The sequence below is a fragment of the Psychrobium sp. MM17-31 genome, from assembly GCF_022347785.1.
GTDB lineage: Bacteria > Pseudomonadota > Gammaproteobacteria > Enterobacterales > Psychrobiaceae > Psychrobium.
Genome location: NZ_JAKRGA010000001.1, coordinates 403,700 through 461,370 on the forward strand (window position 1 = coordinate 403,700; position 57,671 = coordinate 461,370).

Annotated in this window: 58 protein-coding genes and 1 tRNA gene (2 of these 59 running past the window's edge); 16 read left to right on the forward strand and 43 right to left on the reverse strand. The window is 41.0% G+C overall.

Going from position 1 to position 57,671, the window contains the following annotated elements:
- From MHM98_RS01760 to MHM98_RS01795, 8 genes are all read right to left on the reverse strand, one after another.
- Positions 1–705, reverse strand: the 5' portion of a protein-coding gene (locus tag MHM98_RS01760) for a flagellar assembly protein FliH (protein ID WP_239437444.1). The gene continues 243 nt to the left of window position 1, outside the view; only the first 705 of its 948 coding nucleotides appear in the window; it begins with the start codon at positions 703–705; its stop codon lies beyond the left edge, outside the window.
- Between the two features lie 26 nt (positions 706–731).
- The gene (fliG, locus tag MHM98_RS01765) at positions 732–1,778 is read right to left on the reverse strand and encodes a flagellar motor switch protein FliG (protein WP_239437447.1); all 1,047 of its coding nucleotides are present in this window, start codon (positions 1,776–1,778) and stop codon (positions 732–734) included.
- 3 nt (positions 1,779–1,781) lie between these two features.
- Complete coding sequence (gene fliF, locus MHM98_RS01770; protein ID WP_239437448.1) at positions 1,782–3,518, reverse strand: flagellar basal-body MS-ring/collar protein FliF; 1,737 nt, start codon at positions 3,516–3,518, stop codon at positions 1,782–1,784.
- A 91-nt stretch (positions 3,519–3,609) separates the two neighbouring features.
- Positions 3,610–3,969 carry a flagellar hook-basal body complex protein FliE gene (fliE, locus tag MHM98_RS01775; RefSeq protein ID WP_239437450.1) on the reverse strand — a complete coding sequence of 120 codons (360 nt, stop codon included), beginning with the start codon at positions 3,967–3,969 and terminating at the stop codon, positions 3,610–3,612.
- A 152-nt stretch (positions 3,970–4,121) separates the two neighbouring features.
- On the reverse strand, positions 4,122–5,486 hold the full coding sequence (locus MHM98_RS01780) for a sigma-54 dependent transcriptional regulator (protein WP_239437452.1): 1,365 nt from the start codon (positions 5,484–5,486) through the stop codon (positions 4,122–4,124).
- 28 nt (positions 5,487–5,514) lie between these two features.
- A complete protein-coding gene (locus tag MHM98_RS01785) occupies positions 5,515–6,570 on the reverse strand; it encodes an ATP-binding protein (RefSeq protein ID WP_239437455.1) in 1,056 nt (351 codons plus the stop codon).
- Positions 6,571–6,645: 75 nt separating this feature from the next.
- On the reverse strand, positions 6,646–7,569 hold the full coding sequence (locus tag MHM98_RS01790) for a methyltransferase domain-containing protein (protein WP_239437457.1): 924 nt from the start codon (positions 7,567–7,569) through the stop codon (positions 6,646–6,648).
- A 3-nt stretch (positions 7,570–7,572) separates the two neighbouring features.
- Positions 7,573–9,018 carry a sigma-54 dependent transcriptional regulator gene (locus tag MHM98_RS01795; protein WP_239437459.1) on the reverse strand — a complete coding sequence of 482 codons (1,446 nt, stop codon included), beginning with the start codon at positions 9,016–9,018 and terminating at the stop codon, positions 7,573–7,575.
- Between the two features lie 200 nt (positions 9,019–9,218).
- Here MHM98_RS01795 and pseB point away from each other — a divergent pair, with 200 nt between their 5' ends.
- From pseB to pseF, 3 genes are read left to right on the forward strand one after another with little or no spacing between them, the layout of a single operon-like run.
- Positions 9,219–10,214 carry a UDP-N-acetylglucosamine 4,6-dehydratase (inverting) gene (pseB, locus tag MHM98_RS01800; protein WP_239437462.1) on the forward strand — a complete coding sequence of 332 codons (996 nt, stop codon included), beginning with the start codon at positions 9,219–9,221 and terminating at the stop codon, positions 10,212–10,214.
- Positions 10,211–11,356: a UDP-4-amino-4,6-dideoxy-N-acetyl-beta-L-altrosamine transaminase gene (gene pseC, locus MHM98_RS01805; protein ID WP_239437464.1), complete on the forward strand. Its 1,146-nt coding sequence runs from the start codon at positions 10,211–10,213 to the stop codon at positions 11,354–11,356. The genes pseB and pseC overlap by 4 nt, the downstream gene beginning before the upstream one ends.
- Positions 11,353–12,039: a pseudaminic acid cytidylyltransferase gene (gene pseF / locus MHM98_RS01810; RefSeq protein WP_239437471.1), complete on the forward strand. Its 687-nt coding sequence runs from the start codon at positions 11,353–11,355 to the stop codon at positions 12,037–12,039. Before pseC ends, pseF begins: the two co-directional genes overlap by 4 nt.
- On the opposite strand, the gene MHM98_RS18905 is transcribed toward pseF, so the two are convergent.
- Positions 12,036–13,058 (reverse strand): phytanoyl-CoA dioxygenase family protein, encoded by a 1,023-nt coding sequence (locus MHM98_RS18905; RefSeq protein ID WP_239437473.1) that lies wholly within the window; start codon positions 13,056–13,058, stop codon positions 12,036–12,038. The genes pseF and MHM98_RS18905 overlap by 4 nt on opposite strands.
- Positions 13,059–13,212: 154 nt before the next feature.
- On the opposite strand from MHM98_RS18905, the gene MHM98_RS01820 reads away from it, so the two are divergent.
- From MHM98_RS01820 to MHM98_RS01835, 4 genes are read left to right on the forward strand one after another with little or no spacing between them, the layout of a single operon-like run.
- A complete protein-coding gene (locus MHM98_RS01820; protein WP_239437475.1) occupies positions 13,213–14,202 on the forward strand; it encodes a methyltransferase domain-containing protein in 990 nt (329 codons plus the stop codon).
- 12 nt (positions 14,203–14,214) lie between these two features.
- Positions 14,215–15,087, forward strand: a complete 873-nt coding sequence (locus MHM98_RS01825) for a radical SAM/SPASM domain-containing protein (protein ID WP_239437477.1) — start codon at positions 14,215–14,217, stop codon at positions 15,085–15,087.
- 12 nt (positions 15,088–15,099) lie between these two features.
- Complete coding sequence (locus MHM98_RS01830) at positions 15,100–16,362, forward strand: aminotransferase class III-fold pyridoxal phosphate-dependent enzyme (protein ID WP_239437480.1); 1,263 nt, start codon at positions 15,100–15,102, stop codon at positions 16,360–16,362.
- Positions 16,363–16,368: 6 nt separating this feature from the next.
- Positions 16,369–17,355 carry a hypothetical protein gene (locus tag MHM98_RS01835; RefSeq protein WP_239437481.1) on the forward strand — a complete coding sequence of 329 codons (987 nt, stop codon included), beginning with the start codon at positions 16,369–16,371 and terminating at the stop codon, positions 17,353–17,355.
- Between the two features lie 60 nt (positions 17,356–17,415).
- Here the strand turns inward: MHM98_RS01835 and MHM98_RS01840 are convergent, their stop codons facing one another.
- From MHM98_RS01840 to MHM98_RS01890, 11 genes are read right to left on the reverse strand one after another with little or no spacing between them, the layout of a single operon-like run.
- A complete protein-coding gene (locus MHM98_RS01840) occupies positions 17,416–18,375 on the reverse strand; it encodes a glycosyltransferase family A protein (RefSeq protein WP_239437482.1) in 960 nt (319 codons plus the stop codon).
- Positions 18,362–19,384 carry a glycosyltransferase family 2 protein gene (locus MHM98_RS01845; protein WP_239437484.1) on the reverse strand — a complete coding sequence of 341 codons (1,023 nt, stop codon included), beginning with the start codon at positions 19,382–19,384 and terminating at the stop codon, positions 18,362–18,364. The genes MHM98_RS01840 and MHM98_RS01845 overlap by 14 nt, the downstream gene beginning before the upstream one ends.
- Entirely contained in the window at positions 19,371–20,561 is a 1,191-nt protein-coding gene (locus tag MHM98_RS01850; RefSeq protein WP_239437485.1) for an acyl-CoA reductase, read from the reverse strand. Before MHM98_RS01850 ends, MHM98_RS01845 begins: the two co-directional genes overlap by 14 nt.
- Positions 20,506–21,582: an acyl-protein synthetase gene (locus tag MHM98_RS01855; RefSeq protein ID WP_239437487.1), complete on the reverse strand. Its 1,077-nt coding sequence runs from the start codon at positions 21,580–21,582 to the stop codon at positions 20,506–20,508. Before MHM98_RS01855 ends, MHM98_RS01850 begins: the two co-directional genes overlap by 56 nt.
- On the reverse strand, positions 21,572–22,933 hold the full coding sequence (locus tag MHM98_RS01860) for an AMP-binding protein (RefSeq protein WP_239437489.1): 1,362 nt from the start codon (positions 22,931–22,933) through the stop codon (positions 21,572–21,574). The genes MHM98_RS01855 and MHM98_RS01860 overlap by 11 nt, the downstream gene beginning before the upstream one ends.
- Positions 22,933–23,658, reverse strand: a complete 726-nt coding sequence (locus MHM98_RS01865) for an SDR family NAD(P)-dependent oxidoreductase (RefSeq protein ID WP_239437490.1) — start codon at positions 23,656–23,658, stop codon at positions 22,933–22,935. Before MHM98_RS01865 ends, MHM98_RS01860 begins: the two co-directional genes overlap by 1 nt.
- A complete protein-coding gene (locus tag MHM98_RS01870) occupies positions 23,651–23,902 on the reverse strand; it encodes an acyl carrier protein (protein ID WP_239437491.1) in 252 nt (83 codons plus the stop codon). Before MHM98_RS01870 ends, MHM98_RS01865 begins: the two co-directional genes overlap by 8 nt.
- Positions 23,899–24,423 carry a GNAT family N-acetyltransferase gene (locus MHM98_RS01875; protein WP_239437492.1) on the reverse strand — a complete coding sequence of 175 codons (525 nt, stop codon included), beginning with the start codon at positions 24,421–24,423 and terminating at the stop codon, positions 23,899–23,901. The genes MHM98_RS01870 and MHM98_RS01875 overlap by 4 nt, the downstream gene beginning before the upstream one ends.
- On the reverse strand, positions 24,424–25,380 hold the full coding sequence (locus MHM98_RS01880) for a hypothetical protein (RefSeq protein ID WP_239437493.1): 957 nt from the start codon (positions 25,378–25,380) through the stop codon (positions 24,424–24,426).
- A gap of 1 nt (position 25,381) precedes the next feature.
- The gene (gene pseI, locus MHM98_RS01885; RefSeq protein ID WP_239437495.1) at positions 25,382–26,431 is read right to left on the reverse strand and encodes a pseudaminic acid synthase; all 1,050 of its coding nucleotides are present in this window, start codon (positions 26,429–26,431) and stop codon (positions 25,382–25,384) included.
- A gap of 8 nt (positions 26,432–26,439) precedes the next feature.
- Positions 26,440–28,935, reverse strand: a complete 2,496-nt coding sequence (locus MHM98_RS01890; RefSeq protein WP_239437496.1) for a 6-hydroxymethylpterin diphosphokinase MptE-like protein — start codon at positions 28,933–28,935, stop codon at positions 26,440–26,442.
- A 270-nt stretch (positions 28,936–29,205) separates the two neighbouring features.
- Here MHM98_RS01890 and fliS point away from each other — a divergent pair, with 270 nt between their 5' ends.
- Both fliS and MHM98_RS01900 read left to right on the forward strand, forming a co-directional pair.
- Entirely contained in the window at positions 29,206–29,607 is a 402-nt protein-coding gene (gene fliS / locus MHM98_RS01895) for a flagellar export chaperone FliS (RefSeq protein ID WP_239437497.1), read from the forward strand.
- Positions 29,607–29,936: a hypothetical protein gene (locus tag MHM98_RS01900; protein ID WP_239437498.1), complete on the forward strand. Its 330-nt coding sequence runs from the start codon at positions 29,607–29,609 to the stop codon at positions 29,934–29,936. The genes fliS and MHM98_RS01900 overlap by 1 nt, the downstream gene beginning before the upstream one ends.
- Before the next feature lie 48 nt (positions 29,937–29,984).
- On the opposite strand, the gene fliD is transcribed toward MHM98_RS01900, so the two are convergent.
- The 4 genes from fliD to MHM98_RS01920 all read right to left on the reverse strand — a co-directional run bounded on the left by fliD (position 29,985) and on the right by MHM98_RS01920 (position 34,595).
- Positions 29,985–31,388, reverse strand: a complete 1,404-nt coding sequence (gene fliD, locus MHM98_RS01905) for a flagellar filament capping protein FliD (protein ID WP_239437502.1) — start codon at positions 31,386–31,388, stop codon at positions 29,985–29,987.
- 33 nt (positions 31,389–31,421) lie between these two features.
- Positions 31,422–31,838, reverse strand: coding sequence for a flagellar protein FlaG (locus MHM98_RS01910; RefSeq protein ID WP_239437503.1), 417 nt, complete (start codon positions 31,836–31,838; stop codon positions 31,422–31,424).
- A 193-nt stretch (positions 31,839–32,031) separates the two neighbouring features.
- Positions 32,032–32,850 (reverse strand): flagellin domain-containing protein, encoded by an 819-nt coding sequence (locus MHM98_RS01915; RefSeq protein WP_239437506.1) that lies wholly within the window; start codon positions 32,848–32,850, stop codon positions 32,032–32,034.
- Positions 32,851–33,143: 293 nt separating this feature from the next.
- Complete coding sequence (locus MHM98_RS01920; RefSeq protein ID WP_239437507.1) at positions 33,144–34,595, reverse strand: flagellin; 1,452 nt, start codon at positions 34,593–34,595, stop codon at positions 33,144–33,146.
- A gap of 278 nt (positions 34,596–34,873) precedes the next feature.
- Here MHM98_RS01920 and MHM98_RS01925 point away from each other — a divergent pair, with 278 nt between their 5' ends.
- Positions 34,874–35,044: a hypothetical protein gene (locus MHM98_RS01925; protein ID WP_239437509.1), complete on the forward strand. Its 171-nt coding sequence runs from the start codon at positions 34,874–34,876 to the stop codon at positions 35,042–35,044.
- A 22-nt stretch (positions 35,045–35,066) separates the two neighbouring features.
- On the opposite strand, the gene flgL is transcribed toward MHM98_RS01925, so the two are convergent.
- The 13 genes from flgL to MHM98_RS01990 form a co-directional block, all read right to left on the reverse strand.
- Positions 35,067–36,317 carry a flagellar hook-associated protein FlgL gene (gene flgL / locus MHM98_RS01930; RefSeq protein WP_239437510.1) on the reverse strand — a complete coding sequence of 417 codons (1,251 nt, stop codon included), beginning with the start codon at positions 36,315–36,317 and terminating at the stop codon, positions 35,067–35,069.
- Positions 36,318–36,326: 9 nt separating this feature from the next.
- Positions 36,327–38,336, reverse strand: coding sequence for a flagellar hook-associated protein FlgK (gene flgK / locus MHM98_RS01935; protein WP_239437511.1), 2,010 nt, complete (start codon positions 38,334–38,336; stop codon positions 36,327–36,329).
- A 47-nt stretch (positions 38,337–38,383) separates the two neighbouring features.
- Complete coding sequence (flgJ, locus tag MHM98_RS01940) at positions 38,384–39,319, reverse strand: flagellar assembly peptidoglycan hydrolase FlgJ (protein WP_239437513.1); 936 nt, start codon at positions 39,317–39,319, stop codon at positions 38,384–38,386.
- Between the two features lie 10 nt (positions 39,320–39,329).
- The gene (locus MHM98_RS01945; protein WP_239438049.1) at positions 39,330–40,403 is read right to left on the reverse strand and encodes a flagellar basal body P-ring protein FlgI; all 1,074 of its coding nucleotides are present in this window, start codon (positions 40,401–40,403) and stop codon (positions 39,330–39,332) included.
- A 90-nt stretch (positions 40,404–40,493) separates the two neighbouring features.
- Complete coding sequence (flgH, locus tag MHM98_RS01950) at positions 40,494–41,171, reverse strand: flagellar basal body L-ring protein FlgH (RefSeq protein ID WP_239437514.1); 678 nt, start codon at positions 41,169–41,171, stop codon at positions 40,494–40,496.
- Between the two features lie 26 nt (positions 41,172–41,197).
- Positions 41,198–41,986, reverse strand: a complete 789-nt coding sequence (gene flgG / locus MHM98_RS01955) for a flagellar basal-body rod protein FlgG (protein ID WP_239437515.1) — start codon at positions 41,984–41,986, stop codon at positions 41,198–41,200.
- Between the two features lie 15 nt (positions 41,987–42,001).
- Positions 42,002–42,745 carry a flagellar basal body rod protein FlgF gene (locus MHM98_RS01960; protein ID WP_239437516.1) on the reverse strand — a complete coding sequence of 248 codons (744 nt, stop codon included), beginning with the start codon at positions 42,743–42,745 and terminating at the stop codon, positions 42,002–42,004.
- A 162-nt stretch (positions 42,746–42,907) separates the two neighbouring features.
- A complete protein-coding gene (gene flgE / locus MHM98_RS01965) occupies positions 42,908–44,218 on the reverse strand; it encodes a flagellar hook protein FlgE (RefSeq protein ID WP_239437517.1) in 1,311 nt (436 codons plus the stop codon).
- Between the two features lie 20 nt (positions 44,219–44,238).
- Positions 44,239–44,931: a flagellar hook assembly protein FlgD gene (locus MHM98_RS01970; protein WP_239437518.1), complete on the reverse strand. Its 693-nt coding sequence runs from the start codon at positions 44,929–44,931 to the stop codon at positions 44,239–44,241.
- A 10-nt stretch (positions 44,932–44,941) separates the two neighbouring features.
- Positions 44,942–45,361, reverse strand: coding sequence for a flagellar basal body rod protein FlgC (gene flgC / locus MHM98_RS01975; protein WP_239437519.1), 420 nt, complete (start codon positions 45,359–45,361; stop codon positions 44,942–44,944).
- The gene (flgB, locus tag MHM98_RS01980; RefSeq protein WP_239437520.1) at positions 45,358–45,759 is read right to left on the reverse strand and encodes a flagellar basal body rod protein FlgB; all 402 of its coding nucleotides are present in this window, start codon (positions 45,757–45,759) and stop codon (positions 45,358–45,360) included. The genes flgC and flgB overlap by 4 nt, the downstream gene beginning before the upstream one ends.
- Positions 45,760–45,869: 110 nt before the next feature.
- Positions 45,870–46,700 carry a protein-glutamate O-methyltransferase CheR gene (locus MHM98_RS01985; RefSeq protein ID WP_239437522.1) on the reverse strand — a complete coding sequence of 277 codons (831 nt, stop codon included), beginning with the start codon at positions 46,698–46,700 and terminating at the stop codon, positions 45,870–45,872.
- A complete protein-coding gene (locus MHM98_RS01990) occupies positions 46,693–47,655 on the reverse strand; it encodes a chemotaxis protein (RefSeq protein ID WP_239437523.1) in 963 nt (320 codons plus the stop codon). The genes MHM98_RS01985 and MHM98_RS01990 overlap by 8 nt, the downstream gene beginning before the upstream one ends.
- Positions 47,656–47,920: 265 nt before the next feature.
- Between MHM98_RS01990 and flgA the strand changes: the two genes are divergently transcribed.
- The 6 genes from flgA (at position 47,921) to MHM98_RS02020 (ending at position 51,167) form a co-directional block, all read left to right on the forward strand.
- Positions 47,921–48,547: a flagellar basal body P-ring formation chaperone FlgA gene (gene flgA / locus MHM98_RS01995; RefSeq protein WP_275441367.1), complete on the forward strand. Its 627-nt coding sequence runs from the start codon at positions 47,921–47,923 to the stop codon at positions 48,545–48,547.
- Positions 48,548–48,607: 60 nt separating this feature from the next.
- Positions 48,608–48,952 (forward strand): flagellar biosynthesis anti-sigma factor FlgM, encoded by a 345-nt coding sequence (gene flgM, locus MHM98_RS02000; protein WP_239437525.1) that lies wholly within the window; start codon positions 48,608–48,610, stop codon positions 48,950–48,952.
- Positions 48,953–49,378, forward strand: coding sequence for a flagellar protein FlgN (locus MHM98_RS02005; RefSeq protein WP_239437526.1), 426 nt, complete (start codon positions 48,953–48,955; stop codon positions 49,376–49,378).
- Between the two features lie 20 nt (positions 49,379–49,398).
- The gene (locus MHM98_RS02010; protein ID WP_239437529.1) at positions 49,399–49,842 is read left to right on the forward strand and encodes an LPP20 family lipoprotein; all 444 of its coding nucleotides are present in this window, start codon (positions 49,399–49,401) and stop codon (positions 49,840–49,842) included.
- A 5-nt stretch (positions 49,843–49,847) separates the two neighbouring features.
- Entirely contained in the window at positions 49,848–51,017 is a 1,170-nt protein-coding gene (locus MHM98_RS02015) for a flagellar assembly protein T N-terminal domain-containing protein (RefSeq protein WP_239437530.1), read from the forward strand.
- 73 nt (positions 51,018–51,090) lie between these two features.
- Positions 51,091–51,167 (forward strand) — tRNA-Arg (locus MHM98_RS02020).
- 16 nt (positions 51,168–51,183) lie between these two features.
- Here MHM98_RS02020 and MHM98_RS02025 read toward each other — a convergent pair.
- The 6 genes from MHM98_RS02025 to MHM98_RS02050 form a co-directional block, all read right to left on the reverse strand.
- Positions 51,184–51,975, reverse strand: coding sequence for a transporter substrate-binding domain-containing protein (locus MHM98_RS02025; protein ID WP_239437532.1), 792 nt, complete (start codon positions 51,973–51,975; stop codon positions 51,184–51,186).
- Between the two features lie 82 nt (positions 51,976–52,057).
- Complete coding sequence (locus MHM98_RS02030; protein ID WP_239437534.1) at positions 52,058–52,669, reverse strand: DUF2913 family protein; 612 nt, start codon at positions 52,667–52,669, stop codon at positions 52,058–52,060.
- Positions 52,670–52,740: 71 nt separating this feature from the next.
- Positions 52,741–55,053 carry a DPP IV N-terminal domain-containing protein gene (locus tag MHM98_RS02035; RefSeq protein ID WP_239437535.1) on the reverse strand — a complete coding sequence of 771 codons (2,313 nt, stop codon included), beginning with the start codon at positions 55,051–55,053 and terminating at the stop codon, positions 52,741–52,743.
- Positions 55,054–55,090: 37 nt separating this feature from the next.
- Positions 55,091–55,462, reverse strand: coding sequence for a ribosome recycling factor family protein (locus tag MHM98_RS02040; RefSeq protein WP_239437536.1), 372 nt, complete (start codon positions 55,460–55,462; stop codon positions 55,091–55,093).
- Positions 55,463–55,564: 102 nt separating this feature from the next.
- On the reverse strand, positions 55,565–56,623 hold the full coding sequence (locus tag MHM98_RS02045; protein ID WP_239437537.1) for a methylated-DNA--[protein]-cysteine S-methyltransferase: 1,059 nt from the start codon (positions 56,621–56,623) through the stop codon (positions 55,565–55,567).
- 154 nt (positions 56,624–56,777) lie between these two features.
- Positions 56,778–57,671, reverse strand: the 3' portion of a protein-coding gene (locus tag MHM98_RS02050) for a sporulation protein (RefSeq protein ID WP_239437538.1). The gene runs 36 nt beyond the window's last position; only the last 894 of its 930 coding nucleotides appear in the window; its start codon lies beyond the right edge, outside the window; it ends in the stop codon at positions 56,778–56,780.

The window sequence follows — 57,671 nt, forward strand, 5'->3', positions numbered from 1 at the left end:
ATGACTGGTTTCTAAAAAACAATCGCCGATAGCCAGGCCAGGATCTGAATTAATTGTCAGTCGAGTATTAGCTTGTTGCTGACCAAATAGATTATCGATAACCTCTAAATCAGAAGGATTGACGGTTAAGTTAACTGGGCTATCCCCACCAATAACCTTTACCCCTTCACTCACCGCTTGAACAATTGGTGCTTGACTCTGAGTGACTTCAACGTGGACAATTTTCTTAGCTAGGGTTAATGCAAGCTCTAGTAACGAAGATTCCACAGCTTTATCTTGATTTGATAGTGGTTGCTGTAATTTATTAATCATCGCATCAATCAAGGCAACACGTTGCTCAATTTGTGGCTGAGCTTGTTCAAGACCTTGGGCAATGCCCTCTTCAACACCTTGTGCGAGTCCTTGTTCATAGCCCTCTTGATGGCCTTGAAGCAGTCCTTCCTCTTTACCTTTAGCAAGGCCTTCTTGGTAACCTTGTTCTTGCGCTTGTTGGGTGATTTCCTCCAACGCTTGAGCTGAGAGGGTACCGTCATTAGCCTCTTCTTCCACTTCAACTTCTGCTGGTTGAGGTTTGTTGAGATCGGCAACATTCATTCGCAGCGCATTAGTGCGCTCTTTGGGAATTTCTTTGGTTACATTAGGCGCATACCAGCGCTTAAGCAGTTCTAATTCTTCGTCCGTTGGTTTGTACACTTCACTTGGCATGCTATTTCCTCGCTATCTATGACGAATTATAAGAATTCGTCACCGCCGCCGCCGCCAAGCATGATTTCACCAGAATCAGCAAGACGTGTTGCAACTGCCAAAATTTCTTTTTGCGCCACTTCAACTTCACTCACGCGAATTGGTCCCATGGCTTCAAGGTCGTCCACCAGCATGTCTGCGGCACGTTTCGACATGTTGTTAAGGAATTTCTCTTTGAGGGCTTCGTCAGCACCTTTAAGCGCTTTCATGAGATCTTCAGTTTGTACGTCACGTAAAATCGCTTGGATACCACGGTCATCAACATCAATAAGATTCTCAAATACAAACATGAGATCTTGAAGTTTCTGCGCCATTTCCTCGTCGGTATCGCGAATAGAATCCATCAACTGACCTTCGACGTTATTATCGAGGTAGTTCATGATATTAGCAGCAGACTTGAGACCGCCCATCTTCGCGGCTTGTGCGCCCGCTTGACCAGCGAATTGTTTTTCCATAATGTCATTAAGTTCTTGTAATGCCGCCGGTTGTACTTCTTCAAGATTGGCGATACGCATCATCAAATCAAGACGAATCTTTTCTGGGAACTGCGATAGAATTTCAGCCGACTGCTCAGGATCAAGATATGACAATACAATGGTTTGGATCTGCGGATGCTCACTAACGATAATATTCGCCACTTGACGCGCGTCCATCCATTTAAGGGATTCAAGACCTTTGGCACTACCACCCAAAATAATCTGATCGATAATATTCGATGCTTTATCTTCACCCAGCGCTTCAATAAGCGCTTTACGGATAAAGTCTTCAGAATTAAGGCCAATTGACGATAGCTCTTGAATATCGTCGAGAAAACAACGTAATACAGCTTGTACTTTAGCAGGCGTAAAATCCTCAAACCCCGCCATCGCTTGACCAACGTATTGCACTTCTTTTGGCTCAAGTGACTTTAAAATACTCGCCGCATCTTCTTCCTTCAAACTAAGAAGCAACAAAGCAGTCTTTTGCAAGCCAGTTAAATTACTAACATCAAAGCCAGCTTCTTCTTTTTCTTGAGTTGCTAATTCTTCAGCCATTTCTTATCCGTCACTATCTTGATACAACCAGTTCTTCACTACTTGGATAGAAAGATCTGGTTCATTTGCAACTAGCGCACGTACGGCGCGTAATAAATCGTCTTCTTTACGCAGATCAGGGATCTTAATCGAACCATCATCTGCATAGGTGTAATCACTGTCAGATGCCGCTAACATGTCAACGGTATCCGCCGCGAATTGGTCATCAAAGTCAGCTAAGTCATCTTCGTTCATGGCATCAGCTTCTTCTTCCACATCAGGGTAGATGAGGCGATTGAGCATTGGGCGCACTAGGAAAATAATGATGATTGCAATGAGTAAGAAGCCAATCACTAGCTTAGCAATTTTAATAAACCACGGTTGTTCCCACAGCGGCGGCTCTGGGATATCTTCGAGCTCTTCTTGATAGAATTGAGTCGTCACCACTTCTAAAATATCACCACGAGCCTGATTAAAACCAATACTACCTTGCAATAGTCGTGTGATATTAGCGAGCTCCTCAGCGCTGCGTGGCGCTTGCGTCGCTGCACCGCCATCTGCACCTGGTACAGTCTTATAGTCAAGGGCGACCGAAACACTAACGCGCTTAACGATGCCAACCTGCTGACGAATATGGCTAATAGTGGTATCTAACTCGAAATTGCGGGTTGCTTCTTTTTGGAATTGTCCCGGCTGACCAGAACCACCTTGACCGCCTTCTAATTCACTGACTTGTTGCGGAATTTCAGATTCGAGCGGCGGTTGGTTACTCAAAGCACCAGCAATACCGCTAGTGACATTACCGACATTGCGGTTTTCTGAAGTTCGTTCACTGCGAATCGCTGGTAAGTCAGGGTTATAGCGTTGCTGCGTTTCTTCTACTGCCGTAAAGTCCATAGTGACGTCGACTTGGGCAGTGTAATTGCCCAAACCAACAACCGGGATCAAAATAGTGTCAATTTTTGAAAGGTAAGCGTTCTCTTGCTTCTTTTCTTGTTCAAATTCTTTGCGGCTGCGGATAGCTGATGGATCTTCATTACCAGATTTTAGTGAGCGGCCAGCTTGATCGGCGATAGATACACGGCCAGGCTCAAGCGATGGTACTGCAGATGACACGATATCGACAATGCTGTCGACTTCTTCTTGAGTTAATTGACGGCCGCGATTTAAGGTAACAACGACTGTTGCGCTGGCTTTTTTGTCGCGGCGAGAAAATACGTTTTCTTTCGGGATGGCCAATAACACGCGAGCACGTGATACGTTTTTTAACTCGGCAATGGCACTTGCTAGTTGTTTTTCACGACTGTGCTTAAGACGTTCTCTCTCTAGGCGCTGTGATACACCAAAGCCCATGTCCTGCATTAGAATATCATCGCCGTTAGCTGGTGCTGCGTCCATTCCAGCGCGCACTAGTGCAAGTTTAATCTTTTGATAATCGTCTTGGGTAACTAAAATTTCACGGTTTTCGGTTTTGTAGTCGTACTTATTCTGGTCGAGGAAATCTAATGTTTGAGTAAATTCTTCGGTGGTCATTTTACCCAAGGGACGATACTCTGGCTCTTGCGCCCAAAATACCACCATCACAGCAAGTGCTAAACACACTGTTAGCGCTACAACCATAATCACTTGACGCATTGTTTCGCCATCGCCTAATCCTGCAAGAGGACCAGATTTCGCTTCGGGCACGTCGGTTGAAGAAGTGGTGATAGGATGTTGGTCGTCCGAAACCATCATATCTGTCGATTCACTCGCTTGACTCACAGGGTTACCTTTTGAAATTTACTAATTAGTTAGACCAAGTCTATTTTGCTAATAATGTCATAATTTAAAAGACATTACCTAACAAAATTTACTATACAGGCATACTCATGATTTCTTTATAAGCTTCTACGAACTTATTGCGCACTTCTACTGTTGCTTGAAAGGCAACGCTAGATTTTTGTGAGGCGATCATTGCATCTGAAATACTGACACTACGGTCACCCATTTCAACGGCTGTTTGCAGGGCTTTTGAGTGTTTTTGTAAGGCATTTACGTTATCAACAGCACTCTTTAACATATTAGCGAAATCACTGCCGTTGGTTTGCGTCACTTGGCGATTTTCGATATTGCCCATTGTTGGGTTGTTAATACCCGGTGTTTGCATCTGCGCCTTTGAAATCATGTTCTGCATATTTGCTAGCATGGCATTTGAGTTAGTGTTGATTTGCATGTTCTGTGCTCCCGAAAAGCTGACTGACAATATTTTGTCGATAACCGTATTTAACAGTGACAATGCAGACATCGTGCCAGAAAAGCAGCAACGCAAAAAAGCAGGCTGGAATGTGCTTTCTAGCCTGCTTTATAAGGTATTTTATGGAGTAATTATGCAGGTAGTTCGATGCCCTGCTCACGAATTTTTGCGAGTTTATAGCGCAGTGTGCGTGGGCTAATACCAAGCTTTTCGGCGACGGCTTTACGTGAACCATTACAAGCGGCTAGCGTATCGATAATAATTTGGTTTTCTTGCTGCTTTAGCTCATTGCCCAGGGGTTCGTTGCTAGCAACATTGGCTGATGTCGCTACCATGGTCGGAACACTTGGCGCTTCGCTTTCAAACGACTCTTCGATTGGCTCAATAATTAAATCACTATCAGTCACTTCTTGGCCATTACTTAAGATAAGTGCGCGTTGAACAACGTTATCGAGCTCACGAACGTTACCAGGCCATGAATGGCGCTGCAGCATGAGTTTGGCGTCTGTCGACAATTCTGGCGCAATGCCACCGCCCTGCCAATGGCGAGAAACAAGATGCTGTGCCAATGGAATAATATCGCCGCGACGATCTTTAAGTTGTGGCCAAGCGAGTGGAAATACATTAAGGCGGTAGTATAAATCTTCGCGGAATTCTTTCGCTTTCACCGCTTGACGCAAGTCGCGGTTTGACGTGGCTAACACGCGCACATCGAGTTTGATTGTTTTACGAGATCCTAAGCGCTCGACTTCTTTCTCTTGTAACACACGCAATAATTTCGCTTGTAGGTTAATATCCATCTCGGTGATTTCATCAAGCAAGATAGTGCCACCTTGTGCTTGCTCGAATTTACCTGGACAGGCTTGAAGCGCACCAGTAAAGGCGCCTTTTTCATAGCCAAATAAGGTTGATTCCAGCATATTTTCTGGAATAGCAGCGCAGTTAATGGCAACAAACGGCTTATCACTGCGTTTTGATTGGTTATGAATGTATTGACTTAATACTTCTTTACCCGAGCCAGACGGCCCGCTGATCATCACTGACGCATCACTTTGCGCGACTTTCTTAGCCAGCGCCAATAATTCGACAGACTTTGGATCGCCAATCACAGGATCATTTGACTCAATCGTTGGTACAGGTAAGTAACGGCTCACTAAGTTAAGTAATACTTCTGGCGCAAACGGCTTGGCCATGTAATCAGAAGCGCCATCACGCATCGCACTAACGGCGTCGTCAATAGTTGCGTACGCCGTCATTAGTAGCATTGGCAATTCAGGCCATTTGAGTTTAATGCTGCGCAGTAATGACAAACCAGACATACCGCCCATTTGTACATCAGACACCACCATTGAAACCTGAGTTGTTTTTAAGGTAAGCAGCGCTTCTTCACCACTTTCGCATTCGACACATTCATAGCCACCAAGCATTAGCGTATCAACTAGGGCTTCACGTAAGCCCGCGTCATCTTCGACAACTAAAATTTTATGAGGATTCATGTTCTCTCTCCTAATAAATGGCTATGAGTTAGCTAACAGCAGCGTGTTTAACAACAACTGCGGCTTCGCGGTGTAGCGGTAAAATAATTGAAAAACACGAACCCTGCCCTTGTTTTGAAACTAAGGTCAGTTGTCCGCGATGAGATTTGGCCACCGACTGCACCACAGCAAGGCCTAATCCGGTGCCTTGCGACTTTGTAGTATAAAAGGGTTCAAATATCTTCTGCTGATCCGCCACCGAAATACCAGGGCCATTATCAACCAATGAAATTTCTACTTCGTTTTCACCGTGACGCTTAGCAATCAAATGCATCATTAACCCTTGTGGTTTTGCCTGAATAGCGTTGTGAATCAAATTCGTAATAGCGCCGCTAAGTGCAGTGCGGTTGCCCATCACTAATAGATCAGGATCTGGCAAGGTTACCATTAAATTTGCTTTATGTTGTGCCAACATCGCATCACTCGATGCTTGAACTTCAGTCAGAATTTCTTGCAGTGAAATTTCCGCTGAGATTTGACCGCTATCACTGCGGGCGAACATCAACATATCGTTGACTTGCTGCTCTAAATCTTTGAGACGCGCCATCAATTTATCGTGAAAGCGCTCTTTTGACGCTTCATTCATCGCCTTACTTTTAAGATTGGCAGCATATAGCATTGCGGCAGAAAGTGGCGTGCGCACCTGATGGGCAAGTGATGCTACCATTTTACCAAGTGCCGACAAGCGCTGCATGTGCGCCATGTTGTTTTGCATTTGACGAGTTTCCGTCAAATCAGTCACCAGAATTAATTGACCATCTTCTGGCTCTAGTGAAGAGATTGCAATCTTAAGACGACGGCCATCTTTTAAAGACACTTCATGACCATCATCGGCGCGAGGTTCAAAAACCGTATTGATAACTGTAGCCCAACGCTGGCCCACTACGTCCGTGCCGAAGAAATCTAACGCCATGCGATTGGCTTCTTCAACGCGACCATTGGCATCGAGAATGATCACGCCAGATGGAAGTACATCGACCAAGTGCGCTAAACGATTTTGAGAAACGCGTCCTGAAGTCGATGGTTGATGAAATTGTGGTGCCATAACAGCCTCGTCAATAAATTGTCTGATTAACTATTTATTGACGAGAATGCACCTAATGTGCCAACTTTTTAACTGTTATTTATCAGTATCTTGTGCGTTAAATTTAGTGAAGTGGCTAGCGAATACACTATTCTCAACCCGCAAACATGGGATGTCTGCAATGATGGGATAAGCACGTAAACCTTCTTCACTGTATAAGGCGCCAGCACCGGCTATTAACGGTGTTTTGTGTTCAGGGCATGCCAAAATATGCTCAGGAAGAGGAGTGTCGGTGAGCTTTTTGATAACGGTAATTGCAGTGGGATTCAGCGGATTTGAACTGTGAGCAAAGCGTTCGTGTTTTAACACACGATAGCCCAGCGCTAAGCAATGCTCTTTAATATCGCGACAATAGCCTAAACGCTCCATCCGTGCTTTACCTTCGTCACAGGCCATTTCATAACTTGGTTCTAACAACACGACATATTTGCGAGCGATACGAAACAGCTCTTGTATTACGGCTTTTTCATTGCCGTGATTAGGCTCTATCGCGTGGGAAGTAAAAACGAGGTCGATTGAATTATCCGCAAAAGGTAAATCAGTCAGGTTTCCACTGCAAAGTCGCGTTGAATTATGGCCTTGCTTGGCTAACCACTCTTTGGCGTAACTTAAGCGCGACCAGCTAATATCAACAGCGTAACTGTCAATTGCCCCGTTGTATTTATCAAGCAATGGCGCAAGCGTGATGCCTTCACCAACTCCCGCATCGAGAATAGAATTAATAGACTGTAATTGGCTGAGTTCGTTAAATAGCGCGTCGATATATTGATGTTTAAATTCGACATAGTGAGGTGCGTTAATCATCGCATCAACATAACAGCCAGACTGCATGTCGTAAGCAACTTCAATCACCTCTTGTTGCTGTTTGTCTTTAAAGTGCGACGTGAGGTAACTCATGATGTTTTCACCTCGGCGATACATTTCCTGTAGTCGCCGAGCTGAGATAGGTAGTTTTAGCATTAGTTATCCGTCTTTCGACATGCCGTATTTACGCATTTTTTCAACGAGCGTTGTGCGGCGCATGCCTAAGATATCTGCGGCACGAGAGACTACATAGTCTTGTTGCTCTAACGCTTGGCGTATTAAATCAACTTCTAGCTCTGATAGCATCTCTTTTAGGTTGACACCTTCAGATGGTAATTCAGTCATTACCGTCTTCTCAGGCACCTCAACTACATCTTCGCCACTAAATATTGCTGCAAAAGCATCTTGCTCTTGTAGCTCTTCTGGGTAATCAGGTTCAAATTCAGGAACATCGAGATGACGATATTTAGCCGGTAGATCGTTGACATCAATAAGATTGTTTGGATAAAGAATAACCAAACGTTCAACCAAGTTGCTTAGCTCACGAACATTACCAGACCAGTCTGCCATCATTAACGATTCCATACAGCGCTGAGTAAAACGTACAGAGGTGTTGTAAGCCGATTCCATACGCTGAACTAATTCTTGTAGCAATAATGGAATATCGTCTTTGCGCTCACGTAGCGCAGGCACTTCAATTGGAAATACATTCAGGCGATAGAATAAATCTTCACGGAACTTTCCGTCTTTGATTTGTTCTTCTAGATGTTGGTGGGTTGCCGCAACGATACGGACATTACAGGTCATGGTTTTGTTGCCACCAACCCGCTCAAAAGTACGTTCTTGTAAGACACGTAATAATTTAACCTGCATTGGGTGCGGCATATCACCGATTTCATCAAGAAATAATGTGCCGCCTTCAGCCAATTCGAAACGCCCTTTACGCGCAGTATAAGCACCAGTAAAAGCGCCCTTTTCATGACCAAATAACTCACTTTCAAGCAGTTCAGGCGGAATAGCACCACAGTTAACCGGAATAAACGGCCCTTCTCGGCGTTTAGAGTAATAATGCACGTTGCGGGCAATCACTTCCTTACCAGTACCTGATTCACCTAACACCAATACGTTAGCGTCTGTTTGTGCCACCTGCTCGATAAGCACACGAACATTTTGAATGTTATCACTACGGCCAACTAGGCTTCTAAACAGCATTGATGATGAGCCAGAAACGGCGTGCGTAGCAGGTCGTTTATTGACAAAGTCCTGACAATTGTGCAGCTCTTGCGTTAATTTTGCGTACTTAGCGTCATAGGGCAATACGCCAATTACGTTTGGATGGTTGTTTACCAAGTGAGCAATATCGTCACCAGCGATTAAAAATGGCTGCTTAGGAAGCTCTGTAATTAAACTTTCACTAAAGTTTTCAACACCATGGTCGATAATAACACTACGGTAAATAGTTTCTTGACCAACGATTAGAGCTTCGAGCTCTGCAATGGAGTTGCTTTTTATAACGGTTTCGCCAATAAAATCCAAGATGGTGGAAAACGACTCTAAATATACTGCGTTAGAACTACATACGAGTATCGCGTTGGAAAGTTGCATCTGTTGACATTACCTTTTAAAAAACAAAGTGATTTACTATTTTTAGTATAATGAGTTATTCTAACTGCCATGATCAAAACATAGCAATAGTCAATTTATTGACGGCTAGTGTAGCTGATAGTTTTAGTTTTTACACCCGCCTTTTTTGCCGTGGCACAACAAATCAAAAAATAACAATAATTTTCTGATCCGGAGCATTAATGTTCACGAATAAAACTATCCTTATCACTGGTGGCACAGGCTCTTTTGGTAAAAAATTTGTCGAAGTTCTCCTTAGTCGTTACAAACCTAAAAAAGTCATTATTTTCTCCCGCGACGAACTCAAACAGTTTGAAATGCACCAAGTGTTTGATGCACCTTGCATGCGCTACTTTATTGGCGATGTAAGAGATAAGGACCGCTTAAGACGGGCTATGAGTGGCGTAGATTTTGTGGTCCATGCCGCTGCGCTAAAGCAAGTTCCAGCAGCAGAATACAATCCGATGGAATGTATAAAAACCAATATTAATGGCGCAGAGAACGTAATTAATGCAGCGCTTGATTGTGGTGTATCCAAAGTAATAGCACTGTCTACCGACAAAGCTGCCAACCCAATCAATCTTTATGGTGCGACAAAACTAGCATCCGATAAACTCTTTATTGCAGCCAATAATATGGCTGGCGGTACGGACACTATTTTCTCGGTAGTTCGCTACGGCAATGTAGTCGGCTCTCGTGGCTCTGTGGTTCCTTTCTTTGAAAAGCTTCGCAATGAAAATGCCGAATTTCTACCGATTACCCACCCTAAAATGACGCGTTTTTGGCTTAAACTAGACCAAGCAATCGATTTTGTATTTAGTAGCTTTTATCGCATGTTGGGTGGAGAGTTATTTGTTCCCAAGATCCCTTCTGTGCGCATTCCAGAACTCGCGACAGCAATTGCGCCCAATATGGAACAAAAAGTCGTTGGGATCCGTCCAGGTGAGAAGCTTCATGAAGTCATGTGCCCAGAAGATGATGCTTATCACACATTCGAATATGAAGATCACTATGTCATTGCGCCATCTATAACTTTTACCAGTCGTGGCAATGACTTTAGTCAAAACGCCAAAGGTGAACGGGGCACCTTAGTTGACGAAGATTTTGAGTACAATTCATCAAACAACTATGATTTTCTTACCGTTGAACAGCTAATCGCATTAAATAAGCAATCATGATCCCCTATTCTAAACAACACATTTGTGAAGACGATATTGCAGCTGTCGTAGACGTTTTACGCTCCACACATCTTACGCAAGGCGCAAAAGTTACAGAGTTTGAGCAGGCAATTGCCCATCATGTGGAAGCTAAACACGCAATAGCGACTAATTCAGGGACCAGCGCCCTTCATATCGCTTGTTTAGCGCTTGGCGTATCACGTGGAGACTATGTGTGGACGAGTCCCATAAGCTTCGTTGCTAGCAGTAACTGCGCACTCTATTGCGGCGCCCATGTCGACTTTGTTGATGTTGAACCGCACAGCGGCAATATGGATATGGAGGAGTTAGCGCGCAAATTAGCGCAAGCCAAACTCGATAATTGTCTGCCCAAAGTGATCATTGTCGTTCATTTATGCGGAGCACCTTGCGATTTAGCTAAGCTTGCTAAATTAGCTCAGCAATATAACTTTAAAGTCATTGAAGATGCCTGCCACGCATTAGGTGCATCTTATGAAAATTCACCAATTGGAAAATGTGACTATAGTGATATTACTGTATTTAGCTTTCATGCAGTGAAAAACCTTACCACCGCTGAAGGCGGCATGGCATTAACCCAATCTGCTGAACTTGCCAGTACGATGAGACTACTCGCTAGCCATGGAATTACCAAAGATCCTGAGCGCTTTGTTGAGCAATCAGTAGGTGACTGGTATCACGAGCAACAGCTATTAGGTTTCAATTACCGTATGAGTGACATTCATGCCGCACTTGGACTATCACAACTAAACAAGTTCGGCGAGATGCAACATCAACGAGCTGACGCTGTAGAGTACTATCAAGCATCATTGCAAGGCATTTGCACTTGGTTGGAAGCGAATGACAATTCAACTTCCGCTAATCACTTATTCGTTATCCAAGTGCCAAAAGAACAGCGTAAAACTCTGTTCGACAAACTTCGAGAAAATAACATTTGGGTCCAGCTTCATTATATGAATATCGCATCACAACCCTATTATCGAGAGCTAGGTTTTAACAACTACGATTACCCAATAGCCAATCAGGCGTCTGACTGTGGAATATCCTTACCAGTATTCGCTGATATAAATAAAGCTGAACAAGACAAAGTCATCAATATCATTAAAGAGAACTTGTGCTCATGAACATCGCCATTATCCCAGCACGCGGCGGTAGCAAAAGAATTCCCCGCAAAAACATCAAAGACTTTTGCGGCAAACCAATCATTGCCTACTCCATAGAAACCGCCCTTGAAAGCGGCCTATTCGACAAGGTAATAGTCTCAACCGATGATGAAGAAATTGCTGAGGTTGCAAGAAAATACGGTGCAGAATGCCCCTTTATGCGACCAAAAGAATTGGCAGATGATTTTATTGGAACCAATGCGGTCGTTAAACACACAGTTGAATGGTACAAGAGTTGTAACATTACCATTTCGAATGTTTGTTTAATTTATGCAACATCGCCACTACTGACGAAAGAAACTCTTCAAACGGCCCAACAACAATATAATAATTCCGATTGTGATATAGTTTTCTGCGCCGTAGAGTATGACTTTCCAATTTGGCGAGCCTTAAAGCCCTCCAGCAATGGGAATGTAACCCCAATTTTTGAACAGAGTATAAATAAGCGCTCTCAAGACCTGCCACAAGCGATACATGATGCAGGTCAATTTTATTGGGGTAAACCTAACGCCTTCAAATTAGACTCATCCATCTTCAATGAAAAGTGTACCCCCTATTTAATTCCTAGCTTCCGAGCACAAGATATCGATACATTAAATGATTGGAAGAAAGCAGAATTAGCCTATCGTTTAATTAATGACTAATACGCACTAGCGAATGTTCTAAATGATTGGAATTTACTATCAAATGGGCGTATTACAAGCACTAGAGTTTTCCGTGATTTATTAATTTTACAAGGAGTTGCTGTATGAATTAATCTACCATGAAAAGCCAATGCTTCTCCGACATCCATTGTCATTGCTAACGGTGCTATATCCTGGCTAGTCGCAATGAAATCGGATAAAAAAGTTGCTGTGCTAGTATAGATATTTGAGGTTCTAAAAATCCTGTGATATTCGGACCAAAGTAGTGAATTACTTTGTTCAGGATGATGGGAGCTAGGTACAACGAGCATTGGGCCGCAATCGTTCTTAATATCTTCCAGAGGTAGCATGATTTTCACAAACTCACCAATATTGTCAACGTGCCAGAATCTATCCATACTATATCCCGCTGGAGCTTCTAATTCCTCATACAAAACACTAAATTCGGGCAACAACCTATATTCACAATTAAAGTAACTACTTAAGATTTCGTGAGTTAATACATCACTAACCAAGTCATTCAAAAATGAAGGAATCGAATTCGCTTCCCAAACTAAACGTTTACGACCTTCAGCAGGATAGACATTTAATTGTCTTGAATCTTGATTTAGGGATGCTAAAGAATCATTCATCGTCTGCTTTAGCTTAGCTTTAATAGATTCTAAGTTTTCGACTTTAAATTTAAACTTATGAAAACCGTAACTATTAATTTTAGTGTCATTAAATTGGGGCAAGAATAAATTATCTTCTGATAACAAATGTGAGAAATGCACACCGAATGCTTCGTTAGTAATTGATTCTTTTAACGTAATACTAGGCTTATTTATATGTGAGAAGATATACTTGAATAAAGCAAAGTCATTATCCAAAAGATACTTAACATCTTGATTATATTTAATTAACGGATTGTTGTGCCATCTTTGCTTTCCCATTCTTGAATAATCTAAAAAACAACACATCCAAAATTCTTTATCTAACAACCATTCCTTATCGTAATTTTTGTCATTTTTTATATTCACTGATTCCACCATATATATTCTACAGAAGGGTACGAACAACTAATTCCACGCTGTCAAATTACCACGAGTTGTGTTAGTTTTACCTCATAATCTATTTATAAATCAATATGAAAGATAATATTCTCTCATACTTAATTCAAGGTGATTATTTTGTATGCGCATTTCTGAAATTCTCGAAAATCTGGATAATAGAATTTGTTGTTATTCTGATGAATTCGTTCATAAAATTATTGAATCGCAATCCCTTACCCATACGGGATGTAATATAGTTATCGATAAAAATCACAAACTCGTCGGGATAATTACCGATGGAGATATTCGTAGAGCCATAGCGAACCACACGAATATTAAAGTAGTGACCGTTAACGACATTATGAATAAATCTCCAAAATTCACCTATGCGTCTGCTCAGGTTTCTGATGTTTTCACCCAAATGACTGATTCAGAAATAAATCAATTACCGATAGTCGATGACACCAATAACGTTATAGGCTTAGTAAGTTATCACAACATAGCCAAATCTCTGTCGCCAGAGCAGCTATTTATCAATCTAGATAATCAGGATTTGTCAGACAACGAACTGAGGCATATGGCGCGATACAAATTCGCTAGAAGTTTTATAAAAGCAGATGATTTAGTACTCGACGGAGCTTGCGGCTCTGGTTACGGCAGCAAAATTTTGGCGGGTAAAAGTAAGAACATTATTGGTATAGACCTAAATGCTCGTTCAATTAATTATGCGAAAAAGAATTACGGCGACAGCGTAAAAGAATTTAACTGCTCAGATATCGAACAATTAAACTACGATAATAATAGCATAGATGTGGTCGTCAGCTTTGAGACACTGGAGCACATCCCTTATGATGTGTGCAGAAACTACTTAAAGAAGATTGGTGATTGGTTGAAACCTGGCGGTATATTGGTAGCGTCCTCTCCGATGTTAAGATTTAAAGATGGAGAGCCTTACGTTACCAATCCATATCATATTAATGAACTACCTAAAAATGAACTATTGAATCTATTTGACAGCACGCTGCCAAATTTCAATAAACATTATTACCATCAAAAAGAAACTGAGTTCTTACCGTTACAAACTGAACATACAGGTTTTTGTATAATTGTCGCCCGCAAGAATCAAGAGTAATATTGAATCACTATGCATCCAACTATTCTTAAAAATCTAAAACGTGTCGATAAACTAGTTAACGACAACATTTCCAAATTAGACAACGGTGCACCTGCACCAAGTTGGATTGAGCTTAGCCCAATAGACACCTGTAATAGAAAGTGCACATTTTGTCCTAAATCTGATGACAGCATAGCTCCGGATCAACCATTTTTTATGCAACCAGCACTTTATAAGAAGATAGCTAAAGAGTTAAGAGAAAGTAATTTCAAAGGCACGATAATGCTTGCTGGCTACGGTGAACCAATGTTGTCGCCAAAGATATACGATATGATTTCACTCTTTTCAGAATTCTGTAATGTTGAGATAACAACTAATGGTGACTTTCTCAATGATAAAACGCTGAAGAAACTAATTTCGAGTGGGATTGATAAAATTATTTTAAGCTTATATGACGGTCCTGAGCAACTGACTCAATTTAATAATCTATTTTCAGAAAATGAGATAAGCTCTGATAAATTTATTTTAAGAGATCGATGGTACAGCGAAGAAGAGGACTTTGGACTAAAACTGACCAATCGCGGTGGCACTATAAGTTTTGGTACCCCAATTGAGGTCGATGCATGTAAGCCATGTTACTACCCACATTATTCTATGATGGTGGATTGGAATGGTGACGTATTTCTCTGCCCTCAAGACTGGAATCGGCGTATAAGAACTGGAAACTTGGCTTTTGATACAATTTTTGACGTGTGGGATTCGAAACAGTTAAAACGTTATAGACAATCCTTGGCAAAAGGGAATAGAAAACTTCCTCCCTGTAATAAATGCAATGCTGATGGCACTCTCCATGGCAAAGAACAAGAGCTCATTTGGCGTGAGTATTACGCACCTAAGAAGTAAAGGACTTTAAAAATGAACAGTATCAACGTCCTCAATGAAGGTTACTCATCAGCTTTCAATGAAGTTGACTTTCACTGCACAAATGCCGATGGATCCAAGATTTTTGATGAAGATAATAATGCTTATATCGACCTCTCAATGGGAGGAGGCTGTTGTTTATTAGGCCATCAGCCACCTTTTATAACAACGGCAATAACCCAACAGTTAATGCGTGGAAGCATTTACACAATTCCAAACAAATTAACGTACCAGTGTGCAGAGAATCTACACGCGATGATGCCATGGTATTCGGATTTTGTATTTTGTAGTACAGGCTCTGAAGCAACACTCAGAGCACTCAGAATTGCCCGCGCTTATAATAAAAAATCTAAAGTTGCTATGTTTAGTGGAAGTTGGCACGGTTCACATGATTTTCTTCTCTACGAAGAAGACTACGACAATGAATCTAATGAACCTTCATTGAAAAGAAAATCGTCGGGCATGCTCGACTCATTAGATGAGCACGTAGTTTTATTACCTTACAATGATCCCTATGCTTTCGAAATATTAGACAAATTCAAAACCGAACTCTCACTAGTAATCATTGAACCTGTGCAAGGTTCGAATCCACAATCAAAAATCGATGAATTCTTAAATCAATTGAGAGAGTTTTGTACTCACAATAAAATTCTCCTATGTTTTGATGAAGTGATTACCGGTGCTCGTTTAGCTTTAGGCGGAGCACAAGAATACTTCAATATTAAGGCGGATCTTGCAACCTATGGAAAATCAATTGGAGGTGGGCTACCTTTAGGCATAGTCGCAGGCACACCAGAAGTAATGTCTACGATTAAGAGTACTCACTCACCCGTTTTTATGGGAGGGACATTTTCTGCAAACCCTTTATCTATGGCCGCGTGCTTAGCTACTACTTCTTATTTAATTAATAATAAGTATTGTTATCTTGAACTCGAACAATCATCAAATTATTTACGCTCTAGTATTAATGAATTCTGTATTAACCACTCAATTAAGGCAAAGCTCATAGGCATAGGATCATTCAATCGGCTCATATTCACCGATGTTTCTATACGAAGTCGAAAAGAACGAGATTTACTTGAATTAGAGTGGAGTGAACAAGCTGATTTTTTCTCACATCTAAGAAGGTTAGGCGTTTATATTGGTAGTAATAGAATTATATATCTATCTACTGCACACTCAGTCAATGACATTGACAAAGTAATTTTGGCATTTGAAACAGCACTATCGTTATATCATTCAAAAGGTTTCATTTAGACATTTATGGAACCAAGATTTAAAACGCCATTATTTAAACGCTGTAGTCGGACATTATTTCGAATAATTAAACTACTATCTCCTGTATTTTCGATAGTTGTACTCAAAAAAAAGTTTCCTGCAAATAAACTAGCACCTGTTTTGTGGGATAACTTTTTAGCAGCCCTATTTAGTAAAGAAATTAATCTGCACTACGGTCAACAGTTTAAACAACTACCAAAATTTAATAATAAAGATACCAATACTATATTTGTCCTTGGATGCGGACAAAGTGTCAATAACATAACGGCCGAACAATGGAATATTATTAGTAAACATCTAGGAATAGGTGTTAGTTATTTTTTTGTCAATCAACACTACTCGCCAAATATTAATATAGTTGAACTCGGTGCTTCGGCAAACGCAGTTAAATTGTTTAACGATTATTGTTTAGACAAAAATCAAAAACAAATAAACGTACTGCAAATAAGACACGTTGTTGATGCAAGTCAGCAGTTTCGAAACTCAAATAACCTATTTTACTTTAGTCCTAAAACATTACCAACGAATGACAAAGAATTACTAGCGGCGTTTCACTTAAGATATGCTAAATCGAAACAATTAATTACAATGCATCATGCAAGCTGTTTAGATGCCGCAGTTACACTCGCAGCTCAATATAACCCTAAACAAATAGTTTTGATAGGCGTTGACCTCGACGGACTAGATTATTTCTGGGAAAACGGAAAAACACAAGCAGAGCGAGATGCGAAATACACTGTTCAAGAAGATTTAAAAAATCTGCCGTTTGATAAGAGCCAAGAAAAACTCCATCCTTCCATGAACGAAAAATATGCAAGCGATAGAAAAATTTTACCGCTGGACCAGTACCTTAACATTTTAAAAAATGTATACCTCAAGGAGAAAGGAATTGAACTATTAATAGCCAATCCTAACTCTAAACTTTGCGATAGAATAAACATCAAAACTTATGATTTTGGTAAGAAACGCTAAAAACTTTTATATATAGTTTACTGTTGATAGGATTATTAATGGGGCTTAAATAGCCTTGTTTTATCGATAACTCATAATTTTTCGGCACATTTGTGGGCTGATTTGCAATAAAAAAATTCCCCAATACTTGAGTGGCATACTGAAACGCCTTAGTTTTACAGCGCAACGAAGATTTTTTTTGAAGAGCTCTATGTTGTTAGCTCTTAAATAATAAAGACTCGCAGAGAAGTACTCTCCCGCGATCCCTTTTCTCAAGGATTGACTATCAACACTATGGCTCTCACTCATTATGTTTCTTGCCAAGATCATATCTATTTTGCACTGTTCACGTCTCTCAACGGAAAACTTAGTTAACCCAGTACTGCCACTATCGCGAATCCGATAACAACTCAGTGGATATTTCAACACAATGCCGCGATTTGCAGACGCCATTAACTGCAGATTACGCAAATAGTCGTCAATAACTCGAATCTCAGGACAGACAGAAACATTTTGAATTAAAGATGCGCGAAAGGATATTGAACTAGGTAGGATAAAACTCCCCAATTCAATTAAATCTTCAAACCGAAATCCATCTTTAAATTTTCCAAAATGATAATGTTCGGAATAATGCTGCCCTGCTAATGGAATATCTTGCTCGTCAACTTTTGACAATTCACAGCACACCAAATCGATCTCACTATTAGCTTCTAATTCTGCTAACGTTCTCTCAATCCTGTTAGATAACATTAAATCATCGCCGTCTAAATGCACGACATAATCAGTATCAACTCTGCGATACAGATCAATAACATTTGCGGCAGTCCCCACATTTTGTTTTCTATAGACTACATCTAGATTCGAATAGCGTTGCTCCAATTGTTGTAGAATTTCACAGCTATTATCACTTGAACAATCGTCCCCGACGAGAACTTTAAATTTAAATCGAGTTTGTTGGGTAAGAGCGCTAAGAACCGCCTCTTCAATATATTCTTGTAAATTAAAACAAGTAATAACGACCGTGCATTTATATTTGCTCACGCCAGAGTCGCTCCCCAATAAAACAAAATTGTCTATGCTCTTTGAAGTGAGCCAAATATACTTCCTTTCCGTAGTCCTCATCTTCACACTTCATACATGAATTTAAAAGTAATTCACGAAAAACCAAATACTCATCAGGTAAAGTTTCAAGCACAAATTTAATTTTTTCGCTGTATTGAGTGAGGACAGATAAATCGTCAATAGTTATCGTCGATTTATTAGACACTCTTAAAAATTCAGTAACTAACGAGGTTGAAATATAACTAGCTTTCTCTTTACAAATATGGCTATTTATTAAAGCAGCTAATATCTTTGCCTTATCTTTTAATTGCTTTTCAGCATGGCTATGACAGATGGAATGATCATGAAGATTGTAATAGTAAAGAACCTCTGGCACATTTAAAAAGCTAATATCTCGGTTAAATATCATTCTAGAGAACAATTCAAAATCTTCGACATAGTCTGCCGACAAGTTATATCGAAATTCTCGTAGTAACGAAGTAGATGTCATAATAGCCGCGTGACATACAGGGGTTTTCCCTAGGAGTAACAAAATTTTTGAGAAATTGCTATCGACTCTATAGTGCCAAATAGCTTTGGATTTATTTGTCGTTTGAACCCAACTACCGCAAATTGTTCTTTCGCTCTTTCCCTCTAACCAGGCGAGCTGCCGCTCAAATCGATTTGGAGCGACAATATCATCTGCGTCCATTCTTGCGACTAAAGGAGTCTCAACACAATCTATAAGTTCATTTAACGAACCTATCAGACCTTTATTTTTTCTACTAATTACCTTTATACGACTATCTTTTAATTGATATTCATTAATGATTTCTAATGTATTATCGATGGAGCCATCATTTAAAATCAAAAATACAAAGTTCCGATAAGATTGATTTAAAATACTTTCTATAGCTGCTGCGATGTACTCTTCAGCATTATAAGCAGGCATAATAACGGATAAAATCGGCTGGTGCTGATTGGATTCTGAAATATTAATGACTGACACAGAATTGCTCCAATAGATTCATCCCATCCCAGTGATGAGAAAATTCATGCATTTTTTCCATCGGTACTAAACGACAAAAATCGAGATTTGTATACAAGGGTAAAACCTCATCTCGTTCCAATCCATAAAGCCCTAACGTTTGAAACTTATCATAATGACTAAACATCACCGTTCGAAACTCTTTCTCGTTACAGCTAATAAACAAGCCTTGACCACTATGCATTTTCAATAACTGAGTTATTGAATTTATGGGAGATTCTACAATATTTAACCGATAAAATGGGTCCGAATAAATAGCCTGACTATCATTGGCAAATGAAAAATCCAAACTCAGTTTTTTAGCAATAATATTAGAAACCGATAACGGTAACTCGATATCCGAATCTAAAACGGTACAAACTCTTTGTTTAGCCTGTGCGATATCATTTTCATCACCAAACCAAATGATCATCTTTGGAGAAGTACAAGCTTGTTGTTCGAAAGCTAGGCCTGTTCTTAATAGTTGCGAAACAAATCTCTCTGGAGCATTCTTAACCTTTAGTGCGCTAACCGCACATGCGGAATATTTGGTATGAAAATGAACATCATGAGCACCACTCTTTAACTTGGTTTTTGATAATTTAGCAACTGTATCATCGCCTCCCCAAATAGCTCGAATGTCACAAAGTTCAGCCAATTCTAAATTGATACTCTCTTCATGTTTATAAGAGAAAAATAACTGTCCCTTGCCTAATTCATTGAACTGCTGTGATTTAAAAAGAAGCTCTATATCTTTCAATAGTATTAGTGTTGTCGCTTGTGCACGTTGGGAAATTCTAACTAAGTTTTTATTCCCTAGTAGAAAAGAAAGAGCCCATGAATAGGCAAATATTGTGTCAACATTACTCGGTGCGATATGAAATACGGTGCCGGCTCTTTGAACCTGTTCAATACGAGAAAATTCTTCCTTCATTCTTTGTAGATTACTTTTTCGCAGCCAAAACCCTAATGCCGCAATCTCGCTATTATCACTTTTTACCCATTTCCTTGAAAGTGCTATCAAAGCGCTCATGACATCCGTAGAAAATGCTTCGTGATAACTCGATAAATGTAATTGATTTATAATTGAACTATCAAATGACTTAACCTTCATAGGTATTACTGCATCCCTTGTTTTGAGCGTTTTTAATGCGGCCATATACTTTAAAGTATCGACCGTTTTTCCCACAAGGACAGTCATCTTCGCCCAATAATTTTCCAAGATCTTCAGTCAATAGATTATGACCTGGATAACTAAGTGGCAACATAGACATCACCTGAATTATTCCCTTTTCTAATTTACCCAACACTCCTAACGTTTTCTGGCATCGAATAACCACATTATTAAAATTCGAGCAATGTAAGTGGCCATATTCGCATTCCACAAAAATAGAGCCAGTTTGTTCAACCATGCCATAAAAATTGTGCACTTTTACATAACCAAGCACGCTAGCTAATCGCCGCTTAAATTCGGAATCTGTCACCTTCTCTTGTTCTAGCTTTTTCCAGCCCCCTGAGTGCAATAACACTGCATCCATAAAATCAAAAGACACCCCCATTTTACCCAAAGCTGATGTAAAATAACGCCAAACCATAAACGTAAAACCAAAAATTAACACGCGTTGGTGTTTATACTTTTCGTAAAACTGCTTAACAATATCTAAATTTAGTGACATATCCTCATTTAAGGCGTAGTGATGGTCACGCCCCATTAACGCGACTCCTTGAACTCCAGCACCTCGCGCTGAAAATTCAAGTCGGTTTTTTATTAAATTTCGAGGTTCAATAATAAGCATTGGTAATCGCTTTATTGAAGTGAAAGGTTGAAGCGTTTTGACTAATGCCTTAGCTTGTAGTCTTGCTGTCATGCCATCAAGCTCAATACGCGATAAACTTGCCCCCGAAGTACCAGAGGACGTTAATGTTTTAATCTTATCCTCCGCTATAATCGAGCTCAAATTCATCGTCTTGAATAATTGACTACTAATATAAGGGTATGATTCCAGAGAACTAGCTAAGGGACTTTGGCAAATATTAGCTATAATGTTGCCATATGGTGGACAGTGCTGCTTATGATGCTCATTTAAAAAGCGTAATTGTTCTGCTTGCCATTTGTTCTTGTCATTTGACCTAAGGCTATAAGGTTCCAATTCGAATAGTTCGTCTATATTATTCATCATAAGCACGCTCTATACATTGATAGTCAATCTTTCCCGACGAAGTTCGAGGCCATTCTTGCAATTGAATAAAACGAACATGAGTATGAAATACATTTACTTCAGAGCGTAATAGTTTCAATATATCTTGCTGTGATACTTGCGATTTTATTGCGATAATTAGCCTTCCAGCAGATTCGCCGACTTTAACATCGAATTCATTCTGATTTAGTAATTCTTCAATACCATCTAGGTCGACTCGTTGATGTGATACTTTGCAAAAACGATTACTCCGCCCAGTGATATAAAAATATCCTTCATCATCAAAATACCCTAAATCACCTGTATTAAGCTCTTCAATATGAGGAAAATAAGCTAAATCAGTAACTTCAGTTGAGTATCCCAACATTACGTTAGGGCCTTTGTAACAAATTTCGCCGATGATAAAAGGGTCTTGTATGAGCGCATTATTTGAATCTCTAACCACCAAACGACCATTAGGAATTGCCTGTCCAACACTATTTTTCTTTTCAAAAACTTTATCAGAGGATAGACAGCTTATTCTTGCGGTAGCCTCTGTCTGCCCATACATTTTAAAAAAGGATAAATCATTTCTCTCTGCCCACTCACAGAGGTAGTCGCACATTTCCTCAGGAAGTCGCCCTCCCGCCTGAGTAACTACCTTTAATTTGGGAAGCGTTTTCGAGGCAATACGAAGTCGTTTAAATATTTCAAAATGAAAAGGAACTCCTGAAATACTAGTGATATTGCTACGACTCATTAATTCCCAGAATTGAGAAGTTAGTGGTGACGAAACTGTTAACTGTACAGATGCGCCGGAAATCAGATAAGAATTGAGTATCGATAAACCAAAAGAATAATGTAAAGGAAGATTAGTTATAGTCCGACTATTTTTATCAATCTTTAGCACTAGGCTAATAGATTCTGCATTGCTAAGAATATTGTCATAGGATAAAGCAACAAACTTTGACGACCCTGTAGAGCCCGATGTACTAAGTAAGAGAGCGAGATTATCCGCTAGAATATGCCTTTGACTAGAGATTTCCTTCAACACGCCGTCATAAATATAATTGACACAATATGAATTCGCTATGTTCAAACATTTTGAATCATCCATATTTGCGTCAATCAATAACATTACATGATTGTGTTTGAGGCAAAAGAGATACAGTGAAATAGCGCGCAAATCACATGTAATTTTGAATAATATTAAGCACCTAATACGGCCAAGTTTCGACTCCCATCTCTCTATCTCCAGTGCTAAGTCTTTATATGTAATCTGATTTCCACTTTCCTCTATTAGAGCAATATCAGGGAAGTTGTTCGAAGAAATAAATGGAAAACTAGTTCGCATTACAGTGACCATCCTCCGTCAATTTTTAACACCTCTCCCGTCACAAAACGACTCTCATTACTCAGTAAATAAGCGCATGCTTGTGCCACATCTTTTGGGGAAATTAGTTTGCCCAGTGGAATTTCACTTTCAGTTTTCTCTTTTATCTCTTCCGACAGTTGCGCATAAAGCTGAGTATCAACTGCACCAGGTGCGACTGCATTTACCCTCACATTATAAGTCGCTAATTCAAGTGCCATGGTTTTAGTAATTGACTCCACTGCTGCTTTCGTTGCGCTGTAAATTAACTGCCCTTTGACTGCATTAGTTGCTAAAATAGAACTCATATTCACTATACTACCGCCCTTTTTAGACATTAATCTGCTTGCAAACTGACTCATAGAAACGATTGAATACACGTTGGTCGAAAAATTGTCTTCAAAAGTTTCTCTATTCACTAGCTGAAGTGGCGCTTGAGACATAACACCAGCATTATTAACTAATCCAGTCAGCCCCCCTGCTTTTTTCAGCCTGATAAAAACCTCTTTAATCGCCAACTGCTCATTAACATCAAAACACTCAATAGAAATATTCGAAGAATAATGACGCAACTCTTCCAATCTCTGAATATTTCTACCGCAAGCTATCACTGATGCTCCCAAATCAGCCACTAGTTTTGCGATTTCTCTGCCAATTCCTTCACTAGCACCTGTAATTAGAATTCGTTGTCCAATCAAACTAATCAATTGAAAACCCAATTCCATATTTAATTAAAATTTCTCTAGACTTACCAACACTATTCATATCGATAATGTCATCCGTATCCAGCATCACATCAAATTCATCCTCTAGTTCCGCAATTAACGTCATATGTGCAGTGGAATCCCACTGCTCAATTGAGTTATACATCAATCCATCATTCACTAGATGTTCGTCAATGTTTAATGCGCTTGAAAAAACCTGAACTAGTTTTTTATTGTTAATACTCATCGAATAAACCTTATGATTTTCTTTTTTTCTCTTTCATAATTAGAACTTGATAACTGCATGTAAACTATTCCAGCATCAATATGACTAACTTCATATCCAAATAGCCTGTTATAACGCAACGCTGCATTATTTTCCTCAAGGACTTGTGCAAAAACTCGATCGACATTTAGAACATTGAAACAATAATCCAATAAAGCAAGACCTAAACACTGGGCCAGAAAAGTTCCCCTGTATTGGGCGTCTCCAATATACAAACCAGTGTTTAATTTATTTGTATCTCTAAGCTGTTTTACATTGGCATATCCAACACAATTCCCCTTGTAATCAACACTAAAATGAATTTCATCTACCTTTCTATCAAGAGACGAAAACCAATCAAGTTGTTGTTGTTCTGAAATAACTGACTGATCGAGCATGAAACTTCGAATTTCATCGCTATTACGCCACTTTCGAAGTTTATTTAGGTCGGCTATTTCTATTGGCCGTAACGTCATTTTATAAGCAGTGTAACTTTTTTGCATTTAACCCTCTTTCTTCATGAGGTAATCATAAATACATTGCGCAACTCTCTTTGCACCATTTCCATCAACAATATTACAAAGACCATCAATATTAGATTCCATTTTATCAACAGCTTCAATCCAACAAACAATATTATTAAGTAAGTCAATATCCTCTTTACTACCTGATTCAAAATAACCTGTTTGCTTAAGAACCGTCATAGCTGGACGCTGATTACTCGCAATTTCAATCATATAGCTAGGAACCCCCATGTAAGCTAACTCAAACACTGTTCCACCGCCAGCAGTAATTGCACTTTTGGCGCACGCCATTAACGTTTCTATATTCCCGACGTTTTCGTAAACTTTAATACCATTTCGCTCACAAAAGCTAAGGATGAATTCTTTATCTTGACAGCCTGGACCAATCACGACATCTAAACGACATGATATTGTAGGAAATTGGGATAAATGTTGACAAATAGGTAACGTCAATCCGCCAAAATCACTTCCTCCCATAACGAGTAATATTCTATTTCGGCGACTATATTCATTACGACAAGCATGCTTAAATTGTTGCCTCAGTATCGCATAGTCAAAGCCAAGTAAACATTTTTGAAAGTTTATCCGCTCATAATCATTTCTATCGATCGGGTTCACGACTGCTGTGGCTTTAAAAATACCTCGATTATTTTCGTCATCTAATACCACAGTAGGCACACGGGAAAAATAATAATTAAGCTGCGCGGAATCTTCGCTATAACTATCAACGATAAGAAGCTCAGTAGATATTGGTAATGTGTCATCAATTCTATAATCAATGACTCGGTAATGATGAGAAATATCAAGATCAATAGCACCCCATAAAGTCACTGAAAATCTAAATTTCTCTAATTGCTCCGCAATTGCCAAACAGCGAATGAGATGGCCAGCACCAGTTGTAACTGTTGCATCAACTCTAATAACAATGGATTTCATATCAAACAATATGTTCCCATTGTATTGATTGACCATACATTAAATCCGATTTAGCGGCTTTACCAATGACGTTATCCAAATACTTAGGTTCCAATCCATTCGCAGGACGCAGTACAGATACATGATCTTTAGTGATGATCTCGCCTTTCTTCAAATTCTTTGTCACATAGATTGACCTTCTGTACCTCTTAGAATCACGTTCGGATTCACTACCACCATAGACAATTTCTCCCATGGCTTGATAGCTATTCTTCAATTCTTGAACGAGTAGTTGAAACTCTTTAGGTTCTAGCGAAAATTCAGCATCTACTCCACCGGCCCGTCTATCGAGTACAAAATGTTTTTCAATAACCTTCGCGCCAATAGCACTAGCGCTTATAGCCACACCAATTCCCTTAGTGTGATCCGATAACCCAACTTCACAACCAAAAGCGGATTTCATATGTGCAATAGTGTTTAGATTTGAATCCTGCGGTTTTGCTGGGTATGCGCTGGTACACTTTAGTAGCAGTATTTTCTCGCAACCATAATCTCTAAGGCAGCGTACAGCTTCCTCAATCTCAGATAATGTAGCCATTCCCGTTGATAAAATCACCGGCTTACCTGTCTTAGCAACATGTTTTAGCAAAGGTAAATCTGTGCATTCAAAGGAGGCGATTTTATAACACGGAACATTTAATGACTCTAAAAAATCGACCGATGTCTTATCAAATGGTGAGCTAAATGCATACAAACCTAGTTCTCTAGCTCGAGAGAATATCTCTTCATGCCATTCCCAAGGGGTAGCCGCACGCTGGTATAATGCAAATAGTGACTCTCCTTGCCACAAATTATCATGTTCTTTAATCACAAAACGGTCTAGTTCACAGTCCAGCGTCATTGTTTCGGCTTTATAAGTCTGCAATTTTATTGCGTCAACCCCTGCATTAGCAGCCTCTTCAACCATTTGTAACGCAGTATCCAAACACTGATTGTGATTGCCTGATAATTCTGCGATAACAAAGGGGCTGGCACTATTATCCAGCTCAAAAACGGATTCTAATTTATTCATTCTATTTACTACTTAGTTGCTTCACTACCAACGTGTTGTTCAAGCTTTTGTACCATCTCTGTAGCGATGCGATGCTCGGAATCTAAAGACAGAACAAACTGAAACGCCATTAGCGCACTTTCAAAAGCCGCGATATCAATAAGAATGCTGCCAAGCTCTAACCAGCCATCAATGTCCTGTTTAAAAACCTCAAGATACGTTGAATAAGCATCCACAGCTTCATCTTTTAATCCATGATGAGCTAGTAATTGCCCATATAAACGATTTAATCCAAGGTTGTTAGTGACTAATGAGTTTAGAAGTTGCATTGCTTTTTCATATTGCTCACAAGCAACCAATACATCTACAAACTGTTCCCGATCCCATTGAGAAAGCACTGACTCATCAGCACATTCAAATAATTCTGCAGCCTGACTATATTTACTATCCCAAAAGGCACCGTGTGCCAATGCCAGATTTTTAAGATTTTTAACTTTGATAGGATCTTCTTTTGATCTTGACAAAAACTCAATCACGGCAGTTAATCCTTCTCGATCTTTGTTTTTAGCAAGCTCACGAATCTTATTATCGACTCCCTCTAATCCATGCTTTAATTGCGCATACGCATCGACAATGCTTTGATCATATTCTTGATGCTGCTCTTTCATCGCAACTAATCCGTTACGTTCGTCAGGACTTAATTCTCTATCTCGCTTTAGCAATAGAACTTCTGCCACTCTATATTCGTCGTGCTGACAAAAGTAATCAGTTACTAACTCAACATTCATTGGTTTCTTGTACGCGTGAATTGCCACTTCAATTCGTTCTCGTGCTGGATTTAATAATGTTTTTAATTGTTTAACGCCATTAACGTAAGCTTGATAATAATTGATATTACGCTGTGCTAAATCTTGATTAGATAGAGAGGACGCACTTCCGCCGATTAAAATTTTAGCAAAGTCTTTAAATGCTAATGTTTTAAGAAGCTTATCCAAGTAACCAAAGGACTGCTTTATTTTCCGTTCAACTTTTTCTATTTTTTTACGATGAACAATGGATTGCTTTTCGCTAGTATTTTCTAAATAAGCTATGTTTGTCGCATCAATCGCTTCTTTTGCTAAAGAATCTATTACATTCAAATCCTTCGAAACCTTGATAAACTCACTATTTAATTGATTCAAATCTCGTCTTATATCATTTGTTGAAACACTAGGAATTAAGCATCCAATGGTTTCTTTCGGCGAAAATTCAAAATTAGCCAAATCAAATTCTGAAGTATGTTTATATTCAACAAAATCTAACTTAAGTGCATTTTTAGAAAGATTATAGACATTAACCCCTTTGTCTTTCGCGTATTTAGCATGTTTTGACAAGTAATTAGCGGTCAAAATTAGAGGAATTATCGTTTCCGCTTTATGGCCAGCGTAAGTCTCGAGCCATTGGCTTTCCCTGCTTATATCAATTTCTCTCTCAGACTCAAAGCTGCCACTTGCGTGTGTCGATCCATCTGTGCCATAGCACATATCGACCCCAGCTAGTAAAACCTCAGCACATCCCATATCTACTGCTGCAATCAATGCTGCGTTTACCACTGTAGGTCCTTCGGTAAAATGAGGTTCTGGGTTCAGTTTACTATCCCATGGAACACGATTTCCAAGATAAGCACTCCTCCCCTTCCACTGAGACATTAACCTTGGAATAACGTGATAAGAAGTCAAGAATGTCACATTGGAGGGAAAGTTATAGAGCTCTTTACTCACGTTATAGCTAATTTGTTGAGGGTCAAGCGCAATTACGATATCCGGCACTAAGCCTACTTCTTGAAGTTTTCGACTTATTCTCGAAACAGCAATAATCAAAAGTTTATCTTTGTTCTCAGTAACCCACGGTAAGCAATCGTCAAGCGAGGGCCCACCACCCAATACAATACATGTTTTAGATTCGAACGCCCCGTTGAGCAGTTGAGCTGAGTTGAAGTTAAACGGAGCGTTCTTTAATTGACACTCTATAAACTCGCGATTTCCAAGCGCTGCACTATTCTCATATACCTTATTTCTATAAATAAAGTTTAATCGCAGTTTTAATTGATGATAAAGCTCACTTCTTCCAGCTCTAATTGCACTGCTATAATGAAGCAGTACCGCTTCATTATAGAAATATGCTGCGGCGGTTTCGTGATCAAATCCTTGCTCCCATTCTTCCGCCGTGCAGAACTTTAAAACCTGTTGCCACTCGTCATTCAACTCAGGACGAATAAGCTCAATATACTCAGAACATTCAACAAACAAATAAACAGAGTTTTTCGGGATCCCTTCATTGACGATATGCTCAATCAATAAGCCAGAATCTGTGCCTGCCACAACGTGATAGCTATCTTCCTTCCAGAAGTTTTCAGATAACAGTTGGTTATAGTGCTCTTTAGCACTTTGATTAGCGAATGTGTCGCCATTAATCGAATACAAAAATTGATTTCCAAATTCATTCGACAAAATTGGTTCGTCAATGACAGTTTGTTGCGATGACATAGCAATCCCTAAATTAAATCGTCAATAAAAAGAGCATACGCCTTTTATGCACAATTGATACCTATTTAGCCCTTTAAGATTATCGATGATTTCTGTTTGCACTTTAATTGAACAGTAACTAATTGCATCGGGCATGTTAATTGCTGAGACAGCCAACGTATTACACGCGTCAATTGTTTGTTACGCGCCAAAATAAATTTAACAATAGATAGCAAGGCCTTCCGTGCTTAGGTATTATGAAGTTCTTATATCAATTGAAATGGATATAACATGAGTAGACTTTCAATAAATAAATATAAACAAAACAGTATTTCTGGTAGTGCAGAAAATCCGCATCAGTTGGTATCGGCAATTTTTCGTCAATTGCTTGGCAACGTTGCCGCAGCAAAAGGAGCTATTGCCCAAAAAGATATCGAACAGCGCAATTCACTGATCAATAAAGCGACATCATTGATCGCAGTGTTAGAAGATTCGCTAGATTTTGAAAATGGTGGCGAAGTTTCAAATAATTTAGCTTCACTATATGAGTATTGTTCAATTTTATTGTTTAAAGCCAATATTGAAAATGATGCAGAAAAATTAGAAGAGGTTATTCAGATTATTTTGCCAATAAAATCAGCTTGGGATCAAATTCCATCCGAAGAGCGCACTAAAGTAGGTTTTAGTAATTAATGTCGACGCTTAAAGAAGATTTGCAAGCTATCATCGAGCTGACTCAATCAATGTTGCATGAGCTTGAGCAACTGCCACGGCCAATCTGCGAAGCTTCACAGATAGAGGCGATCAATCCACTTAACCGTGACAGAGACGTTTTAATTTCACAGCTATTTAAAAATTACACGCAAGATGAACTCGCGACAATTCCTCAAGACTTAGCAAAATTTGCCGCAGTTGATAACCAACTTATCGATATAGCAAATTCTCTAAAACAACAGATGTCACAACAAGTGCTCAATCAGAAAAAAAATACCAAAGCCGCTAAGGCATATAAATCGCCATAAAAAAAGCGGCTTACGCCGCTTTTATAAACTAATACTCTAGGTTCAAATTTAACTACGATTTCCGTAGTTTGGTACGTTCGCCAATTGAGCTAACGCCCCCTGGCTCGAAGCGTTTAATCCAGCGACCAATGAATCCATTGCATTGTACTGTGCGAACAAGCGCGCCTCTAATCGTTCCATCTTTTCATTGAATTCCGTTGTACTTTCTTCTAAATCTTTAAGTTGATTTTCATAAGAATCAACTCTTGAATCTAATAAACCATTAGTTCTAGTATAATTCTCTAGTTTGTCATTAAAAGAAGTTGCGAATCCAGGCTTATCTTTGGTGCCTAAAAAGAAATTTTGCACAGCATCTGCATTTTTCTCTAACTGCTCATCTAGCTTTTCTTCATCGAAGCTAAGCTTACCATACCTATCTGACGTCACCCCCAATTGACTTAAAGTCAAAGTTTCGTCAGTCGCAGACTCATAAGTTGCACTCATCATGTTACGAAGGCTTGAGTTGAGGCTACGAAGCATGGCATCACCGGATAACACTCCACCATTTTCACCTTGGCCACCTGCCTTACCAACCTGATTGGCAACTTCGCGATAAGCATTATAGGCGTCAACGAACTTCGTTAGTGTTTCTTTTACGACATTATTATTTTCAGAAATGCTGATTTGTGAGATATCGTCGTCAACATCATGCGCCTTCTTAACGTTAATTGTTAATCCTTGAATTGCATTTTTAAATTCATTCGAAGGACTCGTTAACGTCACGGAACCATCGACCGTAATTGAAGCATCTCTAGCTTCAGTTAGCTGTGTTAACTGAGTTGCAGGATCGGTATTTCCCTTATCGAACTCGGCTAATCGACCAGATGCTCCCGAAACACTAATATCCAAAGCATTGTCAACTCCAGTATTTTTTGCACTCATGACTAAACGCTGCGCACCATTACTATCAGTAATAATAGTAGCTATTGCAGAATCATTACCATCAGCGTTATTAATCTTATCTCGAACGTCTTTAAGTGTATCTTCATCGGTAATATCAACGTCAAACGTTTTTGAACCATCAGCAGTCGCGATTGAAATAGTGCCAGCACCAAGCGTCTCTTCATTAGTAAAATTAGAGCTAATAACCTTATGTGCAGTCGCAAGATTATTAACTTTCAAATCAAAATTGCCCACTTGTGCAGACTTATCGGAAGTTACATCAAAGAAATTATCAGCGCCGGAAACACTTCTTTTTTGGAAATTATCTTCAGATGTTAAATCTTCAAGAGCCGTTTGTAATTTATCTAATTCACTTTTAAGTGTGCCTACTGCAGAGATTGAAGTATCTAAGTTAGTCTTTTGAACATTACTACGCTGTTCGAATGGCTGTCTTTCAGCCTGCACCAAACCAGTCACTATATCGTTAACCGGCAGGCCGGAACCTAATCCCGTAAATGAAATTCCTGACATTTTAAATCTCCAAAAACGCTAAGCTCAAAGCGATTAAGCTTGAGAATTGATAAAGTTACCTGCTGCGTCAGACAGTTTAGCAACCAATTCTAACACTTCTTCCGAAGGGTATTGACGAACAACTTCATCTGATTCTCGATCGATTACCTTGATTACATCGCGACCAGACTCTTCATGAACACTAAATTGCAATCCTTTATTTAAGCTACTGACGAACTCTTGCAATTTTTCAGCCAATACTTCAAGCTGCTCTTTAGAAACATCTTGATTTGTTAATGAATTTGCTTCTTCAGACTTTGCAACTACTTTCTCTAGTTTTCGCTCATTGGCAGCTTCAACACTCTCAGTTTGCTGATACGAGCTAACCATATTTGAATTGGATTGTTTTACTTTCTCAACAGCTGACAGCGATGACAATTGTTGATTAGCAATGGATGAATCAATATTCATTTTCACTTCCTCTTCATATTGTTCACATGACTAGTACAACTTACATGTTGAATAAATTAGGTTAAGTTTACCAAGTTTCTATAACCAAAAACACCGTTGCTGATAAATCAGGCAACGGCTGTTTATTATTTTCTCCACAAAGGATAATTTTAGCTGTGGAGAAGCCCGTCATTTGACAGGCTTACATCAACCATTAACCTAATAGACTTAATGCTGCTTGTGGTAACTGATTGGCCTGTGCAAGAATCGAAGTACCAGCTTGTTGCAGAATTTGGTTCTTAGTCATTGCAGCAGTTTCAACAGCGAAGTCAGTGTCACGAATTCGGCTACGAGATGCTGATACGTTTTCTTGAACATTAGCTAAATTAGAAATAGTGTGTTCAAAGCGGTTTTGAGTTGCACCAAGTTTCGCACGTTCAGAATCCACAGTAGCGATAGCAGCATCAATTGTAGCAATGTGCGCACTAACACCAGTACCAGTAGAAACAATAGCATTTACACCTAAACCAGTAGCATCAAAGTCTTGTGATAAATCTATTGTGATATTCTCAGCAGCTTTAGCACCTACTAGGAATGTTTTCGAGGTAAACGAACCGTCTAGTAATTTTTGCTCACCAAAAGTAGTTGTATCAGCAATACGAGTTAACTCATCTTTCAATGCTGTAATCTCTTCGTTAATCGAAGTTTGGTCAGCAGTTGAAACCGAACCGTTAGAGGCTTGAGAAATCAAGTCACGCATGCGGTGTAAGATATTAGTAGACTCTTGTAATGCACCCTCAGCAGTTTGTGCCATAGAGATACCGTCTTGAGCGTTACGTTGTGCTACACCTAAACCGTTAATCTGTGAAGTTAGACGGTTTGAAATTTGTAGACCCGCTGCATCATCTTTTGCGCTGTTAATACGCATACCAGAAGATAGACGTTGCATTGAAGTTTGTAAGCCAGAAGTTGACTTGCTTAGGTTATTTTGACCATTCAATGAAGCTGTGTTAGTTGATACGAATAAAGCCATGATGATTCTCCTATTAGCTACTGCTAAAGTTGTTTAATCTTAGTTAATGTCTTTAAGGGTGTGTTCCCTTGATAATTACTTAACGGCGGCAATAAGAGGTTCTTTAATTTTTTTTTGAAAAAAGTTTAATTTATTTTTAAGTTGTTGATATTTAAAAATATAAAAAATAGAAAATAACTAAACTTTGGCGAGAGGCAGTATTATGCCGCTTTTTTAGAGAGATTCAAACAACAAAAAGCCCACACGATGTGGGCTTTTTGTTTGCGCTAGCAGTATTATTGAAAAGTGTTGGATTAACCACCCAATAATTGTACCGCTGCTTGCGGGATTTGGTTGGCTTGCGACAAGATAGACGTACCAGCTTGTTGTAAGATCTGGTTTTTAGTCATCATCGCAGTTTCTTTCGCAAAGTCAGTGTCACGAATTCGACTACGTGCCGCAGAGTTATTCTCAACAACGTTTGATAAGTTAGCAATAGTTGTTTCTAAACGGTTTTGAATCGCACCCATCATTGCACGGTTACTATCAATGAATGCTAATGCATTATCGATAACCGAAATAGATAGCTGTGCGCCCGTCGCTTTACTGACATCGATATTATCAACCGATGCAAGTGCAGCTGAAGTTACAGTAGTCGGTGCTACTGAATCGTCACTACCTTGTACCGTGTAGTTAATTGGCGATGACAGACGAACAACACCTGTTGCAGTACCTGCTGGTGCACCATTATTCACGGTGAAAGTATCACCTGTCGCATTACCTTCATAGTCTAGAGATTCAAGACCCAAGTCATTTGTACCAACGTAGCTTGCGATATTGATGTCATCACCTTTCTCACTGGTTAGTACAATTTTATCATTAACAACTTCCGCTGTAATACCAGTTTTACCTGAAATCTTATTAATTTCATTAGCAAGTGGTGTCGCACTGTCAGACGCTACCGCAGCAGATACTTGAATTGGTGTACCGTTAGAGCCTTGTAGGGTAAATGATAATGAACCACCAGCGCCAAAGGCTGAAACGTCAAGTTCGACACCAGTACGTGCGTCAGCTTTAGCCGAAGAATCACTACGGTTAATTGCTGCCGCTAATTCTGCCGCCGAGTTACCAACAGCGCCTAAACCAGAATCAGTACCTTCACTACTTACGATAGTTAACGTGCCACTTACTGAATTTGCCGCGCCAACTGCGCCGTAACCATCATTACCATCACCAGCGATATCAACTTCGTATGAACCGATATCACGTGCACCGAATGCCGCTAAGCCCATGCTAATAGTTTCAAATGATTTCGCACCTACTTGGAAGCTCTCAGTACCAAATGAACCGTCAAGTAATTTACGATCACCAAAAGTAGTAGTCTCTGCGATACGTGTTAATTCTTGTTGCAGCTGAGTCACTTCTTCCTGGATCGCACGACGATCTTCAGGAGAGTTAGAACCATTCGCTGCTTGAATCGATAGATCACGCATACGGTGCAATATATTAGTAGACTCTTGCAGAGCACCCTCAGCAGATTGCGCTAACGAGATACCGTCACCTGCATTTCGGATTGCCACATTTAGGCCCGAAATTTGCGAGGTTAATCGATTAGAAATTTGTAAACCAGCCGCGTCATCTTTTGCACTATTGATGCGTAAACCAGAAGACAAGCGTTGCATTGATGTAGAAAGGGCACTGCCCGAAGTCCCTAAGTTGCGCTGTGCATTTAGCGACGTAACATTTGTTTGTACTGTAAGAGCCATAATATAGCCTCCACGTTGATGGCTGTTGCATCAACGATTGATGCCCACGAGCCGGTATAATTATTAAAAGTACTGTCTAGCTACGTAACTAAAAGCAACGGGTGTGCCAAAAGTTAAAATAAATGTAAAAATAAATTTAACCAACTAAATAACAACAACTTAAATCTAATTATCTTTAATTGATTTTATACATACCGTGTGAGTAGCGGCAACTTTGTCAACATATTGACCGCCTTGCCGCTTTGTATTTCGATCATTTAATGATCACCGACTGAAAAATGACAACTCTTGCCGCCATTTGCCACCCTTTGCCGATCATCCAAAGATCTAAAATAGGATCATTGGGCTCTGGAGTACTATTTGTGGAATTAAATAAAGAAATTAAAGAAACGGTGCTGGCGAGAGTGAATTGCCATATAGAGGAAAGAATAAAGAAAAAAGCCGCTTAATAAATTAAGCGGCTTATAAAATTTAGAGGAAGTTAAGCAGATTCATGTTCTGCACTTGCGAAAATGCCGTTTGCGCAGCTTGCAGGGATATTTTTCGTTGTTCAAACTGAGATATAGCTTCTACCATATCTAAGTCTTCAAGTGCCGAGCGCGATTTTTCAATCGTTAGATTATAGTCTTCATGGCGCTTATCCTGACTCTCGGTAACTTGCAGTCTGGCACCGATTTCCGCGCGAATACCACCCAGTTCAATTTGAATTTGATCGACATCGCCAAGAATATGACCAATTTCCAATTGGCGCTGTGCTTCATCAACACCCACGCCGTTTGGTTTCTCTAACCAATCGATAGCATCTTGAATAACACTAAACATATCGACATCTTTTTGCGGCGTTAATGAAATTGAATCGCCATCTTGTGGCGTCTCTTCCATTTTCACAGATACACCATTAAAGCTCACGGTCCCACCAGCGACATAAGGCGCAGCAGCAGTTGGCGGTGTAGGATATTGTTGAGCGCCTGTACTATCTAATACAGTCACCCCCATTTCACCGCTTGGCATGGTGGCAAAGTTGATGGTGTAATTATCTGGATTGCCCACTGGAACATAGTTGGCTCTACTGCTAATACTCGCGTCACTAATTCGCGCGCGATCGACATTATCAATACCCGCATTGAGATTGTAGGTTGGACGAAAATCACCAGTACTACTTGCCACTTCCATGAAAATCTTTTCACCAGAGTCACTAGTCGCTACGCGAACACCAGGACCAATGTTCGTTTCACGTTGACCATTGTCGCCGTGATACATCACACTGTTGTCACTTTGTTGTTCAAACGGTGGATTTTGAGTTTTAAAACCACCAAACACATAGCTGCCAGATTCATCTCGACTATTAGCCAGCGATAACAACTCTTCCTTACGCTCTTTAAGTTCATCGGCAATTGCCTGACGCGCCGCATCATCATTACCAATGCTGTTACCTTGAATGATCAAATCTTTGACGCGAAACATCACATCTTCTGCTGATTTCATAGCTGACTCTTGCACGTTAATACGCGAATCGGCGAAATCGATGTTAGTTTGATATTGCTTTAATAGCGCCTGCTCTTGGCGAATATTTAAAATTGAGTTGGTCGCAACCGCATCATCACCAGCGGTAATAACGCGTTTACCTTCAGAGATATTTAAGATCGACTGATTAACACTCGATTGGCGCTCAATAATATTAGTAGTATTGCGGTGGTAAAATTGGTTAGTTGATATTCTCATCACTATCTCCTATCGAGCCGCTTGTAATAGAGTGTTAAAAATTTCATTAGCTGTAGAAATCACTCGCGCGCTGGCTGAATATGCCTGTTGGAATCTAAGCATATTTGATGCCTCTTCATCGAGGTTAACGCCAGAAGTGTTCGACATTCTCGCTTCAGCCTGACTAAATAAGGTTCTTGCGGCGCTGGCTTCAATATTTGCCGTTGCGGTGGCCGAGCCAACACTGGTGACTGATTCTTCATACAAATCGTTCATGGTTGAGCGGCCTTGGTTAGCCATTTTTTTGTCAACTAGACTCGCCATTTCAAGGGCATTTTTATTGTTACCCTCGCCTACCGCGTAATTAATTTTATAGCGCTCTGGTGCATTAACACCTTCACCGCTTGCTAAACCATTAAGCTGAAAACTCATGCCGGCCGCTTGAAACTTCAATGGACTCGAGGTGTAAGTAGCTGTAGTGCCAAGTGCCGCACCATTTTCGTCAAATAGTGGCTGTGCAGTACCTGAACTATCGAGCATGCGATAATTAAAAGTTCCCGCAGGCGCTTCATAGACTTCCAACGTTAAATCATTGCCCGCGCTTGGAAAGCCAGCAGCACCAGTGTTATCGACGCTGGTAATTTCCAATTTGGCGGTGTTTACGTTTTCATCGTCAGCGTACACTTCAACAATTGACGATGTCGCAATTTGCTCCGGCTGAGTTAGGTTAACCGTTAAGTTTGTCGCACCTAAACGCGTCGGCTGAATAATAAAGCTATCGCCATTGGCTGGCGCACCACCTGTTTCTTTAAAGGTAAAGCCATCACTTGTTGCATAAGTACGGCTACCTACTGGCGCAGCTGGATTTTCTGGCGTTAATACTTGTGACTCGCCTGTCGACTGATTGGTTAGCGTGTAATTAGTGCCGTCATATTCTAAGCGATAGTCATCGCTTGAAAGCTGATTAACATCGGTAATATCTACCGCGCCAGTTAGCGTCCCCGTATTGTCGAAATCAGTAAGGAAACGGCGAGCCGATGATTCAGTGTCATTAATATCTTTAAATAGATTTTGACCTTGTAAGCCGTTGAGATCCATCCCTTGTGATTGCGCCGTATTAAAAGCATCAGCCACGGTAATGGCGGTTTGGCCGAGCTTGTTCATAGTGTCAGATAACACACCGTCCCGGTAGCCGATTAGCGCGCCCATGCTGCCACCAATGCTGCTACCAGGCAGTCCCTGTTTGGCACCAGAAGGCGACTGAATGTAGATTTGCGTTTGACGAGGATCAGGATTACCGCGATCAACACCAACAGAGAAATGGGTTGTGCCCGTCACTAATGTTTGACCGCCCGCCATATAAACATTAAGCGCTCCGTCATTAGTTTCTACTGTCGATACTGATGTATAGCTCGATAACTCTTTAACGAGATTATCGCGCTTATCCAGTAAATCACTCGGCGTTGAATTATTGGCAGAAGCTTTTACGATATCGCGGTTAAGCGCCGCCAATTGTTCGGCAATCTCTGTCACGTTAGTTGCTGAAGATTCTAAATCTTCATTCACAGAATTATATTCCGCATCCAGTGCCGATTGCACTGAACTCATATTTTTTGAAAGTGTATCGGCTTTTGACAGCATTACCTCACGCAAACCGATATCACCCGGCACGTCAACCAGTGAGTTTACCGCCGAAAATAAATCGTTAAGAGAGGTCGAAATGCTTTTGCCGATTAACGACATGGTTTCATCGAGACGCTGCATTTTTGACGCGGTTGTTTGCGCTGCCGAATCTAAGGTTTGATTAAACACAACTTCGTTATAGCGAAATTGATCGAATACACGTTCGATTTGAGAAATACGAGTACCAGTACCAGCAAAATTATTACCAGCACGCACTGGGCTGCTAGTTTCTTGCAAAATGGTTTGACGTGAAAACCCATCAGTATTCACGTTGGCAATATTGTGACCTGTGGTTCCCAAGCGTTGTTGGGAGGTTAGCAATCCACTGACACCAACCTGAAGTAAATCAACACCCATGTCTATTCCTCAAAATCTCTCAATCGTTTTTGCGCCAACATAATTTGCTATGGCGCGAGTTTTGAAACCTGTTTTAGGACTGCCATGATCTTAGACGCGTAGTTTGGATCAGTGGCATAACCTGCTTGCTGTAACTCATGCAAAAAGCTTGCCGAGTTTTCAACTTTGCTTAAGGCTTTTTCATAACGAGGAGAATTTTTGAGAAACTGACCAAAGTCAATAAAGCTTTGTTCGAAGTCTTGATAACGTCTGAAAGACGCTTTTTCTTTGAGGGGAACGCCTTCACGGTACTCGATAGTCGACACTTCTGTACTATCTCCATCCCAGCGTTTGTCTGCTTTAATATTAAATAAATTAAAGCTAAATTCACCTTTGTCTTTACCGACAATTTTTTGACCCCAGCCTGTTTCAAGCGCCGCTTGAGCAATCATTGTCTGAGGCGATAATCCTAACACCTGAGCTGCTTTTTTGGCATAAGGCATCATTTGCTCAACAAAATCCTGCTGTGATTTAAAGTGAGCAGTCTCATTGTCAGCAGCTTGGGTTTTAACTGAAGCATTATCAGCCCGATTAACTGGCGATGATTTCGCAGCTTTCATTGGCAAATCATTGTTGGTACGCAATACCGACGCAGGAGTTACGCCACTCGTTTGCGGGCTAAGCTGCTGTACGATTAATTCGGCTAAACCTAAACTGCCACTTTCACTGAGCTCAGTAGCCATTTGATCATCGTGCATGTTGCGATAAGTTTCAGTACCTTGACTGTTAAACGGCGAATCTGCTTCAAAGGCTTTATTAGCTTCACGCATACTCTTTAACAGCATCTTCATGAAGATACCTTCAAATTGCTTCGCGACTTTATTAAGTGCCGCTTTTTCATCGCTTTGTGCTTCTTGACGTAGCTTGTCTAGACTCGCAATGTCTTGATAATTCGACTGACTTGTCGGCAATTGACGCGATAATGATTGAGCAAAACTATCCATGATTCGCTCCTTAAATAACAACCAGTTCGCCGTGAAGAGAACCCGCCTGTTTAAGCGCTTCAAGAATTGCCATTAAATCTGATGGCGATGCACCAACAAGATTCACAGCCTGAACTAGCTCGTCAAGTGTTGTTCCCGGCGCGAACTTAAACATCCGGCTATCGGCTTGATTAACATCAACTAATGAGTTTGCAGCAACTACTGTCTCGCCTTCTGCTAGCGCATTAGGTTGTGAAATTACAGGATTTTCAGCAATGGTTACCGTCAAAGAACCATGAGTAATCGCTGCTGGCTTAAGACGTACTTGCTGACCGATGATAATGGTGCCAGTACGTGAATTAACGATGATCTTTGCCGCCGCTGTAGCTGGATTAACATTTAAGTTTTCTAAATGAGCTAAAAAGAATACTCGCTGACTAATATCTCTTGGCGCTCTAACTTGGATAGATGTTGCGTCTAATACTTTTGCGACAGCTTTCTCTTTAGTTGGATTGCTTGAGCCACTTAGCGCTTTATTGATCTCTTGAGCAAAGGCTTGCGCCGTTGAAAAATCAGGATTATGTAGATTAAAGGTAATGAAGTCACCTTGACCAAACGCACTTGGTACTTCACGCTCAACAGTCGCACCGTTTGGAATGCGGCCAACTGTTGGCGTGTTTTGAATAACTTTTGAACCGTCAGCACCTTCGGCGCTAAAACCAGATACCATCATGCTGCCTTGAGCAACCGCGTAAACGTTGCCATCAAGACCTTTAAGGAAAGTTCTTAATAACGTACCGCCACGTAAACTCTTAGCACTACCAATTGACGATACTGTAATGTCGATTGTTTGGCCCTGTTTAGCAAACGCATGTAAATCGGCGTGGATAGCCACTGCCGCGACATTTTTAATTTTAGGGTTTAAGCCTGCAGGCATTGATATGCCAAAGTTTTTGAGCATTGTCATAAAACTTTGGTCAGTAAACGGGCTTTGCTCACCCGTGCCAGGTAAGCCAACGACTAATCCATAACCGACCAGTTGATTCGAACGAACGCCTTTCACCGACGCCAAGTCTTTGATGCGCTGCGCGTTTGCGCTAGTCATGCAGCAAAGACACAATGCTAATAGCAATAGGCTTTGATTAAAGAAATTAAGCTTTTTCATTCGAATTCTCCTGACGGTAAATTGACGTTTTTAAAACGGCCACCAACCACTATTAAAGAATCGTGCCAACCAGCCAGCTTTTTGTGCATCAGCGAATGCACCAGTGCCAGAATACTGAATTCGAGCATTCGCAACCTTGATAGAATCCACCTGATTATCGGCGCTAATGTCCTGTGGGCGGATGATTCCATTAAGGCGAATAAACTCATCACCATTGTTAATGGTAATCCACTTTTCACCGCGCACAATTAAATTACCGTTACCTAACACCTGCATTACGCTTACCGAAATAGAGCCAGTTAAGCTATTTGACTGATCGCTCGTGCCTGTCCCTTTAAATTCAGAGTCTTGATCAAGACCAAACGCCAATGAATTGCCACCAATAGTAACGTTTGCGCCGTTGAGCCCAGTAACAGGTGTCAAAGTCGCGCTATTTTCTTTCTTAGTATTACTGTTGGCTTTTTTCTTAGCAGAAGTGTTTTCACTTAACACCACTTCGATAATGTCACCAACGCGACGCGCTTTAACATCGGCGTATAAACTTTCCAATCGATTAGCGTCAAATAATGAGCCCGTTTTTACGATATTGACTGGTGGTTGCTCAGGATAAATTGGCGCGTAATAAGGATCATCAGCGATCGGCTTATCTTGAGTCGACATACAACCCGACAATAAAATGACAGATGCGATAGTTAATGCTTTTTTCATGGTATTCACTCTCCTACAGCTAACGATTAAAGTTGCTGTGTCACGAAGCTCATCATTTGATCTACTGCTGAAATGACTTTCGAGTTCATTTCATAAACACGTTGTGATTCAATCAAGTTAACCAACTCTTCCGTCACATTAACGTTTGAAGTTTCAAGCGCCCCTTGACGAATAGAGCCCAAACCATTTAACCCAGGATTACCTTGAATTGGCGTACCACTTACGCCCGTTTCGGTGTACAGGTTCTGTCCCATTGGCTCTAGGCCTTGTGGATTAATAAAGTTAGAAATTGTTAGCTGACCAATGACAGTGTTTTCCGCCTGACCGATTTGACGAACAGAGACTTCGCCTTCAGAAGAAATGGTAATACTTTGCGCATCTTGAGGAATAGTGATTGTTGGCTGTAGTAAGTAACCACTACCAGGCGTAACAATTTGTCCCTGTTCATCAAGCATGAACTGACCGTTACGGGTATAAGCAATGTTACCGTCGGGCATAAGAATTTCAAAAAAACCATCGCCTTCCACCATCATATCCAATGAATTTTCAGTGGTTAGCATGTTGCCTTGAGTAAACTCTTTTTGAGTGGCAACAACTTTGGTACCTGCACCTAACATTAAACCTGCTGGTAATTCGGTATTTTGCGATGAACGACCACCCGGTTGGTTGATGTTTTGATACAACAGATCTTCAAATACTGCTCGAGATTTTTTGTAACCGACGGTACTGGCGTTAGCCAAGTTATTTGAAATTGTAGCGATATCAGTTTGCTGTGCGTCTAGCCCTGATTTACTTATCCATAATGCAGCATGCATGTGAATTCTCCTAAATTAAGATAGACGTAGCAAACGATCTTGTGATGTATCGACTTCTTCAGCCGTTTTCATCATCTTCACTTGCATGTCAAATTGTCGTTGAAGGCTGATCAAATCAACCATTTCGCTAACCGCGTTAACGTTACTGCCTTCAAGCATTCCGCTGGCGATTGTCACATTAGCGTCATTTTCAAAAGGACCGCCATCTTTACGGCGGAACAGGCCATCTTCACCTTTAACCAAGTCGCGCTTATCGGGGTTAACCAATTGCAAACGCCCGGCTTCTTCAGTCACCGTAGCTGGCGCGCCTTGTGGATGAACGGTAATAACACCGTCGTTACCTATTTTTAATTTATCGAGGGGAATTGGCAGCGCGATTGGCCCATTGTCACCTAATACCAATTGACCAGCGCCATTGCGCAGCATGCCTGCATTGTCAATTTGTAATGAACCAGCACGTGATAAGGCTGGTGTTCCATCTTTAGACTCAACCACTAACCAGCCATCGCCTTGCACTGCGACATCTAAATCGCGAGCCGTCGTTATCATGGCACCATGAGAAAAGTCTTGCGCAGGGCGTTCAGTGAGCGAGAACACGCGAGTTGGCATACCTTCACCATAAGCTTGCATTGAACGCGCCTGCTCAATATCTGCTTTAAAGCCAGTTGTTTTAGCATTAGCAAGATTATTGGCACGCAATGCGGTTGCGTTTAAGTTTTCTTTGGCGCCACTCATGGATATATAAAGTAATTTATCCATCATTCACCTCGTCAAAAAAATAGCGTTTTGCTGAAATCAGCGTTGTTATTCTTGAGAATGCAACGGGTGTGCCAAAATAAAGAAATAAAATTTAAGAAATGATAATTGTAGGAAAGAAGGCGCTTAAACCACAGGTAAAAGCGCCTTAGGTAATCAGATTAATTATCTGATTTGTAAGATAGTTTGTGACAAGGTTTGGTTAACCTCTAGTGCACGAGAGTTGGCTTGGAAGTTACGCTGTGCAGCAATCAAATCAACTAATTCAGTAGTTAAGTCAACGTTTGCTTGCTCTAGGGCGGCAGACTTAATAGTACCAAATGTGCCGCTATCACCTTCACCAGCTAATGGCTCGCCAGAACCTTGACTCGCTTTCCAAGAAGTATTACCGATTTGCGTTAAGCCTTGCTCATTTCTAAAGCGCGCCATAGCAACACGGCCAAGAGGTTGTGAACTACCATTACTGTATGTCGCTTTCACCAGTCCGTCTGGGCCAATTTCAACACCAGTTAATCGACCAACCGTTAAACCATCTTGCTCAAGAGAAGTTACCTCAAAACCTGAAGAGAACTGCGTTGGCCCTTCAAGACGCACATTAACGTTTTGCGTACCATCAGCACCAGAGCTATAAACACCTGCACCTGGAGTACCTAGCGGCTCTAATACAATATCAGGATTCGCAGGCTGTTGATAAACACCGCTATTAGTGAAGTTAACCACCGCACCAACATGATTAGTACCCGCTGTTGCAGCAGTTAGGTTAGTGGTCGGCGCTACAGCATCAACTTTTTTACCGTCAACTGCCGTGAACATCGCCCATTGATTCGGCGCAGTATCATCTTTTACAAAATAACTAGTTTGAACATGTGCTTCACCCAAGGAATCGTAAATAGTAATGGAAGTTGAGTGGTTGTAAGTCGCTGGATCTGAAATATCAAAGTTTGCAACCGTTTTGCCTGTCGCGTTCGCCGGTAAGTTAGCCGCCATGTTCACCATACCCGTCTTAACCGGCACACCTGCAGTTTCAGGAATTTGCATACCTGATGTCGATGTCAAATTAATGGCAGCCGATGTACCGTCATTATTTACAGGGTAAGTTTGTAAATAATTGCCGTTAGAATCAACGATAAAGTTTTCATTGTTAAGCTTAAAGGCACCAGCACGAGTAAAAGTTAGATCTTTAGAATCTAAACCATCAGAAGTAACAAAAAAGCCTGGACCTGTAATCGCTAAATCTAACGCGTTATTAGTAAATGATAAACTACCTTGATGGAACTGCTGCGCCACTTGCGCCGTAGTTACACCGTCACCCGCTTTAGTACTTGAGTTAGTAAATAAAGAAGAGGCGTATACATCGGCAAACTCTGCGCGAGATTCTTTAAAACCAATAGTGTTTACGTTAGCAATGTTATTTGCAGTAACATCGAGATCCTTCTTCGCTGCTGAGATACCACTGAGTGCAATATTAAAAGACATGTTCGAATCCTCTTCTTAGATTAACTTTCGGCAACCGCTAATACTTCAGATAGCGAAATATTGCCGAGCCCTCTTAAATTTAAAATAACGCCGTTGCTGCCATTGCCAAGATTTACACTTGATACATGACTATAAGTTGATACGGCTAAATCTTGTTTTTCACCATCTACAGTACCAGTGGCCTTAATGGTATAATTACCTTCTTTTACTTGGTTGCCATCATTGTCTTTGCCATCCCAAGAAAATTCGTTGTTACCCGGATTTTGTTTACCGATGTTGATTGTGCGAATTAACTCGCCAGCTTCGTTCTCAACATTAACGATGACATCACCACTTGAAGATGCTGGCATACTAATTACTGCATCAACTCCTTCATTGGCTGGTTTATTTGACACATTTGTAGGAATAAGTACTTTCTGACCAACTAGCGTCGATGCTTGTAACGCCTGCGATGACGTCATTACCGTATTCAAGTTCTCGAACTCTTTAGTCATGGTATTAATACCTTCTACGGTACTAATAGACGCCATTTGCGACAGCATCTGATCATTATCAACTGGCTTTGACGGATCTTGCTGTGATAACTGCTGTGTTAACAACTTAAAGAAATCTTCTTGGTTGAGCGTTTGGTTAGAGCCATCGTCAACTTTATAAGGCTCTTCTTTAACTCGCAGAGAGTCTAAATAAGCATTACCTGTGTTTACTGTAGTCATTTAGTCTCTCCTATCTGCCAAGTTGTAATGTTCTCATTAGCATTTGCTTTGCCGCATCTGCTACTTGAACATTGGTTTGATATGAACGTGAAGCTGAAATCATATTGGCCATTTCTTCCATCACATTAACGTTTGGTTTATAGATGTATCCGTCTTGATCAGCCATTGGATGATTAGGGTTGTATTCCATCTTGAGTGGATCTTTATCTTCTACAATACCCAGCACTTTAACCTTAACCGATTCTTCCTGTTGCCCTGCGGCAGCTTTTTGCATTTCGGCGGCAAAAACTGGATGACGACCGCGGTATGTCTGCTCAGCACTGCTGCTAACACTGTTAGCATTGGCCAAATTTGATGCGGTTACATTTAAACGCAACGACTGTGCGCTCATGCCAGAACCAGCGACATCAAAGATATTATATAAACTCATGATCCTGTTCCTTTAATAGCTAATCTTAAGCTTTTGAACTTGCCGCCTAAGAATTGCAAGCTCGATTGATACTCTAATGCATTTTGCATATACAAGTTTCGTTCCACTTGTACATCTACCGTATTTCCATCGCCAGTATCAGGCTGTGTTGGCACGCGAAAAGCCTCACCAGAAGTATCTTTAGTGGTGATATTAAAATGTTTATCGTGTGTTCTCGCCATACTAGTCGACAAGTTTTGTTTAGCGGATTTCATAGCGGTGGCAAAATCTAAATCACGCGCTTTGTAATGCGGAGTGTCGGCATTAACGATGTTACTCGCCAACATTTCGGCACGTCTTGAACGCACACCTACTGTGTATTGGGAAATACCCAGTGCCTTTTCAAATGAAATCGCCATATTTTTGTCTCTGTTACGGTTTGTAGAGATAAAAGCAAGCGATGTGCCAATATGAAGAAGATATAAAAAAAGGGCAATAATAGATGCCCTTTTTGGAAATGAATTACGGTTTAAACAGCTTGGTAAACGATGCCTGACGAACAGCGGTTCATCTTGAAATCATCAGTTAAACCATTGATAGATTCTGATGCGCCAAGCATTAAATAGCCTTCTTTATTTGTCACCTTGGCAAAGTTGGCGAATATTTGCCGCTTCACTTCCGGCGAGAAATAAATAAGCACGTTACGACAAAAAACAATGTCAAAACGACCGAGTAGCGCGAAATTGTCGAGTAAATTAAACGAGCGAAACTTCACATGACGTTTCACTTCATCCTTAATCACATAACAATTATCTGACGATGGATTAAAGAACTTGCGTAAGCGCTCAGGCGACAAACCACGCGACAGCGCTAATTTATCGTACTCACCCTTATTACAATGCGCCAACATACTGTCAGAAATGTCAGTACCCAATATTTCAAAACCAAATTTTAATGCGCCAGGGTTCTTTTCTTTATACTCTAAGCAGGTCATGGCAATAGAATAAGGCTCCTGCCCTGACGAGCTTGCCGCCGACCAAATTTTCAATGGTCGGCCAACTTTCGAAAATTCTGGCAACAAACGCGTAGTCAAAATATCAAATGGATATTTATCTCTAAACCACAGTGTTTCATTGGTAGTCATCGCATCGATAACGGTAGAGCGCAATGCACGTTCGTGAATCATCATCGCCTTTTTAACTAGCTGCGATAACGACTCACAATTTGTTTCACTTAACAGAGGTGATAAACGACTGCGCACTAAATACTGCTTACTCGCGCCAAGCACAATACCGCAGTGCTTCTCTAAAAATTTACAAAATTCCGTGTATTCTTGAGGTGTTAAATCTGCTTTATTCACTCGTTATGTCCCGAGCAGGCTCAGAATGTAAGATGTTAATATTTCGTTCAACCGCGCCCGCTAAATCATCCGGATTGAACTTGGCAATAAAATCATCGGCGCCAACGTTATCAACCATCGCTTGGTTGAATACGCCACTAAGAGAAGTATGAAGGATCACACGTAGGTCTTTCAATTTGTCTTTAGTACGAATTTCAGAAGTTAATGTATAGCCATCCATCTCTGGCATTTCAATATCTGAAATAAGCAAACCAATTTGTTCTGTAATTGATTCTTCACACTCTTCGCTGATTTCTAACAGCTTATCCAACGCTAAACGTCCATTCTTAGCTTCGACAATTTCAAGACCAAGCGGCGTTAACGCGCGTTTTATTTGATTAAGCGCTACCATAGAGTCATCGGCGATCATAATCTTCTTAGAAGTGCCTTTAACAATAGCTTTTGCATCTTCCAGCACCTCATCGGTCATTTCGTCTTCTGGTGGAGCAACTTCCATTAAGATCTTCTCAACGTCAAGAATTCCCACCATGCCATTATCGACTTCAGTTACCGCTGTTAGATAGTTGGTTTTACCCGACCCTTCTGGCGGCGGCATGATTTGTTCCCAATTGAGGTTGATAATGCGTTCAACAGAATCCACCAAAAAGCCCTGAATTGAGCGATTGTACTCTGTAATAATAATGAAGCGGTTTTCGATATCATCGATCATACGGCCACCAGTGGCCATACTTAAATCGATAACAGAAATGGTTTCACCGCGAATATGAGCTATGCCGCGAACTTCTCGCGCAAGGTTAGGTAATGAAGTAAGACGAGGACATTGGAGAACTTCCTTAACCTTAAATACGTTAATGCCATAGCGCTGCATACCGTTGAGCTTAAACAGCAATAGCTCCAATCGATTTTGTCCTACAAGTTGCGTTCTTTGATTTACTGAATCCAGGACACCGGCCATAATAGCTCCATATAATAGACAGTTAGAGAAAAGGGTTCGTTTATGCTAGATTCATCCATGAATGTTATTGTGGCCTGCACAAGCTACCTACCATGTCTACGAACAATACATTTAATACAATGATTAATTAAATAAAATATAGTGACTTATGAATAGTGTCAAACAAAGTAATCAAATTAAGCATTATATGCAAATACCACGTTTCCTAATCTTTCTATCGGCCGTCTTTGCGTTTGTTTTAGCAAAAAATGTTGCCGCTAACACAATGTCTGTTCACGAAAAAATAGAAAACCAAATACATGCCTATATTAAAGGAAAAATCGAACAATCACCCGATAAAAAATCAGAAATTACTATTTCCCCCATCGATAGAAGAAAAAAGCTGACATCTTGTGGCAATAATTTGGCAATAGCCCTGTCGTCGAAGCGAGGTATTAGACGCAACAACACAGTCAGTGTTTCTTGCCCAAATGCATGGCGAATTTTCGTGCCTGTACAAGTTAAAACGTTAAGCCCAGTGGTTACAGCTCGGCAAAACCTTGCCGTTGGCGAGCTACTGACAGTCCAAAACTTAGTCATTGAATATGTCGACACATCAATGGTCGTTGGCCCTGTTGTCTATAAAATCGAAGATATCGCTGGCTCTAAAGTTAAGCGTTACATCCAAGGTGGACGCCCGTTGCTGGCTAATCTCATCTGTATGGTGTGTAAAGACGAGCAAGTAAATATCACTGCAAAAAATGGCTCACTGCAGATTAAATCTACAGGGGTTGCCTTAAATGACGGCAGTCGCGGCCAAAAAATTTCCATCAAAAACAATAGTTCTGGTAGAATCATCGAAGCGACTGTGGTTGCAGTAGGCCACGCAGAAATAAATTTAAAAAAACGCTAAAGTTTCTTAAAGCCCCGCCGATAGAGGTTTTGAAGAGGAATATTAATAGTAGAGGCTATTATGGCATTGGATATAAACAAACTAGCAGGCAATCATAGTCAACAACTTGACAAATTGAAAAGTCAAGCACAGTCAAAAACCGATCAGGTAAAGCAGCAAAATGTGCAACAACAAGCGCAAACAGCGGCACAGGCTAAGCCAGAAGCAAAAGATTCAGTATCTTTGACACAACAGGCACAGCAGTTGCATAACATTCGAGAGAAGTTAAACAATACTTCCTCGGTAAACCAAGAGAAGGTTGAAAGTATCCGCAAAGCTATTGCAGCAGGTGAATACAAAGTTGACCCAGATAAATTGGCAGCAAACTTGGCAAAATTCGAGGGAGATCTAGAGAAGATCTTTTAAATGAATAATGAAAAACTACTGTCTTTATTAACTCTTCAGTTAACACACGTTAAGCAGCTTGATAAGCTGCTTAACGACGAAACCCAATCTCTTGTCGAGCGCGATCACGAGCTCATCGCATCACTAGCTCAAAGCAAACAACATCTTATGCAGCAACTCGAAACCATCGATGTTGAACTGTCATCCTACGCTGAGCAAATTCCACAAAGCGAATCAGCGTTAGCGCTTAAAGATGAAATTACCGACCTCTTAGCCCAGTGCCATACTAAAAATCTCGCCAATGGCAAAGCCATCGAGTTAAGCATCAATAGTATCGAGCGACTACAAGGGGCACTTATTCAAAAACGCAGTGGCAATGCCATGACGTATAACGCCAAAGGTAAAACACGCGCTGGTTCAGCGTCTAGTGGCTATATTTCTGCCTAAGCCTGCACAAGGAGAAAATGATGTTGAGATTATTAACCGCGATAGTCACTACCGTTTTACTTTGGGGCTGCACATCGTCATCGCAAGTTAAATACTACCAAGAAGCACCTAAAGAATTCGCCAAGTTTTACGCTACTGGTTATGCCCCAATTAATAGCCAAATGGGCGAGAATAAAACCGAGCGCATATTACAAGCGATAAAAGCATCGAAGCTTGAAGCCTACCGCGAATTAACAGCGCAGGTTCACGGCCATCAAATTGACGGGCAAACACAATTGTCTGAGCTAATGGTGGCTAACTCATCGCTTAATGCCTCAGTCCAAGGACTTATTCGCGGCGCTAAAGTGATCAAGAGCTATCCAGTTAGCGACGAAATCTATGCCACCGAATTAGAGCTCGATTATAAAAACCTCTACTTGCTTTACAACTCGACAGCTATGCCTCGTCGTATCATTAACGAGTAATTGTTATGAAAGCTATCGCACTCTTAAGCTGTTTATTATTAACCATTAGCACCAATGTTGCCGCGCAGTGGTATGACGCCAAAGGACGCGCACCTATTGTTAATGGTGATGAAGATATTGCCCGTAATATGGCGGTGCAAGATGCGATAAAACACACCCTGCTCTTTACAGGTGCACAAGTTAATTCTATCAGTCAACTTTCTAACGGCTTACTAAGCTCAGATCGGTTTGAAGTTCGCTCAAGCGGCAGCGTCAGAGATTTATTACTCATTAGCGAAGAAATCGTCGATGATACGATGATTGTCCACATCCGCGCCGATATCGTGGCAAGTAAAACATCTTGCCACGCGTCTAATACCAAGAAATATGTCGCGCTAACAAAATTCCCCCTCCGTAACAGACAGCAAGCTGTCGTCGGCGGTATTTTTGAGCTAGGCAGCGAAGCGGCTTATCAACTGTTTGAGCAGATGTCATCATTCAATGGTAGCTACGGCGTAAGTCAACTATTACCAATTAACCAAGTAATTGCCCCAAATTACCAGCCTTTTGTGACTGACCAATCAAATATGTCGGCGCCGCAATTACTAGCAGCACAAACCGATAGCCAATATCTATTGAGCGGCGAAGTCAAAGATGTGTCTATCGCCCGCCCGACATCTAAATGGTTTGGCATCGCCAATAACAATCCACTGCGTCAATATATTGCTACCTATACCTTGTTTGATGGTTTAACTGGCGAGAAGGTGTGGCATAAACGCTATACCACCCAAGCGCCATGGACCTTCGACCAGCGGGAAAAAATCGACCCTGCAACACAGGAGTTTTGGTCAAATGTATACGGTGAATCTATAACCAATCAACTTAAGCAAGTGACTAATGACTTAAACATCTTTCTGCAGTGCCAAAACCTGCGCGGACAAGTCATTAAGGTTAATGATAGATTTGTGACGGTAAATTTAGGTAAGCGCCACGGCTTGATGGTTGGTAACGAATTGATGGTACATCACGCGACTCAATTTACTGATGATCGCGGTATCTTACGCCAATCGACGCAAGTTAACCCGACAACTTTGGTTATCAAAACATTGTATGACAATCATTTAGAAGCTGAGGCAAAAGACAGCCCGCTCTACGGTGATATTCAAAACGATGCCATCGTTTCATTAAAACCATAGCCTTACTTAACGCAATTTCAGCACTAGAATCAATTTCTATTCTCGTGTAATTTATCAATTAATTGCTGAAAAAGTCCCCGTAACTCAGCTGGATAGAGTGCTAGCCTCCTAAGCTGGAAGTCGCAGGTTCGAATCCTGCCGGGGACGCCATATTTCTTAGCCCTATTTATTTTACAGGTTTTGCCATTCGATCTGGCATACCATAACGCGCGAGAATCTTTTCTAGTTCACCGCTTTTACGCAGTTTAACGATTCCTTCATCCATCATTTTTGCCAATGCCTTACTCTGTGGTTTGCTTTCATCAAACAGCATGCCGGCGTATTCCGTGTTACCTGTTGCTGAGGTACTTACCGCGTATTGCGGGTATTTAGTCACCATATAGTTAAGTAAATCTGGGCTGTCTAACCAAATGTCGATACGGCCAATATCAAGCATTTCCCGCACGCGTTTTAAGATATTAGATCCTGTGACATAAATGGTTTTATGAGGATTTTCAGCAAGGTATCGCGCTAGACGGCGATTTGAATTCACCGCGCCATAATAATTACCGATGGCATTAAATCTAGCAACATCAGTCACCCGAAATGGAGTCATCTGATTTTTTGGAAGGGATAAATACGCAATGCCTTTGACCATAAGCATCGGTGTTTCTGGCGTTAGGTAACCATTTTCGGTTTTATCATGCTGATAAAACGTAAAGGCCATGCCGTCGCTCATGCCTGATTTGACCAGTCGCTTAGCCCTAAGCCAGCTGTCGATGCGTTTGAATGAAACGGTATGCTCAGAGTCTTTAAAAACGGCGCGGATTATATCAATGGCCACGCCCTCTTTGCCGTTTTCTAATTTGGCATCACACGTATAAGGGCAATAAGGATTCCAAATAAACTCATAGTCAGTCGCAAGCGCATCGCTTTGGTAAATCAACCCGATTATAAAAATGCCAATCGCTCTTACCATCTTGCTACTCACTAACGCCCTGTCGTTTATTTCATCAATTTGACTCTATCACGTTATTCTATAGCCAAGCCACCTCAAAATCTTAAAAAGACTCAGGCAAGCTTGGATAATTATTATCAGGCGCTATCACAAACTGACCGTGAAATTTGACGTTTGACTTGTAATCACTGAGCTTATAACACAATACACCTAGCTCATAAGCTCGCTTAAAAAACTGCGCCTTATCGCCTCTAAGATATATGAAAAGTTCGGAGATAAATCGACCGCTATCATCAAATGCCTTGTCAAAACTATCACTGTCAATCACCAATGAAGACGACTGCTGCATTTTCACCGACAACTTTTTTCGACCAATAAGTTGATAACTCACTTGCCAATCGCTTGCTTCGATATCACTAAGAAGCGCTTCAATCACCGATTTATTAACGCCAGCACTAAAACTATCGACATGTTCAATATCACGCTTAATCGACATGAATTGCTGTTTAAGATTTGCCCCTTGTCCCAAGGTGCGTGCACTTTGCTGCCACTCTTTAAGCTGCTGAGACAAGCACACATCAAAGCGTTTTTGCTTAATGGCTTGAGTCACCCACAGACTTAAATAATGACTTTCGCTCACCGGATCATTAGCCGAAGACTCATTTAGCTCATCGAGTGCGGTGGTGGCAAGTTTTAATAAATGATGTTTAAACAAATTCGTCACCTCAAATAAAAACGCGCGGCTTAAGCCGCGCGTTTCATCATATCATTAACACTCAATGATAATTACTTTTGCTCACCAAACTTAAACTCTTTTGGTGGTTTAACACCCATTAGGTGCTCAACAAAGTAATCCCAACGCTTACGCATCATGTACGGTTCACGTGCCATGCCGTGACGGCGGTTTGGCAGCATTAATAAATCAAAGTCTTTGTTAGCCTTGATTAGCGCATCAACCACAATTAGCGTGTTAAACGGTGGAACGTTGTCATCTAATGTGCCGTGAGCAAGTAACAACTTACCTTTTAAACCATCAACAAATAACGGGTTTGATTGGTTGTCGTAGTTAGTGGTGCCATCTTCGTTCTTCTTGAACATGCCCTGCCACTTTTCGCCCCACGCATCTGCGTAGTTGCGGTTGTCGTGGTTACCAGCACCAGATACTGCCACTTTGTAGAAATCAGGGTAGCGTAAGATAGCGTTTGTCGAAGCGAAACCACCACCTGAGTGTCCCCAAATACCAACGCGATCTAAATCAAGCCAGTTGTATTTCGCACCAAGTTGCTTAATTGCAGACACTTGATCTGGAACACCGCTATCGCCCATATCGCCAAAGTAGAACTCGTGGAACTTCTTAGAGCGCATTGGTGTGCCTAGAGCATCAATCTCAATCAAGATAAAGCCAAGCTCAGCCATTGCTTGCTTATCGCCACGTGATGCAACAAACGAACGTGAACCGATACTACCAGTTTGTGGGCCTGGGTATAGGTAGTTAATTACAGGGTATTTCTTAGTTGGATCAAAGTTTGATGGTTTGTACATCAAGCCGTGAATATCGAAATTACCGTCGCGATCTTTAACCACAAAGGCTTCTGGCGCGCGCCATGCAGTTGCTTGAAGCGCACTGATGTCTGATTTTTCTAATGCAACAGCCACTTTGCCATCGATGTTACGAATAACGCTTGTCGCTGGCACGCTTGGTGTTGAGTAAGAATCAACAAAGTAGCTGCGATCTTCACTTAACTTAACGCTGTGATCGCCCTGCTCTGGTGTTAACAACGTTAACTCGCTACCGTCGAATTTCGCTTTGTAGAAATATTGGAAATACGGGTCACCTTTTTCACGGCCAGCGCCAGTGAAGTAAAGCTCGCGGTTTTTCTCATCGATAGCACGAACTTGTAATACATTCCAGTTACCTTCAGTCACGGCATTCTTAAGTGTGCCAGTGCCTAAATCGTACAGATATAAATGGCCCCAATCGCTGCGCTGCGAGAACCAGATAACTTCATTAGATTTTGGTAAGAAGAACCAGTTGGCTTTGCCTTTACCAGATTCGAAGAACGTGCTCGCCTTCTCATCAAGAATCGTTGCAACCTTACCAGTCTTAGCATCGGCAACTTTTAGTGTCGCATGGTTGTGATCGCGTGATACTGAAACATAAGCTAGTGAGTCACTCGCCTTGTTCCATTGCACGTCTAACATCTTACCGCGGCTGTATACGTGGTCAGTTACAGTAGAACGTTGATAATCCGGCGCGTCTTTTAAACGAACCACTTTTTTGCTATCAACATCGATAATCACGCGCTCAAGCATGAATGTATGCTCGTCACCCGGCAGTGGATATTTCCAGCTATCAAGTGTTGGATGACCAACGTTGGTCGTTACCAAGTGCATAGATTTTACTTTGCGGCCATCGTGTTGGAAGGTAGCGATTTTCTTAGAATCTGGCGACCACATCATCACTGGTGTTTTAGAACGGATCCAACCAGCGTTATTGGTGCCGTAACCAAAGTCTTCAACGCCATCTTTAGTTAGCTGTGTTTTCTTGCCGCTAGCGACATCAAGTAACCACAAGTTGTTGTCTTTAATAAACGCCGCTTTTTTACCATCAGGTGATACTACCTGACCAGCAACATAGTGCTTCTTATCAGCCTTATCACAACTGACTGGTGCTAGCTGACATTCCATCGACGTTTTGCCAAGGCGAAATGCAATCGATTTACCTTCGTCGCTAAACTTAAATGATTTAAATGGCAGAGTTGTCGCCGTGTAAGACTTTTCATCGTTTGACAATGCACTAGCAATAGCCGCGTGATCAAACGCCGCTGCTTTAGTGCCTTTAGCAGCATCAGCAATCACAAACTCATGACCGCCTTTTACAGACGTACGATACAGTAAACGGTTATCACCAAGCCATTTGCTGGCTTCAACAGTGCCGTAAACTAACTTATTAGTGTGAGAACGCAATTGACGTTCAGCGCGTTGATAATCGCTAACTGTCAACGCTTGTGACGTTGGCTGACTAGTCGTCGCACAACCGGACGTAATAGCAACCACACTGGTTGCAATCAGTGAAATACCCAGTTTTCTATTAAGCATAGATAGAACCTTAGTTATTGTTTTATTTGAATTAGTTTCAATCATCCATCCATTCGGCTTCATCGAGAACCTGACGAGCCTGAGCCAACGTACAATCTGTTAGCGCGATAAGCTGATTAGTAGAAATTGCTGGATTTAGCTTAACCAAATTAAGTAATTCTTGTTGGGTCAGCGATTGCTTTTGCTCTCGCAACAACTTGGCAAACCATAGCCAACTTGGCTGGTCAGCAGCTTCTACATCACTGATAATCTTGGCTATTTGCTTGGCATCTGCAATAAGCATCCAATTGCGAGAACGCCCCTTGCGCGACAAGTGTGCTCCGCTATCGCGGATAATGGCTTTTAATAAATAGGCATCAAAACACTTGCGTACAAATGCATTGAGGATAATTTTTGTTTTCTCGGCCACAAGCAAAGTAATGGATTGAAAGTGATGGCGTATTCTACCAATCTGACCAAAAATCTCACTACCTTTGTGGCGCAAAGATATTACAAAGTGTTACTGAAAATATTATTGACTGAGGAACTTAGCTTCGTGCTCTAACAACCACTTCTTGCGGGCAAGGCCACCAGCGTACCCCGTGAGACTGCCGTCTTTACCAATAACGCGATGACAAGGAATAACAATAGCAATACGGTTTTGACCATTAGCGCTAGCAACCGCACGAATGGCTTTCTCGTTACCTAATTTGACTGCCTGCTGCAGATAACTTGTCGTGGTGCCATATTCCAGCTCGCGCAGCCCTTGCCACACAGACTCACGAAAGGCGGTTGATGGCGTATAAAGGGTTAAATCAAACTGCTGGCGACTGCCCGCGAAATACTCAGCAAGCTCAGCTTTCGCTTGCTTGATATGCTCGTTCTCCCCCGCCATCATCACACCATCAAGACGTTGTTGTAATTCTTCAAATTCTTGCTTTAAGTTTTTGCGATCGACAAACTCGATTAAACACACCCCTTGCGCGGTTGCACACACAAACATCGGACCGATAGGCGTGGTTAAACGATCAATCAAGATAATGGTTTTGCCATCTTCATTATTCGGCGAATGTCCTGTCATCTTCTTAAAGGCTTCGTTAAAACCACTCAACGACTCATAGCCACTGTCAAAGGCCGTATCTATCGCCTTTTTACCATTATCTAATTCTTTCATCGCATTATTCATTCGCATCATTCGGGCATAAGACTGAAACGTCATGCCATAGTGTTTGTTAAACCAACGGCGCACTGTTTCAGGCGTAATGCCATTGGCTTTTAAATCGGTATCTTTTACTTTTTGGGTTAAATCCGTTTTAACCAACTCCACCGCGCGTTTCACCATCAGCGGCATTTCATTGGCTTTTTCTAGCGGTTTACACACCTTACAGGGACGAAAGCCCGCCTTAACCACATCGTCAATCGAGGTATAAAAATCGACATTTTCTTTCTTGGGTTTACGGGCATGACAGGTCGCAATACAAAAAATCGAGGTCGTTTTTACCGCCACATAAAAGCTACCCACATAACTAGGCTGGCGTTCACATAGTGCTTTATAAAAATCATCGATTAACTGTGGTTGGGTCACTAACATCTTATACTCAGCACACGCTTGTCAGAAAAAGAAAAGGCTATCACTTAACAGCTTAATGTTAAGGATAGCCTTGGTTCATAACTCATCACAACCGAAAACTGGACAAGTATTTTTTATGATTAGTGCCTACAGCCTTCTTTATAGCTATTATTGCTTAGCAGTGCTCATCAATTGCGCCGTGCAGCACATCGGTTACCGCATCTAAGTCGTAGTCATGAATTTCAACCCATAACTTAGTTTCATCACGGCCAATCATCGATGCGAAGAAACCGCTGATACCTTTCGCCTTGCGATCAACTTCGACCATCAGCTCTAGCGAATCGTCGTGATTAACCATCAACATTTCAACTTCATCGACACGGCCTCTGAAATCACCAGAATGAGCGTTAAATTCAAACTCTTGCACAAAGTGACCACCCAGCGCGTTACTCGCTTCGTTCTCAACTTCACCTAAGGCAAAACCAAGCTGACTCATCGCCACCAGCACTGCGTTTTGACGCTCGTTTGGCACCACATGCAGCATATCTTTGTCTGATTTATCCAGCGCGTAATCGATGTCTAAATCGGTATCAACCCACACACGTGACTGACCAAGTGATAACGGCGTGTTGGCTGGTAATGGAATTTCAAAATCGAAGTTAAGTTGCTGCCCTTCTTCAACATCAAAGCTGTCAGATACTTGATAAGACGCTAACACCGCCGTGTGCTCAACAATACGCTCGTGCTCGTTGTCATCATCATCGGTGTAAGTTTCTTCGCTAAAGTAATTACAACACACGTGAATTTTGATGTGATTAATATGCTGCTGCGTCGAACCACCATCAACCTGTACCGTTCCCGACAACACCTGTGTCGGCGCCACTTCTGGATTGTGAATAATGGTATCCACCTTAGCACTACCAATGCCTACCGACGATAAAACCTTCTTGAAAAATGACATAATGTTCCTTGTATCTAAATCGATGTTGATCACTGTTGGGGAGTAATCTAACTCATTATTGGGGGAATTACACGTTAATGAGTCAAAGTGGGTTGCATCATCATTCGT

What these genes read in the sequence shown, in the direction of transcription:
- MHM98_RS01780 (WP_239437452.1), bottom strand. Translation starts at nt 5,486, where the DNA reads ATGAATCCTCATAAAATTTTAGTTGTCGAAGATGACGCGGGCTTACGT.
- MHM98_RS01855 (WP_239437487.1), bottom strand. Translation starts at nt 21,582, where the DNA reads ATGATGAATAATATAGACGAACTATTCGAATTGGAACCTTATAGCCTT.
- fliE (WP_239437450.1), bottom strand. Translation starts at nt 3,969, where the DNA reads ATGCAAATCAACACTAACTCAAATGCCATGCTAGCAAATATGCAGAAC.
- MHM98_RS01915 (WP_239437506.1), bottom strand. Translation starts at nt 32,850, where the DNA reads ATGGCTTTATTCGTATCAACTAACACAGCTTCATTGAATGGTCAAAAT.
- MHM98_RS01790 (WP_239437457.1), bottom strand. Translation starts at nt 7,569, where the DNA reads ATGCTAAAACTACCTATCTCAGCTCGGCGACTACAGGAAATGTATCGC.
- MHM98_RS01850 (WP_239437485.1), bottom strand. Translation starts at nt 20,561, where the DNA reads ATGGCCGCATTAAAAACGCTCAAAACAAGGGATGCAGTAATACCTATG.
- MHM98_RS01880 (WP_239437493.1), bottom strand. Translation starts at nt 25,380, where the DNA reads ATGAAATCCATTGTTATTAGAGTTGATGCAACAGTTACAACTGGTGCT.
- MHM98_RS01820 (WP_239437475.1), top strand. Translation starts at nt 13,213, where the DNA reads ATGCGCATTTCTGAAATTCTCGAAAATCTGGATAATAGAATTTGTTGT.
- flgL (WP_239437510.1), bottom strand. Translation starts at nt 36,317, where the DNA reads ATGAGAATATCAACTAACCAATTTTACCACCGCAATACTACTAATATT.
- pseF (WP_239437471.1), top strand. Translation starts at nt 11,353, where the DNA reads ATGAACATCGCCATTATCCCAGCACGCGGCGGTAGCAAAAGAATTCCC.
- flgB (WP_239437520.1), bottom strand. Translation starts at nt 45,759, where the DNA reads ATGGCGATTTCATTTGAAAAGGCACTGGGTATTTCCCAATACACAGTA.
- pseC (WP_239437464.1), top strand. Translation starts at nt 10,211, where the DNA reads ATGATCCCCTATTCTAAACAACACATTTGTGAAGACGATATTGCAGCT.
- MHM98_RS02025 (WP_239437532.1), bottom strand. Translation starts at nt 51,975, where the DNA reads ATGGTAAGAGCGATTGGCATTTTTATAATCGGGTTGATTTACCAAAGC.
- fliG (WP_239437447.1), bottom strand. Translation starts at nt 1,778, where the DNA reads ATGGCTGAAGAATTAGCAACTCAAGAAAAAGAAGAAGCTGGCTTTGAT.
- fliS (WP_239437497.1), top strand. Translation starts at nt 29,206, where the DNA reads ATGAGTAGACTTTCAATAAATAAATATAAACAAAACAGTATTTCTGGT.
- flgM (WP_239437525.1), top strand. Translation starts at nt 48,608, where the DNA reads ATGGCATTGGATATAAACAAACTAGCAGGCAATCATAGTCAACAACTT.
- MHM98_RS01830 (WP_239437480.1), top strand. Translation starts at nt 15,100, where the DNA reads ATGAACAGTATCAACGTCCTCAATGAAGGTTACTCATCAGCTTTCAAT.
- MHM98_RS02010 (WP_239437529.1), top strand. Translation starts at nt 49,399, where the DNA reads ATGTTGAGATTATTAACCGCGATAGTCACTACCGTTTTACTTTGGGGC.
- MHM98_RS02005 (WP_239437526.1), top strand. Translation starts at nt 48,953, where the DNA reads ATGAATAATGAAAAACTACTGTCTTTATTAACTCTTCAGTTAACACAC.
- MHM98_RS01860 (WP_239437489.1), bottom strand. Translation starts at nt 22,933, where the DNA reads ATGCGAACTAGTTTTCCATTTATTTCTTCGAACAACTTCCCTGATATT.
- MHM98_RS01990 (WP_239437523.1), bottom strand. Translation starts at nt 47,655, where the DNA reads ATGGCCGGTGTCCTGGATTCAGTAAATCAAAGAACGCAACTTGTAGGA.
- MHM98_RS01835 (WP_239437481.1), top strand. Translation starts at nt 16,369, where the DNA reads ATGGAACCAAGATTTAAAACGCCATTATTTAAACGCTGTAGTCGGACA.
- pseB (WP_239437462.1), top strand. Translation starts at nt 9,219, where the DNA reads ATGTTCACGAATAAAACTATCCTTATCACTGGTGGCACAGGCTCTTTT.
- MHM98_RS01825 (WP_239437477.1), top strand. Translation starts at nt 14,215, where the DNA reads ATGCATCCAACTATTCTTAAAAATCTAAAACGTGTCGATAAACTAGTT.
- flgE (WP_239437517.1), bottom strand. Translation starts at nt 44,218, where the DNA reads ATGTCTTTTAATATTGCACTCAGTGGTATCTCAGCAGCGAAGAAGGAT.
- flgC (WP_239437519.1), bottom strand. Translation starts at nt 45,361, where the DNA reads ATGAGTTTATATAATATCTTTGATGTCGCTGGTTCTGGCATGAGCGCA.
- MHM98_RS02045 (WP_239437537.1), bottom strand. Translation starts at nt 56,623, where the DNA reads ATGTTAGTGACCCAACCACAGTTAATCGATGATTTTTATAAAGCACTA.
- flgK (WP_239437511.1), bottom strand. Translation starts at nt 38,336, where the DNA reads ATGGGTGTTGATTTACTTCAGGTTGGTGTCAGTGGATTGCTAACCTCC.
- MHM98_RS01910 (WP_239437503.1), bottom strand. Translation starts at nt 31,838, where the DNA reads ATGAATATTGATTCATCCATTGCTAATCAACAATTGTCATCGCTGTCA.
- flgJ (WP_239437513.1), bottom strand. Translation starts at nt 39,319, where the DNA reads ATGGATAGTTTTGCTCAATCATTATCGCGTCAATTGCCGACAAGTCAG.
- MHM98_RS01870 (WP_239437491.1), bottom strand. Translation starts at nt 23,902, where the DNA reads ATGAGTATTAACAATAAAAAACTAGTTCAGGTTTTTTCAAGCGCATTA.
- MHM98_RS01900 (WP_239437498.1), top strand. Translation starts at nt 29,607, where the DNA reads ATGTCGACGCTTAAAGAAGATTTGCAAGCTATCATCGAGCTGACTCAA.
- MHM98_RS02015 (WP_239437530.1), top strand. Translation starts at nt 49,848, where the DNA reads ATGAAAGCTATCGCACTCTTAAGCTGTTTATTATTAACCATTAGCACC.
- MHM98_RS01785 (WP_239437455.1), bottom strand. Translation starts at nt 6,570, where the DNA reads ATGGCACCACAATTTCATCAACCATCGACTTCAGGACGCGTTTCTCAA.
- MHM98_RS01970 (WP_239437518.1), bottom strand. Translation starts at nt 44,931, where the DNA reads ATGACTACAGTAAACACAGGTAATGCTTATTTAGACTCTCTGCGAGTT.
- MHM98_RS01875 (WP_239437492.1), bottom strand. Translation starts at nt 24,423, where the DNA reads ATGCAAAAAAGTTACACTGCTTATAAAATGACGTTACGGCCAATAGAA.
- flgG (WP_239437515.1), bottom strand. Translation starts at nt 41,986, where the DNA reads ATGCATGCTGCATTATGGATAAGTAAATCAGGGCTAGACGCACAGCAA.
- pseI (WP_239437495.1), bottom strand. Translation starts at nt 26,431, where the DNA reads ATGAATAAATTAGAATCCGTTTTTGAGCTGGATAATAGTGCCAGCCCC.
- MHM98_RS01945 (WP_239438049.1), bottom strand. Translation starts at nt 40,403, where the DNA reads ATGACTAGCGCAAACGCGCAGCGCATCAAAGACTTGGCGTCGGTGAAA.
- fliD (WP_239437502.1), bottom strand. Translation starts at nt 31,388, where the DNA reads ATGTCAGGAATTTCATTTACGGGATTAGGTTCCGGCCTGCCGGTTAAC.
- MHM98_RS01960 (WP_239437516.1), bottom strand. Translation starts at nt 42,745, where the DNA reads ATGGATAAATTACTTTATATATCCATGAGTGGCGCCAAAGAAAACTTA.
- MHM98_RS02035 (WP_239437535.1), bottom strand. Translation starts at nt 55,053, where the DNA reads ATGCTTAATAGAAAACTGGGTATTTCACTGATTGCAACCAGTGTGGTT.
- flgA (WP_275441367.1), top strand. Translation starts at nt 47,921, where the DNA reads ATGTCTGTTCACGAAAAAATAGAAAACCAAATACATGCCTATATTAAA.
- MHM98_RS01890 (WP_239437496.1), bottom strand. Translation starts at nt 28,935, where the DNA reads ATGTCATCGCAACAAACTGTCATTGACGAACCAATTTTGTCGAATGAA.
- MHM98_RS01925 (WP_239437509.1), top strand. Translation starts at nt 34,874, where the DNA reads ATGACAACTCTTGCCGCCATTTGCCACCCTTTGCCGATCATCCAAAGA.
- MHM98_RS01795 (WP_239437459.1), bottom strand. Translation starts at nt 9,018, where the DNA reads ATGCAACTTTCCAACGCGATACTCGTATGTAGTTCTAACGCAGTATAT.
- MHM98_RS01920 (WP_239437507.1), bottom strand. Translation starts at nt 34,595, where the DNA reads ATGGCTCTTACAGTACAAACAAATGTTACGTCGCTAAATGCACAGCGC.
- flgH (WP_239437514.1), bottom strand. Translation starts at nt 41,171, where the DNA reads ATGAAAAAAGCATTAACTATCGCATCTGTCATTTTATTGTCGGGTTGT.